At 71.6% G+C, this 48,406-nt stretch carries 40 protein-coding genes and 1 pseudogene (1 of these 41 cut by a window edge); 24 read left to right on the top strand and 17 right to left on the bottom strand.

All coding sequences use genetic code 11. The features are described from left to right. Positions 1-21: the final stretch of a DUF998 domain-containing protein gene (locus tag PSEJ35_RS0110955; protein ID WP_028917830.1), read on the top strand. Its footprint begins 603 nt before the window's first position; only the last 21 of its 624 coding nucleotides appear in the window; the start codon falls outside the window, past its left edge; the stop codon is at positions 19-21. On the opposite strand, the gene PSEJ35_RS0110960 is transcribed toward PSEJ35_RS0110955, so the two are convergent. Beyond that, positions 2-253 carry a SemiSWEET transporter gene (locus PSEJ35_RS0110960; RefSeq protein ID WP_028917831.1) on the bottom strand — a complete coding sequence of 84 codons (252 nt, stop codon included), beginning with the start codon at positions 251-253 and terminating at the stop codon, positions 2-4. The genes PSEJ35_RS0110955 and PSEJ35_RS0110960 overlap by 20 nt on opposite strands. Next, the gene (locus PSEJ35_RS0110965; protein ID WP_028917832.1) at positions 250-1,545 is read right to left on the bottom strand and encodes an amidohydrolase family protein; all 1,296 of its coding nucleotides are present in this window, start codon (positions 1,543-1,545) and stop codon (positions 250-252) included. The genes PSEJ35_RS0110960 and PSEJ35_RS0110965 overlap by 4 nt, the downstream gene beginning before the upstream one ends. A gap of 182 nt (positions 1,546-1,727) precedes the next feature. On the opposite strand from PSEJ35_RS0110965, the gene leuS reads away from it, so the two are divergent. From leuS to rsfS, 5 genes are all read left to right on the top strand, one after another. Then, positions 1,728-4,379 carry a leucine--tRNA ligase gene (leuS, locus tag PSEJ35_RS0110970; RefSeq protein ID WP_028917833.1) on the top strand — a complete coding sequence of 884 codons (2,652 nt, stop codon included), beginning with the start codon at positions 1,728-1,730 and terminating at the stop codon, positions 4,377-4,379. Positions 4,380-4,966: 587 nt separating this feature from the next. Beyond that, a complete protein-coding gene (lptE, locus tag PSEJ35_RS0110975) occupies positions 4,967-5,554 on the top strand; it encodes an LPS assembly lipoprotein LptE (RefSeq protein WP_028917834.1) in 588 nt (195 codons plus the stop codon). Positions 5,555-5,576: 22 nt separating this feature from the next. Beyond that, on the top strand, positions 5,577-6,614 hold the full coding sequence (gene holA / locus PSEJ35_RS17640; protein WP_028917835.1) for a DNA polymerase III subunit delta: 1,038 nt from the start codon (positions 5,577-5,579) through the stop codon (positions 6,612-6,614). Between the two features lie 16 nt (positions 6,615-6,630). Continuing rightward, positions 6,631-7,272, top strand: coding sequence for a nicotinate-nucleotide adenylyltransferase (gene nadD, locus PSEJ35_RS0110985; RefSeq protein WP_028917836.1), 642 nt, complete (start codon positions 6,631-6,633; stop codon positions 7,270-7,272). 66 nt (positions 7,273-7,338) lie between these two features. Further along, a complete protein-coding gene (gene rsfS, locus PSEJ35_RS0110990) occupies positions 7,339-7,737 on the top strand; it encodes a ribosome silencing factor (protein ID WP_028917837.1) in 399 nt (132 codons plus the stop codon). Positions 7,738-7,835: 98 nt separating this feature from the next. Here the strand turns inward: rsfS and PSEJ35_RS0110995 are convergent, their stop codons facing one another. After that, positions 7,836-9,563, bottom strand: coding sequence for a glycoside hydrolase family 43 protein (locus tag PSEJ35_RS0110995; RefSeq protein WP_037083104.1), 1,728 nt, complete (start codon positions 9,561-9,563; stop codon positions 7,836-7,838). A gap of 134 nt (positions 9,564-9,697) precedes the next feature. On the opposite strand from PSEJ35_RS0110995, the gene rlmH reads away from it, so the two are divergent. After that, positions 9,698-10,168 (top strand): 23S rRNA (pseudouridine(1915)-N(3))-methyltransferase RlmH, encoded by a 471-nt coding sequence (gene rlmH, locus PSEJ35_RS0111000; protein WP_028917839.1) that lies wholly within the window; start codon positions 9,698-9,700, stop codon positions 10,166-10,168. Between the two features lie 109 nt (positions 10,169-10,277). Here rlmH and PSEJ35_RS0111005 read toward each other — a convergent pair whose 3' ends face one another. After that, positions 10,278-10,943, bottom strand: coding sequence for an energy transducer TonB (locus PSEJ35_RS0111005; RefSeq protein ID WP_028917840.1), 666 nt, complete (start codon positions 10,941-10,943; stop codon positions 10,278-10,280). A gap of 334 nt (positions 10,944-11,277) precedes the next feature. Then, positions 11,278-11,991, bottom strand: a complete 714-nt coding sequence (locus PSEJ35_RS0111010; RefSeq protein WP_028917841.1) for an SIMPL domain-containing protein — start codon at positions 11,989-11,991, stop codon at positions 11,278-11,280. 160 nt (positions 11,992-12,151) lie between these two features. Between PSEJ35_RS0111010 and PSEJ35_RS16070 the strand changes: the two genes are divergently transcribed. The 3 genes from PSEJ35_RS16070 to PSEJ35_RS16075 are packed head-to-tail and all read left to right on the top strand — an operon-like array spanning position 12,152 to position 18,147. Then, positions 12,152-12,757 (top strand): Maf family protein, encoded by a 606-nt coding sequence (locus PSEJ35_RS16070; protein ID WP_037083107.1) that lies wholly within the window; start codon positions 12,152-12,154, stop codon positions 12,755-12,757. A gap of 8 nt (positions 12,758-12,765) precedes the next feature. Continuing rightward, positions 12,766-14,253, top strand: a complete 1,488-nt coding sequence (gene rng / locus PSEJ35_RS0111020) for a ribonuclease G (protein WP_028917842.1) — start codon at positions 12,766-12,768, stop codon at positions 14,251-14,253. 24 nt (positions 14,254-14,277) lie between these two features. Further along, entirely contained in the window at positions 14,278-18,147 is a 3,870-nt protein-coding gene (locus PSEJ35_RS16075; protein ID WP_037083109.1) for a YhdP family protein, read from the top strand. 140 nt (positions 18,148-18,287) lie between these two features. On the opposite strand, the gene PSEJ35_RS0111030 is transcribed toward PSEJ35_RS16075, so the two are convergent. Continuing rightward, a complete protein-coding gene (locus PSEJ35_RS0111030) occupies positions 18,288-19,016 on the bottom strand; it encodes a DUF6065 family protein (RefSeq protein WP_028917843.1) in 729 nt (242 codons plus the stop codon). Between the two features lie 106 nt (positions 19,017-19,122). Between PSEJ35_RS0111030 and tldD the strand changes: the two genes are divergently transcribed. Further along, entirely contained in the window at positions 19,123-20,574 is a 1,452-nt protein-coding gene (gene tldD, locus PSEJ35_RS0111035) for a metalloprotease TldD (protein WP_028917844.1), read from the top strand. Positions 20,575-20,629: 55 nt separating this feature from the next. Here the strand turns inward: tldD and yjgA are convergent, their stop codons facing one another. Next, entirely contained in the window at positions 20,630-21,250 is a 621-nt protein-coding gene (gene yjgA, locus PSEJ35_RS0111040; RefSeq protein WP_028917845.1) for a ribosome biogenesis factor YjgA, read from the bottom strand. A 167-nt stretch (positions 21,251-21,417) separates the two neighbouring features. On the opposite strand from yjgA, the gene pmbA reads away from it, so the two are divergent. Both pmbA and PSEJ35_RS0111050 read left to right on the top strand, forming a co-directional pair. Beyond that, on the top strand, positions 21,418-22,773 hold the full coding sequence (gene pmbA / locus PSEJ35_RS0111045; protein ID WP_028917846.1) for a metalloprotease PmbA: 1,356 nt from the start codon (positions 21,418-21,420) through the stop codon (positions 22,771-22,773). 65 nt (positions 22,774-22,838) lie between these two features. Continuing rightward, positions 22,839-23,192, top strand: coding sequence for a DUF4870 domain-containing protein (locus PSEJ35_RS0111050; protein ID WP_028917847.1), 354 nt, complete (start codon positions 22,839-22,841; stop codon positions 23,190-23,192). Positions 23,193-23,271: 79 nt separating this feature from the next. Here PSEJ35_RS0111050 and PSEJ35_RS0111055 read toward each other — a convergent pair whose 3' ends face one another. The 6 genes from PSEJ35_RS0111055 to dnaE form a co-directional block, all read right to left on the bottom strand. Then, complete coding sequence (locus tag PSEJ35_RS0111055) at positions 23,272-24,177, bottom strand: farnesyl diphosphate synthase (RefSeq protein ID WP_028917848.1); 906 nt, start codon at positions 24,175-24,177, stop codon at positions 23,272-23,274. Continuing rightward, entirely contained in the window at positions 24,167-24,424 is a 258-nt protein-coding gene (locus tag PSEJ35_RS0111060) for an exodeoxyribonuclease VII small subunit (RefSeq protein ID WP_028917849.1), read from the bottom strand. Before PSEJ35_RS0111060 ends, PSEJ35_RS0111055 begins: the two co-directional genes overlap by 11 nt. A 32-nt stretch (positions 24,425-24,456) precedes the next feature. Further along, a complete protein-coding gene (tilS, locus tag PSEJ35_RS0111065) occupies positions 24,457-25,782 on the bottom strand; it encodes a tRNA lysidine(34) synthetase TilS (protein ID WP_028917850.1) in 1,326 nt (441 codons plus the stop codon). Between the two features lie 24 nt (positions 25,783-25,806). After that, positions 25,807-25,989, bottom strand: coding sequence for a hypothetical protein (locus tag PSEJ35_RS17255; RefSeq protein WP_156924801.1), 183 nt, complete (start codon positions 25,987-25,989; stop codon positions 25,807-25,809). Between the two features lie 74 nt (positions 25,990-26,063). After that, complete coding sequence (locus PSEJ35_RS0111075; protein WP_028917851.1) at positions 26,064-27,023, bottom strand: acetyl-CoA carboxylase carboxyltransferase subunit alpha; 960 nt, start codon at positions 27,021-27,023, stop codon at positions 26,064-26,066. A 378-nt stretch (positions 27,024-27,401) separates the two neighbouring features. After that, on the bottom strand, positions 27,402-30,971 hold the full coding sequence (gene dnaE / locus PSEJ35_RS0111080) for a DNA polymerase III subunit alpha (protein ID WP_028917852.1): 3,570 nt from the start codon (positions 30,969-30,971) through the stop codon (positions 27,402-27,404). A 115-nt stretch (positions 30,972-31,086) separates the two neighbouring features. On the opposite strand from dnaE, the gene PSEJ35_RS0111085 reads away from it, so the two are divergent. The 5 genes and pseudogenes from PSEJ35_RS0111085 to PSEJ35_RS16080 all read left to right on the top strand — a co-directional run. After that, on the top strand, positions 31,087-32,337 hold the full coding sequence (locus PSEJ35_RS0111085) for a DUF418 domain-containing protein (protein ID WP_028917853.1): 1,251 nt from the start codon (positions 31,087-31,089) through the stop codon (positions 32,335-32,337). Positions 32,338-32,451: 114 nt separating this feature from the next. Beyond that, positions 32,452-33,711, top strand: a complete 1,260-nt coding sequence (locus PSEJ35_RS0111090; RefSeq protein ID WP_028917854.1) for an FAD-dependent oxidoreductase — start codon at positions 32,452-32,454, stop codon at positions 33,709-33,711. 8 nt (positions 33,712-33,719) lie between these two features. Continuing rightward, positions 33,720-35,090 (top strand): glutathione-disulfide reductase, encoded by a 1,371-nt coding sequence (gorA, locus tag PSEJ35_RS0111095; protein ID WP_028917855.1) that lies wholly within the window; start codon positions 33,720-33,722, stop codon positions 35,088-35,090. 370 nt (positions 35,091-35,460) lie between these two features. Further along, the gene (locus tag PSEJ35_RS17260; protein ID WP_156924802.1) at positions 35,461-36,006 is read left to right on the top strand and encodes a hypothetical protein; all 546 of its coding nucleotides are present in this window, start codon (positions 35,461-35,463) and stop codon (positions 36,004-36,006) included. 44 nt (positions 36,007-36,050) lie between these two features. Then, positions 36,051-36,425: pseudogene (locus PSEJ35_RS16080) on the top strand (N-formylglutamate amidohydrolase); the annotation flags it as partial. Here PSEJ35_RS16080 and PSEJ35_RS17645 read toward each other — a convergent pair. Both PSEJ35_RS17645 and PSEJ35_RS0111110 read right to left on the bottom strand, forming a co-directional pair. Further along, on the bottom strand, positions 36,337-36,891 hold the full coding sequence (locus PSEJ35_RS17645; protein ID WP_084635524.1) for a PAS domain-containing protein: 555 nt from the start codon (positions 36,889-36,891) through the stop codon (positions 36,337-36,339). The pseudogene PSEJ35_RS16080 and the gene PSEJ35_RS17645 sit on opposite strands and share 89 nt — an antisense overlap. After that, complete coding sequence (locus tag PSEJ35_RS0111110; RefSeq protein ID WP_028917858.1) at positions 36,888-37,379, bottom strand: protoglobin domain-containing protein; 492 nt, start codon at positions 37,377-37,379, stop codon at positions 36,888-36,890. Before PSEJ35_RS0111110 ends, PSEJ35_RS17645 begins: the two co-directional genes overlap by 4 nt. Before the next feature lie 340 nt (positions 37,380-37,719). On the opposite strand from PSEJ35_RS0111110, the gene hutG reads away from it, so the two are divergent. Both hutG and PSEJ35_RS0111120 read left to right on the top strand, forming a co-directional pair. Further along, on the top strand, positions 37,720-38,496 hold the full coding sequence (gene hutG / locus PSEJ35_RS0111115; protein ID WP_028917859.1) for an N-formylglutamate deformylase: 777 nt from the start codon (positions 37,720-37,722) through the stop codon (positions 38,494-38,496). 98 nt (positions 38,497-38,594) lie between these two features. Then, on the top strand, positions 38,595-39,518 hold the full coding sequence (locus PSEJ35_RS0111120) for a DMT family transporter (RefSeq protein WP_232207642.1): 924 nt from the start codon (positions 38,595-38,597) through the stop codon (positions 39,516-39,518). Between the two features lie 130 nt (positions 39,519-39,648). On the opposite strand, the gene fusA is transcribed toward PSEJ35_RS0111120, so the two are convergent. Next, positions 39,649-41,709 (bottom strand): elongation factor G, encoded by a 2,061-nt coding sequence (gene fusA, locus PSEJ35_RS0111125; protein ID WP_028917861.1) that lies wholly within the window; start codon positions 41,707-41,709, stop codon positions 39,649-39,651. A 218-nt stretch (positions 41,710-41,927) separates the two neighbouring features. Between fusA and PSEJ35_RS0111130 the strand changes: the two genes are divergently transcribed. The 4 genes from PSEJ35_RS0111130 (at position 41,928) to PSEJ35_RS0111145 (ending at position 48,003) form a co-directional block, all read left to right on the top strand. Then, on the top strand, positions 41,928-42,359 hold the full coding sequence (locus PSEJ35_RS0111130) for an OsmC family protein (RefSeq protein ID WP_028917862.1): 432 nt from the start codon (positions 41,928-41,930) through the stop codon (positions 42,357-42,359). A 481-nt stretch (positions 42,360-42,840) separates the two neighbouring features. Next, positions 42,841-44,580 carry an amidohydrolase gene (locus PSEJ35_RS0111135; RefSeq protein ID WP_028917863.1) on the top strand — a complete coding sequence of 580 codons (1,740 nt, stop codon included), beginning with the start codon at positions 42,841-42,843 and terminating at the stop codon, positions 44,578-44,580. A gap of 579 nt (positions 44,581-45,159) precedes the next feature. Then, positions 45,160-46,452, top strand: a complete 1,293-nt coding sequence (locus tag PSEJ35_RS0111140) for an adenylosuccinate synthase (RefSeq protein ID WP_028917864.1) — start codon at positions 45,160-45,162, stop codon at positions 46,450-46,452. A 183-nt stretch (positions 46,453-46,635) separates the two neighbouring features. Then, the gene (locus PSEJ35_RS0111145; RefSeq protein WP_028917865.1) at positions 46,636-48,003 is read left to right on the top strand and encodes a VOC family protein; all 1,368 of its coding nucleotides are present in this window, start codon (positions 46,636-46,638) and stop codon (positions 48,001-48,003) included. A gap of 103 nt (positions 48,004-48,106) precedes the next feature. Here the strand turns inward: PSEJ35_RS0111145 and PSEJ35_RS0111150 are convergent. Continuing rightward, positions 48,107-48,406, bottom strand: a 300-nt coding sequence (locus PSEJ35_RS0111150; RefSeq protein ID WP_028917866.1) for a transposase, incomplete at its 5' end; no start/stop codon positions are given.

A 48,406-nucleotide genomic window follows, 5' to 3' on the forward strand; every position in this document is an offset into this window, starting at 1 on the left:
CTCAGCCGTGGCGCAGCTTGAACGCGAGGATCAGCAGCGCCAGCGCCAGGGTCACGCAGTTGGACAGGATCATCGGCCAGGAACCGAGCACGATCCCGTAGGCCAGCCAGAAGCACAGGCCCACGGTGAATATCAGGTACATGCCCAGCGAGATCGAGCGGGTGTCGCGGCTGCGCAGGGTCTTCACCGCCTGCGGCACGAACGCCGCGGTGGTCAGCGCGGCGGCCACGTAGCCGAGCCATTCGCCGCTCATGGCGCACCGGGCGACTTGTACACCACGCCGTCCTTCATCACGAAGGCCACGTCCATGACCACGCCGATGTCGGCCAACGGGTCGCCCGGCACGGCGACGATGTCGGCGCGCTTGCCGGCTTCCAGCACGCCCTGGTCGTCCACGCCCAGCACCTCGGCGGCGCGGATCGTGGCCGCCTGCAGCGCCACCGCGGCGGGGATGCCGGCTTCGACCATGTAGATGAACTCGCGCGCGTTGTCGCCGTGCGGGCCCACGCCCATGTCGGTGCCGAAGGCGATCTTCACCCCGTTGCGGTAGGCGCGGCCCGCGGTGTCCTGGATCAGCGCGCCGATCCGTGCCGCCTTCGGCTGCACCACCTCGGGGAAGTAGCCGTCGACCTTCGCCTTGTCGGCGACGAAGCGGCCGGCGTAGATCGTCGGCACGTACCAGGTGCCGTGCTGCTTCATCAGCCGCATGGCCTCCTCGTCCATGTAGGTGCCGTGCTCGATGCTGGTGACGCCGGCGCGGATCGCGCGCTTCATGCCCTCGGCCCCGTGGGCATGGGCGGCGACGCGGTAGCCGTAGTCGCGGGCCGTCTCCACCACCGCGCGGACCTCGTCGTCGGTGAACTGCGGCGCGTCGCCGGAGCGGGCGTAGGACAGCACGCCGCCGGTGGCGGTGATCTTGATCAGGTCGCTGCCTTCCTTGTAGCGCTGGCGCACGGCCTGGCGGGCGCCGTCGACCGAATCCACCACCCCGTCGGCCGGGCCGGGCGGGCCGTGCAGGTCGGAGAGCAGGTGGTTCCAGCCGTTGGTCGGGTCGGCGTGGCCGCCGGTGGTGGCGATCGAACGGCCGGCAGCGAAGATCCGCGGGCCGCGGACCCGGCCCTGGGCGATGGCGTCGCGCAGGTGCGGGGCCACGTCGCCGCCGAGGTCGCGCACGCTGGTGAAGCCGGCCAGCAGGGTCTTCTCGGCGTAGGCGACGCTGCGGAAGGCGTAGTCGACCGGATCCAGGCGGAAGCCTTCGGCGTAGCTCTGCGGGCCGGACTGGTCCTCCAGGTGCACGTGCAGGTCGGTCCAGCCGGGCAGGCAGGTGTGCCGGCGCAGGTCGACCGCCCCGGCGACCGGGTTGTCCGGGAAGCCGGGCCGCACCGCCTCGATACGGCCGGCGCGGACCTGCACCGTGTGCGGGCCGAGCAGGCGGCCGCTGCGGGCGTCGAACAGCCGGCCGCAATGCAGTTCGGCCGGTTCCGGCGGGGCGGCCAGGGCGGCGGCGGGGGCGAGCAGGGCCAGCGACAGCAGCAGTACGCGCATCCGACGGTCTCCGGTGGTGTCGGCCGATGGTAGCGGCTGCGGGGGCGGTTCCGGCGCCGCCCGCCGGCCCGGGACGCCCGCCGCCACGCGGTCCGGCGCCGCCCCCGCGGGGGCCGCCAAGTGGAGCGGGATGCTGCGCTGCGGTACCCTTGGCGACTTTGCCGCAGCCGCAGCGAACCCGCATGTCCGCCGTTCCCGAAAACGCCTCGTCCTACGATCCCCGCCAGGTGGAGGCCGCCGCCCAGAAGTTCTGGGACACCACCCGCGCGTTCGAGGTCTCCGAGTCCTCCGACAAGCCCAAGTACTACTGCCTGTCGATGCTGCCGTATCCGTCCGGCGCGCTGCACATGGGCCACGTGCGCAACTACACCATCGGCGACGTGATCAGCCGCTACAAGCGCATGACCGGCCACAACGTGCTGCAGCCGATGGGCTGGGATGCGTTCGGCCTGCCGGCGGAGAACGCGGCGATCAGGAACAAGGTCGCCCCGGCGAAGTGGACCTACCGGAACATCGAGCACATGCGCGCCCAGCTCAAGTCGCTGGGCTACGCGATCGACTGGTCGCGCGAGTTCGCCACCTGCACGCCGGAGTACTACGTGCACGAGCAGCGCATGTTCGTGCGCCTGATGCGCAAGGGCCTGGCCTACCGCAAGAACGCGGTGGTGAACTGGGACCCGGTGGACCAGACCGTGCTGGCCAACGAGCAGGTGATCGACGGCCGCGGCTGGCGCTCCGGCGCCCTGGTCGAGAAGCGCGAGATCCCGCAGTGGTTCCTGCGCATCACCGACTACGCCCAGGAACTGCTGGACGGCCTGGACGAGCTGCCGGGCTGGCCGGATTCGGTCAAGACCATGCAGCGCAACTGGATCGGCCGTTCCGAGGGCCTGGAGATCCGCTTCGACGTGGTCGACGCCACCGGCGCCGCGCTGGAGCCGCTGCACGTGTTCACCACGCGCCCGGACACGCTGATGGGCGTGACCTTCGTGTCGATCGCCGGCGAGCATCCGCTGGCGCTGAAGGCGGCCGCGTCGAAGCCGGAGCTGGCCGCGTTCCTGGAGGAACTGAAGCGCGGCGGCGTGTCCGAGGCCGAGCTGGAGACCCAGGAAAAGCGCGGCATGGACACCGGCCTCAAGGCGGTGCACCCGGTCACCGGCGAGCAGGTGCCGATCTGGGTGGCCAACTTCGTGCTGATGGGCTACGGCACCGGCGCGGTCATGGCCGTCCCCGGCCACGACCAGCGCGACTTCGAGTTCGCCAGCAAGTACGGCCTGCCGAAGATGCAGGTGATCGCGCTGAAGTCGCCGCGCAACGAGGAAGAGAAGACCTGGGACGCCGGCACCTGGCGCGACTGGTACGGCGACAAGACCCGCGACGACCTGGAGCTGGTCAATTCCGGCGAGTTCGACGGCCTGGACTACTGGGGCGCGTTCGAGGCCCTGGCCGAGCGCTTCGAGCGCCAGGGCCGCGGCCAGCGCCGGGTCAACTACCGCCTGCGCGACTGGGGCGTGAGCCGCCAGCGCTACTGGGGCTGCCCGATCCCGGTGATCTACTGCGACAAGTGCGGCGCGGTGCCGGTGCCGGAGGACCAGCTGCCAGTGGTGCTGCCGGAGGACGTGGAGTTCAGCGGCACCGGTTCGCCGATCAAGACCGATCCGGAATGGCGCAAGTGCAAGTGCCCCGAGTGCGGCGCCGACGCCGAGCGCGAGACCGACACCTTCGACACCTTCATGGAGTCGAGCTGGTACTACGCCCGCTACACCTCGCCGCAGGCGCGCGAGATGGTCGACAAGCGCGGCAACTACTGGCTGCCGGTGGACCAGTACATCGGCGGCATCGAGCACGCGATCCTGCACCTGATGTACTTCCGCTTCTTCCACAAGCTGCTGCGCGACGCGCGGCTGGTGGACAGCGACGAGCCGGCGCTGAACCTGCTCACCCAGGGCATGGTCATCGCCGAGACCTACTACCGCGAGAACCCGGACGGCTCGAAGGACTGGATCAACCCGGCCGACGTGGACGTGCAGCGCGACGAGAAGGGCCGCGTCACCGGCGCGACCCTGCGCGCCGACGGCCAGCCGGTGAGGATCGGACCGGTCGAGAAGATGTCCAAGTCGAAGAACAACGGCGTGGACCCGCAGGCGATGGTCGACAAGTACGGCGCCGACACCGTGCGCCTGTTCTCGATGTTCGCCGCGCCGCCTGAGCAGTCGCTGGAGTGGAACGAGGCCGGCGTCGACGGCATGGCGCGCTTCCTGCGCCGGCTGTGGTCGCAGGTACAGAAGCACGCCGCCGAGGGCGCCGCCCCGGCGCTGGACGTGGCCGCGCTGGACGCCGCGCAGAAGGCGCTGCGGCGCAAGACCCACGAGACCATCGAGAAGGTCTCCAACGACTATGGCAAGCGCCACAGCTTCAACACCGCCATCGCCGCGGTGATGGAGCTGATGAACACGGTGGCGAAGTTCGACGACGCCAGCGCGCAGGGCCGCGCCGTGCGCCAGGAGGCGCTGGAAGCGGCGGTGCTGCTGCTCAACCCGATCACCCCGCACTCCAGCCACGCCCTGTGGCAGCTGCTGGGCCACCCGGAGACGCTGCTGGAGGACGTGCCGTTCCCGAAGGCCGATCCGGCCGCGCTGGTGCGCGACGCGCTGACCCTGGCGGTGCAGGTCAACGGCAAGCTGCGCGGCACCATCGAGGTGCCCGCCGACACGCCGCGCGACCAGATCGAGGCCCTGGCCAAGGCCGAGCCGAACGCGGCCAAGTACCTGGAAGGCCTGACGATCCGCAAGGTCATCGTCGTCCCGGGCAAGATCGTCAACATCGTGGCCGCGTAACGGCCACGATGCCGGCGGAGCACCCCTGACCCGGGGTGCCTTGTGTCCGATCGCTCCCGACCAGGGCGGTCTTGCGTCCGATCGCAACCGCCCCCCTGTAGACTCGGGCTTGCCCGACTCCCCCGCCTGATACTCCAGCGCGCATGAAAAGCAGCGGGGCAAGCCCCGCTCTACAGAAGCGGCGCGTGCCGACAGCCCCTATCTCCCCGGGAAAGGGGGAAACAAAGAACGGAGCCACGGCCTCAAGGCGCCCGAAGACGCGGTGCTCCGGGGGCATGGGGCAAGCGGCACATGGATGTGCTGCGGTCGCCAACGCAGTACGAGCGGTGAGAAGGCTGGCGTGGCGACGCACCGGACGGCGCCAGCGCCCATGCTCAGTCCTGCGCGGATGGCGGAACCGCGCGATGCCCCATGCCCCCGGAGTGCCGCGGCTCCGTCCGAAGCCGGCGCAGCCCAACGCCCGGACGTCCGCGTGTGTCCGCTCCAGTTGCCGAATCCGCCCTGGACCCCGCCTACAACGCCTGTTCACGCCCACTCGGGCAGGCTGCCGGTTGCCGCTGCCTGCCGGCTCGTCCAGACTTGCGCCCATGATCCGATACGTGTTGCCTGTCCTCCTTGCCCTGGCCCTGGCCGGCTGCGGCTTCCACCTGCGCGACAGCCTGGCGCTCCCGGAGGACACGCCGCCGGTGCTGGTCTCCTCGACCACGCCCTTCAGCGAACTGGTGACCACCCTGGAGCGCAACCTGCGCAACGCCGGTGCCACCGTGGCCTCGCGCGAGCAGGTCGCCGTGGACAAGAAGGCGCGCGTGGCGCGGCTGGAGATCCTGTCCGAGCGCTGGGGCGACCTGCCCATCGCCATCGACGACCAGGGCCGCGCCCAGGAATTCAGCCTGCGCTACGCCACCATCTTCACCTTCCGCCTGGCCGACGGCCGCGAACTGGTGCCGCAGCAGGTGGTGGAACTGTCGCGCGACTACGTGTCGCCGCCGGAGGACGCCACCGGCACCAGCACCGAGCGCGAGATCCTCGCCGACGAACTGCGCCGCGAGATGGCCGCCTCGATCCTGCGCCGCATCGACAGCGTGGTGCGCGCCGAAGCCGCACACGGCGCCATCCTGGCCCCGGCCGCGGCCGACGCTCCGCTGCCGGCCCCGCCGCCGTCGCCCACGCCCTGATGGCGTCGATGGACGCGTCCTGATGGAACTGCGGCCCGACCAGCTGGCGACGCAGGCCGCCGCGCAGCCGTTGCAGCCGGCGTACCTCATCGCCGGCCCCGAGACCCTGCACGTGATCGAGGCCGCCGATGCGGTGCGCGCCCGCGCGCGCGCCGACGGCGCCGAGCGCGAGGTCTTCGACGGCGACGGCCGCGACCCGGACTGGGACGCGCTGGCCGCCAGCTTCAACGCCCCCAGCCTGTTCAGCAGCCGCCGGCTGCTGGAAGTGCGCCTGCCCAGCGGCAAGCCGGGCAAGACCGGCGCGGAGGTGATCGGCAGCTTCTGCGAGAACCCGCCCGCCGACGTCACCCTGCTCATCGTCGCCGGCGACTGGAGCAAGGCCCACCAGGGCAAGTGGGTCGAGGCGATCAACCGCCGCGGCGTGGTCTCCATCGCCTGGGCGGTCAAGCCGCACGAACTGCCGGGCTGGATCGACCGGCGCCTGCGCGAACGTGGCCTGCGCGCCTCGCCCGAGGCGGTGCAGGGCCTGGCCGAGCGCGTGGAAGGCAACCTGCTGGCCGCCGCGCAGGAAATCGACAAGCTGGCGCTGCTGGCGCCGGAAGGCGTGCTCGACCTGGCGGCGATGCAGTCGCTGGTCGCCGACGCGGCGCGCTACGACGTGTTCCGCCTGCTGGAAGCGACCCTCTCCGGCCAGGCCGCGCAGGTGCGGCGCATGCTCGCCGGCCTGCGCGCCGAGGGCGAGCAGGTGGCCGGGCTGATGCCGATGGTGATCCGCGAACTGCTGCGCGCCGCCGCACTGTCGCGGGCGCAGGCGCGCGGCGCCAACCTGACCGCGGAAATGAAGTCGCAGGGGCTGTGGGAAGCCCGCCAGGCGCCGTTCAAGCGCGCCTTGCAGCGCCATGCCACGCCGCTGCGCTGGAACCGCTTCGTCGCCTACGCCTCGCGCATCGACCGCGCGGCCAAGGGGCGCGGCCCGGGCGAGCCGTGGCAGCTGCTGGAGCGGCTGCTGCTGGCCATCGCCGAAACCCCGGCCACCCGGCTGCTGGCCGCCAACCGCTGAGCCGGGCGTGCATGGCGTGCTGACCCTCTGGTACGGCGGCACCTTCGATCCGGTGCACGAAGGCCACCTGGCCATCGCCCGCAGCGCCGCCGACGCCTTCGGCGTGCCGGTGACGCTGGCGCCGGCGGCCGATCCGCCGCACCGTGACGCCACCGGCGCCTCGGCCGGACAGCGCGCCCGCATGCTGGAACTGGCCATCGCCGGCGATCCGCGCCTGCGCGTCGACCGTCGCGAACTGCATCGCGACGGCCCGTCCTGGACGGTGGACACGCTGCTGGAACTGCGCGCCGAACTGGGCAAGGACGCGCCGCTGGCGCTGCTCCTTGGTGCCGACAGCTTCCGCTCGCTGCCCACCTGGCACCGCTGGTGTGAGCTCCTGCCGCTGGCGCACCTGGTCGTGGCCGCGCGCGGAGACGCGGACCTGGCCGAACTGCCCGGCGCGCTGGCCGCCGAAGCCTCTGGCCGCTGGACCGACGATCCGGCCCGGCTCGCCGCCGCCCCGGCCGGGGCCATCCATGCCCTGAAGCAACCGCTGCGCCCGGAATCGGCCACCGCCGTGCGCCAGGCCATCGCCGGCGGCGATCCGGCCTGGCGCCGACAGGTGCCGGCCGCCGTCGCCGCCTACATCGAGGCCCACGGCCTGTACCGCCAGCCGTGAAGGCGGGGCCCCGCCCACGACCGGTATAATCGGCCCCCTGTTTCCGCCCGTTCCGCAGAGCCTTCCTTGAGCAGCCAAGCCCACGTCATCAAGACCCGCCTTCCCGAACCGCCGCCGTCCGCCGAGAGCCTGCTGGCGACCGTGCGCGCCGCGGTGGAGGAGATCAAGGCCAAGGATGTCGTCGAGATCGACGTGCGCGGCAAGACCAGCGTCACCGACCACATGGTGATCGCCTCGGGCACCTCGACCCGCCACGTGAAGTCCATCGCCGACGAGGTGATCAAGTTCGCCAAGAAGCTCGGCGCGATGCCGCTGGGCGTGGAAGGCGAGCGCGAGGCCGAGTGGGTGCTGGTCGACCTGGGCGACGTGGTCGTCCACGTGATGCTGCCGCGGGTGCGCGAGTTCTACGCGCTGGAGCGGCTGTGGACCGTCGGCGACCAGGCCCAGGCGCAGGACGCCGGCTGAGCCGCCGCGCCCCGTGCGTATCGCGCCGGGCGCCTCCTTCCTGATCTCCCGCGCGCCAGGCGGCGCGCTTCCGCTTCGCCAAGCGGCGCGGCGCCGCCTTAACGTGCTTTGCCCTGGCGCGCCGCGTAGATCCCGAACACCGCGCCGGTGAAGCCGCCGGCCACCGCGGTGCTGAGCAGGGTGCCGTCGACGCCTTCGGCCAGCGTGCGCCAGTCGCCCTCGCCGATGGCGTACTGGAAATCGCAGGTCGCGCCGCGGGCGCGGATGCGCAGCCGCAGCTCTTCCATCGCCTGCGCCGGCAGCGTCGCCGACGCCAGCCGCGTCCCGGTGGCCGGCTCGTCGCGCTGGCGGCCGTCACGGCGGTCGAGCACGATCTTCAGCGCGCCGTCCTCGCGGGTGAGCGCCAGCAGGTACCAGTAGGCCTCGTTCTGGAACGCGACCAGTCCGGCGATGTCGCCATCGCGTCGAGGCGCGAAGCGCATCGCGGTGGTGGCGGTGGCGTGCTGGTGCTGCTGGCGCCGGGCCAGGAACGAGGGATTGTCGCGCTGGCCCAGCAGGATGCCGCGCGCGCGCAGGTGCAGCGCGCCGTCGTCGAGGCGGTACCAGGCCTCGCGCGGGTTGCGCACCGTCATCCAGTACAGCGGCAGCGTGTGGCCATCGAATTCATCGCGGAGCGTGAAGTTGCCGCTGGTCGGCAGCGCCGCGCTGCCGCGCGGCAGGCGCGGCGCGTCGAGCACGTAGGGTACGGTTTCGCCGGGCGCGGTGATGCGCGGCCAGCCGTCCTCCCAGCGCACCGGCATCAGGAAGGTCTCGCGGCCGGTGTTGACGTAATGGCCTTCGGCCGGCGGATAGGGCCGGTTGCCGAGGAACAGCGCCCACCAGTCGCCGTCCTGCGTGCCGACGAGGTCGGCGTGCCCGGCGGAGGTGACCGGGAACGGGCGTTCGCGCGGCAGGTCGCGCTGGGTCAGGATCGGGTTGCCTGCCCACGGCTCGTACGGGCCGGTGACCTGGCGGCTGCGCAGGATCACCTGGCGGTGCATCTCGCCGGTGCCACCCTCGGCGGCGGTGAGGTAGTACCAGTCGCCGTGGCGGAACAGGTGCGGGCCTTCGACGTACTCGGGCTTTTCCGCCGGATCGATGCCGCCGTCGAGGATCACCTTGCGCGGGCCGATGGTGCGCAGGGCCTTCGCGTCGAATTCCTGCAGCCAGATCGCGCGGTGGCCGTTCCAGCGTTCGCCACCTTCGGGCAGGTCGTTGTTGACGATCCACGCGCGCCCGTCGTCGTCGAAGAACAGCGAAGGATCGATGCCGCCGGCCAGGTCGGGCAGCCACACCGGATCGGACCACGGCCCGGCTGGATCCTTCGCGGTGATCACGTAGTTGCCGCCGCAGTCGGGGAAGCAGGTGTTGACGATGTAGAAGGTGCCGTCGTGGTATTCGATCGCCGGGGCGAACACGCCGTTGACCAGGTCGTGCCGGCCGAAGTCCAGCTGCGTGGTGCGGTCGATGGCGTTGCCGATCTGGGTCCAGTGCACCAGGTCGCGGCTGTGGAACACCGGGATGCCGGGGAACCAGCCGAAGGTGGAGGTGACCAGGTAGTAGTCCCCGCCGACGCGCACCACGCTGGGGTCGGGGTGGAAGCCCTTCAGCACCGGGTTGCGGAACTGGCCCGGGCCGGGATCCACCGTCGCATCGACCGGATCGCTGCCTTCGTACGCGAACCATTCGAAGGAGGCTTCCGGCGGCACGTCTTCCGCGGCGACGGCCAGTGGCGCCACCAGGCAGACGGCGGCCAGCAGGCCGAGTACAGGGCGGCGGAAGTCCATGGGTTCCCTCCCGGAACGGATGCGGACGGCGCCTCGACGGGCCGGCGGACCGTAGCACGTGCATGCAGGGGCATATCAGCGCTGTCGCGATGGAATAGCCCGGCATCGGCGCGCGCGCCGCTATCATGGCCGGCATGAAGGCCCGACTGATCGCCACCGGCGAGCGCGCTCCGCCCTGGGTGGCGGAGGGTTTCGCCGAATACCGCAAGCGCCTCTCGCACTGGCTGCCGCTGGAGCTGGTCGAGGTCGAGCCGGGCATGCGCGGCAAGGGCCGCGATCCGCAGCGGGCGATCGAGGAAGAGGGCAGGCGCGTCCTGGCCGCGCTGCCGAAGAACGCGCACGTGGTCGCGCTGGACGTGCCCGGGAAGCAATGGTCGTCCGAGCAGCTGGCGCGGCGCATGGAGCACTGGCGCCAGCAGGGTCGCGACCTGGCCTTCCTGATCGGCGGCCCCGAGGGCCACGCGCCGGAAGTGCTGGCCGCCGCCTCCGAGTCCTGGTCGCTGGGCCTGCTGACCCTGCCGCACATGCTGGTGCGGCTGGTGGTGGCCGAGCAGCTGTACCGCGCCGCGGCGCTGCTGGCCAACCACCCCTACCACCGCGCCTGAGGCGCGGCTGCCGCGGAGCGGATGGCATGGCGCGGTGGCCGGCGCGCGTGGCGCATCGATGTCCGCGCCCGAAGAATCGTGCACGCGCCGGGGCGCGTGCAGGCGGCGCTCATTGCAGGGTGAAGCTGATCGGCACCAGGCCCCAGGCCTGCACCGCGCGTCCGTCGCGCATGGCCGGCTCGAAGCGCCAGCGCTGCTGCACGTGGCGCACCGCCTCGCGGTCCAGCGAGCGGTGGCCGCTGCCGCGCTCGACCGCCACTTCCAGCGGCCGGCCATCGACGTCCACGAGGATGCGCAGCAGCACCACGCCCTCGGCGCCGGTGCGGATGGCGTCGCGCGGATACGGCGGCGGTGGCGCCACCGCGTAGCGCAGTTCGGCGCCCTGCAGCGGCTGGCCGTCGCCGGCCGGGGCCAGTCCGCCGGGAGTGCCGGCGGTGGGCGCGGGATCGATGGCGAGGGTGCCGAAATCGATCACCGCTTCGACCGGAGCCATCCGCGGTTCCGGCGTGGCCACCGGTTCGATGCGCGGCAGCGTGCGGGGCTGGGGCTGCGGCGGCTGCACCAGCTGCGGTGGCAGGGGCGGAGGCGGCGGGACTTCGGTGATCTTCCAGCGCTCCGGTTCGGAGGTCGGGCGGGCCGTCTCCACCGGCGACTGGACCAGCGGAACGAGCAGCACCAGGAAGGCCAGCGCGTGCACGGCGATGGCGAAGCTGATGGCGAGGATGCGCTGGAAGTCCAGGCGCGGGGTGTCATCGGACGGCAGCGTGCGAACCATGGTCCACCTCCATTGCAGGAATGACGGAGGAAACAACACACGGACATGGCGGCCGGGGTTTGGCCGCGATGGCCCGGTTCCAGACTGCGCCGGGCCATTCGCCTGACGCAAGCTCCCAGGTTGCGTCCTCGACCAAAGTCAGGGGTGCGGTGCCCGTCGCCAGGGTCGGGCTTGCCCGGCTCCCACGCTGGATGCCGCACGCCCGCGAAGAACAGTGGGGCAGAGGTGCTGATGGGGCACCACGCATCCGGATGCGTGGGAGCGGGGCAAGCCCCGCGCTACAGGAGCATCGCCGCAGCCCGGACAAGGCCTCTCCCATGGGGAGAGGGGGCGCTCAGCGCCCCAGCTCGAACACCACGTCCAGGTTCACCGAGACACTGCTTTCGCCGGCGGCGACCGGGGTGCTGTCGTAGGCCTCGGCCTTCATCATCGCCATGCGCGGCATCGGCGGCGGCAGCGCCGCGCCGCCCTCGCTGATGCTGACGATGCGGCGCACGCGCAGGTCCAGGGCCTTGGCGTAGGTATCGGCGCGGTCGCGGGCGCGGCGCAGCGCCTCGACGCGGGCCTGGTCGTACAGCGGCTCCGGATCGTCGATGCCGAAGCTCGGGCCGTTGATCTGGTTGGCGCCGCTGGCCACCAGCGCGTCCAGCACCTTGCCCATCTTCGCCACGTCGCGCAGCTTCACGTTGACCGTGTTGCTGGCCTGGTAGCCGGTGATGCGCGGCGGCTGGTTCTCCTCGTAGCGGTACTGCGGGTGCAGGTTGATGCCGCTGGTCTGCACGTCCTTCTCGGCCACGCCGGCGGCGCGGATCGCGGCCAGCACCCGGTTCATCTGCTCGGCGTTCTGGCGCATCGCCGTGTTGCCGTCGGCGGCCTGGGTGACCACCCCGGCCGAGACCGTGGCGATGTCCGGCGCCCGGCTGGCCTGGGCCTGGGCCGAGACCGACAGCAGGGTGCCGTCGGGCGGCAGCGGCGGGGCGCCCGACGGCTGGGCGGCGGCCGGGGCGGACAGGGCGAGGGCGAGCAGGACGGCAATCGGGTAACGCATGTAAGGCTCCTTTCCTGGGATGCGATGACAGTGGCCGTGCGGGGGTTGCCGCAGGGTCGGTTCGTGGGGATGAACGCGCGGTGAGTCCGGCCGGGGTTGGCGGGCCGAACCGCCGGTCCGGCCACGGTTCAGCCAGCCGGGCCGGGTTATCCTTGCCTCCATGCTGTATCTGGCCTCGAAATCCCCCCGCCGCGCCGAGCTCCTGGACCGGATCGGCCAACCCTACCGCCTGCTCGACGTCGACGTCCCGGAAGTCCGGGCGCCGGGCGAGGGGGCGGCCGACTACGTGCGCCGGGTCGCCCGCGACAAGGCCCGGGCCGGCTGGGCGCGGGTCGCCGGCGAGCCGGGCGCGCGCGTGCTGGGTGCCGACACCGAGGTGGTGCTGGACGACGAGGTCTTCGGCAAGCCGGCCGACGCCGCCGACGCGGCGGCGATGCTGCGACGCCTGTCCGGCCGCGCCCACACCGTGCTGTCGGCGGTGACCGTGATCGACGCGGCCGGCGAACGCCAGGCACTGTCGGTGACCGAGGTCCGCTTCGCCACGCTGGACGAGGAGGCCATCGCCCGCTACGTCGCCACCGGCGAGGCCATGGGCAAGGCCGGTGCCTACGGCATCCAGGGCCGCGCCGAGGTGTTCGTCGAGCACCTGGCCGGCAGCTACTCCGGCGTCATGGGCCTGCCGCTGCACGAGACCGCGCGGCTGCTCGCCGCGCCGCCGGCCGCGCCGGCGCAAGCGGGTGGCGCCACCGTCGCCGTGGCCGGGTGAGCGGGCGCATGTCCGAGGAGATCCTGGTCAACGTCACTCCCCGCGAGACCCGCGTGGCGGTGGTCGAGAACGGCATGCTGCAGGAGCTGCACATCGAGCGCGGCTGGCGGCGTGGGGTGGTCGGCAACATCTACAAGGGCCGCGTGCAGCGGGTGATGCCCGGCATGCAGGCCGCGTTCGTCGAAGTCGGCCTGGAGCGCGCCGCGTTCCTGCACGCCAACGACGTCATCCGCCCGGTGCCGGTCGATGCCGGCATCGCCGACGACGCGCCGCCGCAGCCGCTGGCCACGCCCTCGATCGTCGAGCTGCTGCGCGACGGCCAGGACATCGTCGTGCAGGTGGTGAAGGACCCGATCGGGACCAAGGGCGCGCGCCTGACCACCCAGATCAGCATCCCCTCGCGCTACCTGGTGCTGCTGCCGCAGTCGCGCAGCATCGGCGTGTCGGCGCGGATCGAGGACGAGGCCGAGCGCCAGCGGCTGAAGACCCTGGTCGCCGACCTGTCGGCCAGCTACGGCGGCCACGGCTACATCGTCCGCACCAACGCCGAGGGCCAGCCAGCCGAGGCGCTGGCAGAGGACATCGCCTACCTGTCGCGGGTGTGGAACGTGGTCGAGCGCCGCGGCCGCGAGGCGCCATCGGGCACGATCATCTACGAGGACCTGAGCCTGCCGCTGCGCGCGGTGCGCGACCTGATCCGCCGCGATGTGGAGAAGGTGCGCGTGGACTCGCGCGACACCTACGACCGGCTGCAGGCCTTCGTCGCCAAGTACATGCCGGTGCTGGCCGAGAAGATCGAGCTGTACGTCGGCGACCGCCCGATCTTCGACCTGTACGGGGTCGAGGACGAGATCGGCCGCGCCCTGGACAAGCAGGTGCCGCTGAAGTCCGGCGGCTACCTGGTCATCGACCAGACCGAGGCGATGACCACCATCGACGTGAACACCGGCTCGTTCCTCGGCCAGCGCAACCTCGAGGAAACGGTGTACCGCACCAACCTCGAGGCTGCCCAGGCGGTCGCCCGCCAGCTGCGCCTGCGCAACCTCGGCGGCATCATCATCATCGACTTCATCGACATGACCGACCCGGAGCACCGCCGCCAGGTGCTGCGGACGCTGGAGAAGTCGCTCTCGCGCGACCACGCCAAGACCACGGTGTACGACTTCTCGCCGCTGGGCCTGGTCGAGATGACCCGCAAGCGCACGGTCGAGAGCCTGGAGCGCCAGCTGTCGGAAACCTGCCCGCAGTGCAGCGGGCGCGGCACGGTGAAGACCGCCGAGACGGTGACCTACGAGATCTTCCGCGAGATCACCCGCGCGGTGCGCCAGTTCGATGCCGCGCGCCTGCTGGTGATCGCCTCGCCCAAGGTGGTGGCGCGGATCACCGAGGAGGAGTCGGCCGCGGTGGCCGAGCTGGAGGAGTTCCTCGGCAAGACGATCCGCTTCCAGGCCGACGAGCAGTACCTGCAGGAGCAGTTCGATGTGGTCCTGCTCTGACCGCAGGCGCGGCGCGGAGGCCTGATGCCCACCCCGTTGCGCCGCCGCCTGCGCCTGGCTCGCCGCTGGGCCGCCTACCTGCTGGCCGTGGTGCTGGTGGCGATGGCGCTGGTGCTGGGCGCGGTGAGCCAGCTGCTGCCGCTGGCCGAGCGCCATCCCGAACGCATCGCCGCCTGGCTGAGCGAGAAGGCCGGACGTCCGGTCGCCTTCGACCGCGTGCGCACGCAGTGGACCCGCCGCGGCCCGCTGCTGCAGCTTGAAGGCCTGCACGTCGGCGCGCCGGGCGCGGGCGTGCACGTCGGCCAGGCCGAGGTGCTGGTGTCTATGTATGCCGGCCTGCTGCCGGGCAGCTCGTTCACCGAGCTGCGCCTGCGCGGCCCGTCGCTGACCCTCGAGCGCGACGACGACGGCCGCTGGTCGGTGCGCGGCCTGCCCACCTCCGGCGCCGCCGCCGGCGATCCGCTCGAGTACCTGGAAGGCCTGGGCGAACTGCAGGTGATCGGCGGCAGCCTGGACGTGCGCGCGCCGCAGCTCGGCCTGCGCACGCGCATCCCGCGGATCGACCTGCGCCTGCGCGTCAACGACCAGCGCGTCGACGCGGGCGCGCGCGCCTGGATCCGTCCCGACGGCACGCCGGCGCGGATGGCGTTCGATTTCGACCGCGGCAGCGGCGCCGGCCGCGCCTGGTTCGGCCTGGACACCGAGGCGCTGGGTGCGTGGGCGCCGCTGCTCAACCGCGCGGGGATCACGGTGGCCGACGGCCGCGGCCATGTCGAGGTCTGGGCCGAACTGCGCCAGCACCGCGTGGTCCTGGCCACCACCCGATTCGAGCTGCGCCACCTGCTGCTGGCCGGCGCGCCGCTGACCGACGGACTGCTGCCGCAGGTGCGCCTGGACGAACTGCGCGGCCGCGCGCGCTGGCGGGTGACCGCGCAGGGCTGGCGCCTGGATGCACCGCAGCTGCAGGTGGCCGACGAACGCGGTGCGCAATCGCTGGACGGCCTGCTGCTGGCCGGCGGCCAGCGCTACGCGCTGCAGCTCGAACGGGTCGACGCAACCCCGCTGCTGGCCGTGGCCGCGCTGTCCGACGCGCTGCCGCCGGGCCTGCGCGGCTGGCTGCGCGAGGCCGCGCCGCAGGCGCAGGTGTCGGCGCTGGAAGTGGCCGGCATGCGCGGCGGCCCGATGCATGCGCAGGGCCGGCTCGAACGGATCGTGTTCGACCCGGTCGGCGACGCCCCCGGCATGGATGGCCTGTCCGGCCGCTTCGAAGGCGACGGCCAGGGCTGGCAGCTGGCGCTGGACCCGCGCAGCGCCCTGCGCTTCGACTGGCCCAGCGGCTTCGGCGTGCCGCACGAGCTGGCGCTGGACGGCACCCTGCTGGCCTGGCGCGAAGGCGCCGGCTGGGAGGTGGGCACGCCTGCGCTGCGCCTGGATGGCGGCGACTACGCCGCCAACGTGCGCGGCGGGCTGTGGTTCCAGGGCGACGGTACCCGCCCGTGGATCGGCATTGCCGCCGACATCGACGACGCGCCGGTGCCGGTGGCGAAGAAGTTCTGGGTCCACCACCGCATGTCCAGGGCGGCGGTGGACTGGCTGGGCATGGCGCTGGAAGACGGCGTGGTCAGCGGTGGCCGCGGCCTGGTCGCCGGCGACCTGGACGACTGGCCGTTCACCGGCAACAACGGCCGCTTCGAGGCCACCGCGCATATCCGCGACGGCCGCATCCGCTACCAGCAGGACTGGCCGGTGCTGGAAGCGCTGGACGCCGAGGTGGCCTTCATCGGTAACGGCTTCAGCCTGCAGGGCCAGGGCACGACCCGCGGCCTGCCGATCCAGCGCCTGCAGGCCGGCATCGCCGACTTCAGCCACGCGCCGCTGAAGGTGCGCGCCAGCGCGCGCGGCGACGCGGCGAACATGCTCGAGCTGCTGCGCGACAGCCCGCTGGACCGTGAACACCACGAGACCTTCGCCAACCTGGAAGCCTCCGGCCCGGCGGCGACCCTGTTCGCCCTGGACCTGCCGCTGGGCGCGGGCGGGGGCCCGGCGCGGATCGACGGCAGCGTCGCCCTCGACGGCGCGCGCCTGGTCGAGAAGCGCTGGAACCTGGCCTTCGACGCGGTGCGCGGGAACGCGCGCTACGACGGCAACGGCTTCGACGCCGAAGAACTGGCAGTGCGCTATCGCGGCCAGGACGGCACGCTCGCGCTGCGCGCCGGCGGCCATGCGAAGGACGCGGCCAATGCCTTCGAAGCCAGCCTGGACGCGCCGATGGACGCGGCCGACCTGTTCGCGCGCGCCCCGGAGCTGGACTGGCTGGCGCCGCGCGTGCAGGGCCGTTCGCCGTGGCGGCTGGACGTGGCCCTGCCGAAGCAGGCGCGTGGCGACCTCGTCGGCACGCTGCAGCTGCAGTCGAACCTGGCCGGCACCCGCCTGGACCTGCCGTCGCCGCTGGCCAAGCCGGCCGGCGACGCGCTGGCCACGACGGTGAAGCTGGGCCTGCCGCTGGGCAGCGGCCCGATCGACGTGGCCTTCGGCGACCGCATGGCGGTGCGCGCGCGCCAGCGCGACGGCCGCACCGGCGTGCGCGTGCTGCTGGGCGCGGCCACCGTGGACGCCGAACCGCCGGCGTCGGGCATCGTGGTCGGCGGCCGCACCACGTCGCTTGACGCGCTGGAATGGATCGGCCTGGCCAAGGGCGGCGGCGATGGCCCGGCGCTGCGCCAGATCGATGTCCTGGCCGACGAGCTGCATCTGCTCGGCGGCGTGTTCCCGGATACCCGGCTGCAGCTGCGCCCGGAAGGGCAGGCGTTGCAGGTGGACGTGGAGGGTCCGGCGCTGGCCGGCCAGGTGCGCGTGCCCGGGCAGTCCGGGGCGACCGTGGAAGGGCGCTTCGGCCGCTTCCACTGGCAGCCGCCGGCGAGCGTGGCGAAGGCGTCGGCTTCGGGCGGCGAGGTCGCGCGCGATGCGGTGGCCGCGGCCAATACCACCGAAGGCACCGATGTCGAGGCGCCACAGCCAGCCGACGAGGGTTTCGATCCGGCGGCGATCCCGCCGCTGGCGTTCGATATCGACGACCTGCGCTACCGCGACGCGGCGCTGGGTCGCGCCCTGCTGCGCACCCGCCCGGTGCCCGGCGGGCTGCGCGTGGAGCAGCTGCAGGTGCAGGCCGGCGAACAGAAGATCCAAGCCACCGGCGAATGGCTGGGCCAGGGCGAGGCCGCCCGCACCCACCTGGCGCTGACCGTCGACAGTCGCGACATGGGCGCGCTGATGGACGGCCTGGGCTACCGCAACTGGCTGGCGCGCGGCGAAGGCAAGGTCAGCTTCGACGCCAGCTGGCCCGGTTCGCCGGCAGGCTTCCGCCTCGGTGGGCTGCAGGGCAGCCTGCGGATCGCCGCCCGCGATGGCCAGCTGCTGGAAGTGGAGCCCGGCGCCGGCCGCGTGCTCGGCCTGTTCAGCCTGGCCCAGCTGCCGCGCCGGCTGATGCTCGACTTCCGCGACTTCTTCTCGCGCGGCTTCGCCTTCGACCGGCTGGAAGGCAACGTGCGCTTCGCCGACGGCCAGGCCCAGACCGACGACATGCTGATTGAGGGCCCCGCCGCCGATATCCGCATCCGCGGCACCACCGACCTGCGCGCGCAGCGCTTCGACCAGACCATCGACGTGCTTCCCAAGTCCGGCAACCTGCTGACCGTGGTCGGCGCGGTGGCCGGCGGTCCGGTCGGCGCGGCGGTGGGCGCGGCGGCCAATGCGGTGCTGTCCAGGCCGCTGGGCGGGATCGGCGCCAAGACCTACAAGGTCAGCGGGCCTTGGAAGGAACCGAAGGTCGAGGTGATCGGCCGCGAGCAGTCGCGCCGCGAGCACGAAGAGGCCGAGGCGCAGGACGCCGGCTAGGCGGTGGCGTGCGACCGGGCCGGGTTACGGGTGCGGCCGTGTCATCGGTATCGGGAAATACGCAGGGGGGCGCGGTCGCTCCGGGCGTGCGGGGGAATCATGCGGAGGGAGTCGGGCAAGCCCGACTCTACAGAGGGCGGCTATTTGGCGCGGGTGAACTGCGGCAGGCGCAGCTTCACCCGGTGGCCTTCGGCCGGGCAGCCGCGCACGTCGACGCCGCGGAAGTAGCCGCGCTGCCACTGCTCGCGCGCCGCTTCCGATTGCGGATCCGGCAGTTCCTGCAGGAAATGGCCGCGGCTGTGGGTCCAGGCGTGGTACTGCGAGTGCAGGTCCGGCGCCTCCGACAGCGGCCGCCATTCGGCGCTCACGCCCTCCAGCAGCGGCCGGTGCAGCGGCAGCAGGTGGCAGAACGGCTCGCCGGCCTCGAAGCGCACCCGGCCGGGGCGGGTGAACTTCCAGTTCATGGTGAACGGATAGGGGCTCCAGCCGGTCTCGACCACGCCGGTCAGCGCGGCGATGCCGTCGCGCGGGCGGTTGACCGGGCCGGTCACCATCAGTTCCACGTCCGCGTCGCTGCGGAACAGGCAGGGCACGTGGAAGGTCAGCACGCCGTAGCCGAAATGGCTCACCGCCGGCGCCGAGGTGCCCGGGTCGGGCGTGACCTTCACGTCCTCCAGCGCGTCGCCGCCGCTCCATTCGGCGCTGAAGCCGGTCTGGCACAGCAGTTCCCAGCCATGCACATTGGCCATGTCCAGCGGCAGGCAGCGGTAGGCGTAGCGCTGGTCGGTGCGCTCCATCCAGTCGCGCTCGCGAGGTGCCGGGCGGATGTCCAGGGTATGGCCGTCGATCACGTAGGCGGTCAGCTTCATCGGGCGTGGCGGTCAGGTCCGGAAGAGGGTGGTTAAGGCCGCCGGGCGGCCAGCTGTCATCATAGGCATGCTTGCCATCCCCGGCGCCCGCCCCCATACCCCGTACATGACCTCGACCACGCTCGCCCTCGCCGAAAACCGCCTGCTCGTCCCCGGCGGCCTGGACCCGTCCGGGCTCGACCGCGCCTTCTCGGCCCTGCTGGGCCCGGGCATCGATTTCGGCGACCTGTATTTCCAGCATTCGCGGCGCGAGAGCTGGACCGTGGAGGACGGCATCGTCAAGGACGGCGCGCACTCGATCGAGCAGGGCGTGGGCGTGCGCGCGATCGCCGGCGAGAAGACCGGCTTCGCCTATTCGGACGACATCAACGCCGAGGCCCTGCGCCTGGCCGCCGGTTCGGCGCGGGCGATCGCCCGCGACGGCGCGCGGGTGGAGCGGCAGCTGGTCCGCACCGGCGCGCCGGTGGTGCGCGACCTGTACCCGGCGCTGGACCCGGTCGACGGCATGGGCAACGAGGACAAGGTCGAGTTGCTGCGCTCGCTGGACCGCCTGCTGCGCGCGGCCGACCCGCGTGTGGTGCAGGTGTCGGTGAGCCTGTCCGGCGGCGTGGACACGGTGCTGGTGGCGCGCAGCGACGGCGTGCTTGCCGCCGACGTGCGCCCGCTGGTGCGGCTCAACGTGCAGGTGATCGTCGAACAGGGCGGGCGCCGCGAATCCGGCTATGCCGGCGGGGGCGGCCGCTATTCCTACGCCGAACTGTTCTCCGGCGGGCGCCCGGAGGCGCTGGCGCGCGAGGCGCTGCGCCAGGCGCTGGTGAACCTCGACGCGATCGACGCGCCGGCCGGGACCATGCCGGTGGTGCTGGGCGCCGGCTGGCCCGGCGTGCTGCTGCACGAGGCGGTGGGCCACGGCCTGGAAGGCGACTTCAACCGCAAGGGCACCTCGACCTACGCCGGCCGCCTCGGCCAGCGCGTGGCCGCGCCGGGCGTGACCATCGTCGACGACGGCACCCTGGAGGGCCGCCGCGGCTCGCTCAACATCGACGACGAGGGCGAGCCGACCCGCTGCACCACCCTGATCGAGGACGGCGTGCTGGTCGGCTACATGCAGGATTCGCTCAACGCCCGGTTGATGGGCATGGCGCCCACCGGGAATGGCCGGCGCGAGTCGTTCGCGCACCTGGTGATGCCGCGCATGACCAACACCTACATGCTCGCCGGCACGCACGACCCGGCAGAGATGATCCGCTCGGTGAAGAAGGGCCTGTACGCGGTCAACTTCGGCGGCGGCCAGGTCGACATCACCAGCGGCAAATACGTGTTCTCGGCCACCGAGGCCTACCTGATCGAGGACGGCAAGGTGACCGCGCCGGTGAAGGGCGCGACCCTGATCGGCAACGGCCCGGAAACCATGCAGAAGGTGCGCATGGTCGGCCACGACCTGGCCCTGGACGAGGGCGTGGGCGTGTGCGGCAAGGACGGGCAGAGCGTGCCGGTGGGCGTGGGCCAGCCTTCGCTGCTGATCGACGGCCTGACCGTCGGCGGAACGCGGGCGTGAGGCGCGGCGCGTGAGCCCGGCGGCGCGGCCGCCGGCACGCCACGGTCCGGCGCGCCTATTCGTCGTCGCCGGGTTCGAAGCCTTCGCCGGCCTCGTCGAAATCGAACGCGTCGCTGTCGGCGGCATCGTCGGCGTGCGCGACGGCTTCGCCGGCGCCGCCGGCCAGCAGCAGCGCACGCAGTTCGCGGAACAGCTCGCGGAAGGCGCGCGGCGGCTTGTTGCGCCTGCGCTCCTCCAGCGTGCTGCGGACCAGCTGGCGCAGGCGCTGGCGATCGGCGCCGGGGTGCTCGTCGAGCAGCTCGGCCAGCGCCGCGTCGCCTTGGGCCAGCAGGCGCTCGCGCCAGGCCTCGACGCGGTGCATCGCGGCGACCTCGCGGCGCGCGGCCTTGCCGTCCTCGTCCAGCGCGTCGCGGATCGCGTCGAGGGTCTCGTCGTCCTCGCGCCGCATCTGCTTGGCCAGGTAGGCCAGCTGCCGCTTGCGGGCGATGTGCGCGGTGATCTTGCGGGTGTGCTCCAGGTGCGGCAGCAGGTCCTCGGGGATCGGCAGTTTGGCCAGCTGGCTCGGCGTGAGGCTGGCGAGCTTCTCGGCCAACTCCAGCACGCCCAGCGCCTCGCGGCGCTGCTGGCTGCGGCTGGGGGAAAGGTACTCGCCGGTTTCTTCGTCGCGTCCGCGCATGGGGCTGGGGCTCTGTTCAGTGCGGTGGATTCTACCCGCCCGGCCATGAATACCGCGGGCCCGGCACGTCGCCGGCGCCCGCTGGCGCGGATCCCGGCAGGCCGCCGGACGCGCCGCCCGCGTCGCGCGGGCACGCAGACTGGACTTCGGAATCACAGGTGGAACCCTTGAACGACATCGTGCACAACGACGACAGCCGGCAGCGCCTGGAGCGGCTGGCGGAGATCTCGCAGCGCCTGCTCGACCGCGCCCGCGCGCTGGGCGCCAGCCAGGCCGAAGTGAGCTGCAGCGAGGAACGCGGGCTCAACGTCTCGGTGCGGATGGGCGAGGTGGAGACGGTCGAGTCCACCCGCGACCGCGGCATCGCCGTGACCGTGTACTTCGGCAGGCGCAAGGGCAGCGCCAGCACCGCCGACCTGCAGGAATCCAGCCTCGACGCCACCGTCGAGCAGGCCTGCGCGATCGCCCGCCATACCGAGGACGATCCGGCCGCCGGCCTGGCCGACGCGGAGCTGATGGCCACGGAGTTCCCCGACCTGGACACCTGGCATCCGTGGGCGCTGGAAGCGGACGAGGCGATCGACCTGTGCCTGGCCTGCGAGGCCGCCGGCCGCGAGGCCGACGCGCGGGTGACCAATTCCGACGGCGCCTCGCTGGGCAGCGGCGAGAGCCTGTCGGTCTACGCCAACAGCCACGGCTTCATCGGCCGCGAGCGGGAGACCCAGCATTCGCTGGGCGTGGCCCTGATCGCCGGGCAGGGCGAGGGGATGCAGCGCGACGGCTGGTACAGCATCGGCCTGGCGCAACGCGACCTGGAGGCGGCGGCGGCCATCGGCCGGCGCGCGGCCGAACGCGCGGTGTCGCGGCTGGCGCCGCGCAGCGCGCCGACCGGCGAGTTCCCGGTGCTGTTCTCGGCCGAGGTCGCCCGTTCGCTGGTCGGCCACCTGATCAACGCGGTGTCCGGCGGCGCGCTGTACCGGCGCGCCAGCTTCCTGCTCGACAGCATGGGCACGCGCCTGTTCCCGGAGTGGTTCTCCATCCAGGAGCGCCCGCTGATGCCGCACGGCCTGCGTTCGACCGCGTTCGACGCCGACGGCGTGGCCACCCGCGACAGCGCCCTGGTCGCCGGCGGCGTGCTGCAGCGCTACGTGCTAGGCAGCTATTCGGCGCGCCGGCTGGGCCTGCAGACCACCGCCAACGCCGGCGGCGTCCACAACCTGGAAGTGGCGGCCAACGCCGGCACCCTGCAGGAACTGCTGGCCGGGATGGGTCGCGGCCTGCTGGTCACCGAGCTGATGGGGCAGGGCGTCAACAGCGTCACCGGCGACTATTCGCGCGGCGCCGCCGGATTCTGGGTGGAAAACGGCCAGCTGGCCTACCCGGTCGACGAGCTGACCATCGCCGGCAACCTGCGGGCGATGTTTGCCGGGATCGAGGCGGTGGGCCGGGAGGTGGACTCCCGCTCGCACATCCGCACCGGTCCGGTCCTGGTGGGGCGGATGACCGTGGCCGGGGGGGATTGATATGCTCGGGCCGGCTACACCACTACTTGCGGTGTCCGGCACCGCTTCGCCATGGGGGAACACCAATGAACGACTACAACACCACCGCCCAGCCGCAGAACGATGACCGCACCATCGCCATGCTGGTGCACCTGTCGGGCATCCTGCTCGGCTTCATCGTTCCGCTGATCGTGTGGCTGATCAACAAGGACCGCCCCGAGAAGGCCTTCCTCAACGACCAGTCCAAGGAAGCGCTGAACTTCCAGATCACCCTGCTGTTCGTCTACATCGTCGGCACGGTCCTGACCATCATCCTGATCGGTGCGCTGATCAACTTCCTGGCCTGGATCGCCTGCATCATCCTGAGCATCATCGCCGGCCTGGCCGCCAACCGTGGCGAGGAATACCGCTATCCGTTCGCGATCCGGCTGATCAAGTAAGTCGTACCCCATCGCAGATGGACGAAGGGCCCGGCATCGACCGGGCCCTTCGCGTTCCTGCGTCCTGCACGGCGCGGTGTCAGTGGTTGCGCCGCACCGCCATCTCGCCCAGCGCATCCAGCAGCGCGCAATCGCCGCCGATGCCGGCCAGCGCCGCGCGCATCTCCGTCGCCAGCTGCTCGAGCCTGGCGCGCGCGCCGTCCACGCCCAGCAGGGCCGGGTAGGTCGACTTGGCCTGGGCCACGTCCTTGCCGGCGGTCTTGCCCAGCGTTTCGGAACTGGCCTCGATGTCGAGCAGGTCGTCGCGGACCTGGAAGGCCAGGCCCAGCGCGTCGGCGTAGCGGTCAAGCTGCGCCAGCGTGCCGGCGTCGGCGCCGCCGCCCAGCGCACCCATGCGCACCGCGGCGCGGATCAGTGCGCCGGTCTTGAGCGCGTGCATGCGCTGCAGGCGGGCGAGCGGTTCGGAAGCGTCGCCGGCCGTGGCGGGGCGGCCGCCGCTGCCGGTGGCGTCGATGTCCAGCGCCTGGCCGCCGCACATGCCGGCCACGCCGGAGGCGCTGGCCAGGGTGCGTACCCAGTCCACGCGCAGTGCCGCCGGGGCGTCGGCCTCGGCCAGGGCGGAGAAGGCCAGGGTCTGCAGCGCATCGCCGGCGAGGATCGCGGTGGCCTCGTCGAAGGCCACGTGCACGGTGGGGCGGCCGCGGCGCAAGTCGTCGTCGTCCATCGCCGGCAGGTCGTCGTGGACCAGCGAGTAGGCGTGGACCAGCTCGACCGCGGCGGCTGGCGCGTCCAGTGCCGCCTCGTCGGCGCCCAGCGCGGTGCCGGCGGCGTAGACCAGCAGCGGGCGCATGCGCTTGCCGCCACCGAGGGTGGCGTGGCGCATGGCAGCGTGCAGGCGCGAGGGTTCCTGTGCCGGGTCGGGCAACAGGCGCTCGAGCGTCGCTTCGGTGCGCGCGGCCCAGCGCGCGAACGCCTCACTCGCCATCAGGGCCGGCGAAGGGTTGGGCGCTGTCGGGCTGATCGGGATCGGTGAGCAGGCGCACGCGCAGTTCGGCCTGTTCCAGCGCGGTCTGGCAGCGCCGGTAGAGGCCGATGCCGCGCTCGTACGCGGCCAGCGAATCTTCCAGGCTCATCTCGCCCTGTTCCATCTTCTGGACCAGTTGTTCCAGCTCGTCCAGCGACTGTTCGAACTGCGCGACGGGCGAGGCGTCGCCGGAGGTTTTCTTGGACATGGGGGAAGTGTGCGCGGTGCGGCGGCCGGGGGTCAACGCGGGGGCATGCTGCCGGGCGGATGCCAGGCCAGCTTCCAGCCGCGGGCGTCCAGCCAGCGCGCCAGGGCGTCGGCCAGGACGACGTCGCCGGCGGCCAGCACGGTGCCTTCGGCGGCGGACAGCAGCGGCAGGTGGCGCCGCCGCCAGGGCGGGACACCGCGCTCCTGCAGCACGTGCTTGAGCGCGTGCGAATGCGTGCGGCCGGGCAGGGTGATGCGCTCGCCGCCCTGGCGTGCGTGCACGCGCAGCGCGGCGTCGAAGCCCGTTGCGCCGCCGTCGCCGGCGTGCAGCCGGAGGAGGCCGCCGTCGGGCAGGCGCAGCGGCGCGCGGCCGTCCCATTCCACGCTCCAGGACGGCGGCAGCGGCCCGCGCACGCGGTCGGCGTGCAGCAGTCCGCGCCAGCGCTCCATCGAGGCGCCCGCCCAGGCGAAGCGGGGCTGGGCGTCGGCGCGTGCCGCCAGCAGTTCGCGTTCGATCCGTTCCACCGCGTGGCCGGGCAACGGCGGCAGGCCCAGTTCGCGGACCCAGCGGCGCAGCAGGCGCGCGCGGCGTTCCGGCGGCTGGCTTTCCAGCAGCTGGAGCGGCAGCGCGTGCGGATCCGCGCCGGCGTGTTCGCGCAGCAGCTGCGCGTCGGCATCGGCCAGCAGGGCGTCGGCCTGCGCGCACAGCTGCGCGCTGCGGGCCAGCGCGGCGGAGGCATGGGGCCAGCGTTGGCGCAGCAGCGGCAGCACCTGCAGGCGCAGGAAGTTGCGGTCCGGATCCGGGTGGAGGTTGCCCGGGTCCTCGATCCATTCGAGGCCGTGCGCGCGCGCGTAGTCGAGCAATGCGTCGCGCGGCAGCTCCAGCAGCGGCCGCCACTGCCAGCCGTGGCCGCGCGGCCGCAGCGGGCGCATCGCGCCCAGGCCTTCGGGCCCGGAGGCGCGCAGGGCGCGCAGCAGGAAGGTTTCGGCCTGGTCGTCGAGGTGGTGGGCGGTGGCCAGCACGTCGCCCGGCGCGAGCGTCGACAGCAGCGCGGCGTAGCGCGCCTCGCGCGCGGCGCCTTCCAGGCCCAGCCCGGCATCGCGCGGCACCCCCACTTCGATCACCTGCAGCGGCACCTCCCAGGCGGCGGCCTGGCGCGCGCAGTGCGCGGCCCAGTGGCCGGCATCGGCATGCAGGCCGTGGTGCACGTGCACGGCGCGCAGGTCGCGGGCGCGCGCGGCCGGTTCATGGGCAAGCGCGTGCAGCAGCGCGGTCGAATCCAGACCACCGCTGAAGCCCACGACCAGCGCGCCGGTCGCGGGCAATGCATCGAGGGGAAGCGGCAGGCGAGGGGGCATGCCGCAATGGTAGCCGTCGCCGGCTCAGCGCACCTGTCGCAGGACCACCACGATGGCGAAGATCCAGCACACGGTGACGAACCAGGCCGGCACCCAGCCGGAAGCGATGCCGCGCCGGTTGCGCGCCAGCCGGTTCACTGCCAGCGCCAGCAGCAGCGGCACCACGAACAGGCCGACCGGCAATGCCCATCCCGGAAGTGCACCCATGGCCGCTCTCCCCGAACCCTGGAGTCCTGCGCGACAGCATACGCGCCGTCGCGCGGGATGGCGGGTCGCCGCGGTTACGCCGCCTCGTAGGCGCCGTAGCCGTGCAGGCGCTTGTAGCGGCGCTGGACCAGCTCGTCGGTCGGGATCTTCTCCAGCGCGTCGAGCTCGTTGAGCAGGACGGCCTTGAGCCGGCGCGCCATCTGCTTCGGGTTGCGGTGCGCGCCGCCGGTCGGCTCGCGCACGACCTTGTCGACCAGGCCCAGCTCCTTCAGGCGCTTGGCGGTCATGCCCAGCTGTTCGGCGGCTTCCTTGGCCTTGCCGGCGTCCTTCCACAGGATCGAGGCGCAGCCTTCCGGCGAGATCACCGAGTAGGTGCTGTACTCGAGCATGATGGTCGCGTCGCCGACGCCGATCGCCAGGGCGCCGCCGGAGCCGCCTTCGCCGATCACGGTGCAGATCACCGGGACCTTCAGCTCGGCCATCTCCAGCAGGTTGCGGGCGATCGCTTCGGACTGGCCGCGTTCCTCGGCGTCGATGCCCGGCCAGGCGCCGGGGGTGTCGATGAAGGTGAGGATCGGCAGGCCGAAACGTTCGGCCAGCTTCATCAGGCGCAGGGCCTTGCGGTAGCCCTCGGGCTTGGGCATGCCGAAGTTGCGGCGCACCTTCTCCTTGGTGTCGCGGCCTTTCTGGTGGCCGATGACCATGACCGGGCGGCCGTCGATGCGGGCCAGGCCGCCGACGATGGCCTTGTCGTCGGCGAAGGCGCGGTCGCCGGCCAGTTCCTGGAACTCGTCGCAGATCACGCGGACGTAGTCGAGGGTGTACGGGCGGGCCGGGTGGCGCGACAGCTGCGAGACCTGCCAGGAGCTCAGCTCGCGGAAGATCTGGGCGGTGCGCTTGCGCAGCTTGTCCTGCAGGGCGCGCACTTCGGCGTCGACGTTGACCGCCGGGCCGGTGCTGGCATTGCGCAGCTCCTGGATCTTGGCTTCCAGGTCGGCGATGGGCTGCTCGAAATCGAGGTAATTCGGGTTCATCCGTGGGCTGACGCTGCCGGAGTACGGGAAGTCGGGGAGTGTAGCCGAACCGCCCTGAAGGGACCGGACCGTATGGTACGGAGATGTGATGGCGTCTCGCTTCCTCTCCCCTCTCCCGGCCGGGTGAGACGTCTAACCGCATCGTCCAGCCCCACGCTTTTGCACACCCCCGCGCTACCGCGTCCTCGGGTGCGTTCCGGTCGTGCCTTCGTTCGTTTCTTCCCCTCCCCTCCGGGGGCGCCCCTGTAGAGCGGGGCTTGCCCCGCTCCCACGCATCCGGAGGCGTGGGGCCATCAGGGCTTCGCCTCGCTGTTCTTCGCGGGCGTTGGGATATCGGGCGGGGGAGTCGGGCAAGCCCGACTCTACGTGTGGGGGCGCTCAGTGCGCCCAGGGGCGGGCGATGGCGACCTTGACGGCGCGGACGCCGGGTTGGGCGCGCAGGGCGTCGAGCAGGGACGGGGCGACACGGACGGAGTTGGCACCGTTGAGGTCGAGGACGCCGGTGGCGGCGTTGGCGCCGCGGCCGACCTGCAGGTGCAGGCGCAGCGGGGTGGGGCCGGGGCGGTGGCGGGCCAGCACTTCGTCGATGCGGTTCCACACGCTGGAATCGCGCAGGTCCACGCGCAGCGACAGGCGCTGCGCGTGGCTGGCGCAGAGCTGTTCGAAGTCCCAGGCCTGCTTCAGGCGCAGGCTCCAGCCGCCGTTGAACTCGTCCTCGCGCAGGCCGCCCTGCACGACCAGCACGCGGTCGCGCACCAGCAGGCTGGAGAGCTCGGCGGCGGCCTCGGCGAACACGCCGCATTCGAGGCGGCCGCGGCCGTCTTCCAGCTGCACGAAGACCTGGCTGTCGCCCTTGCGGCGGATGCCGACGACCATGCCGGCCACCACCACCTGCACTTCCGGCCGCCAGCCGCGCTTCTCGCCCTGCGAGGCGGCGCCCCACAGGCGGTCGAGCTCGCCCAGGTCGCTGCCGACCAGCTGGCGCACTTCGTCGCGGTACGGGTCGAACGGGTGGCCGCTGAGGTAGTGGCCGAGGGTCTCGCGTTCGCCGTCCAGCAGCTGGCGCAGCGGCCATTCGTCGGATTCGGGCAGGTCCAGCGCCAGCGCCGGGCCGGCGTCGGCCGAGGGCATGCCGAACAGCGAGACCTGGCCGGCCGCCGCTTCCTTGGCCATCTGGTCGGTGGCCTTCATCACTTCCGGCAGCTGCAGCATCAACGTGGCGCGGTTGCGGCCCAGCGCGTCCAGCGCGCCGGCGTTGACCATCGCCTCCAGCGCGCGGCGGTTGAGCTTGGTCGAATCGACCCGGCGGCAGAAGTCGAGCAGGTCGCGGTACTCGCCGCCACGCTCGCGCTCGGCGACGATCGCCTCGCACAGGCCGCGGCCGACGCCCTTGATCGCGCCGAGGCCGTAGCGGATGGTGTCGGCGGTCACCGCCTCGAACATGTAGTCGGAGTCGTTCACCGCCGGCGGCAGCACCTGCAGGCCCAGGCCGCGGGCCTCGTTGAGGAAGCCGACCACCTTGTCGGTGTTGTCCATGTCCGAGGACAGGGTCGCGGCCATGAACTCGGCCGGGTAGTGGCGCTTGAGCCAGGCGGTCTGGTAGGAGACCAGCGCGTAGGCGGCGGCGTGCGACTTGTTGAAGCCGTAGCCGGCGAACTTCTCCATCAGGTCGAAGATCTCGTCGGCCTTCTTCTCGTCGACGCCGCCCTTGGCCGCACCCTCGCGGAACATCTCGCGGTGCTTGGCCATCTCCGCCGGGATCTTCTTGCCCATCGCGCGGCGCAGCAGGTCGGCGCCGCCGAGCGAGTAGCCGCCGACGATCTGCGCCATCTGCATGACCTGCTCCTGGTACACCATGATGCCGTAGGTGTCCTTCAGGATGGCTTCGGTGCGCGGGTCCGGATAGACGATCTCCTCCTGCCCGTGCTTGCGCGCGTTGAACGAGGGGATCAGGTCCATCGGGCCGGGGCGGTACAGCGACACCAGCGCGATCAGGTCCTCGAAGCGGTCCGGGCGCGCGTCCTTCAGCAGGCGGCGCATGCCCGAGGATTCGAACTGGAACACCGCGCCGGTGTTGCCGCTGGCGAAGATGTCCCTGTACGTGGCCACGTCGTCCAGCGGCAGCGAGGCGATGTCCAGCGGCGGGATGCCGGCGCGCTCGTGGCGGCGGTTGATGGCCTTCACCGCCCAGTCGATGATCGTCAGCGTGCGCAGGCCGAGGAAGTCGAACTTCACCAGGCCCACTTCCTCGACGTCGTTCTTGTCGAACTGGGTGACCGGGTTCTTGCCCAGCCCGTCGTGGTCGTGTTCGGCGAACAGCGGGCAGAACGTGTACAGCGGCGCCGGCGCGATCACCACGCCGCCGGCGTGCTTGCCGGCGTTGCGGGTCAGGTCCTCCAGCTGGCGCGCCAGGTCGATCAGGTCGCGCACGTCCTCTTCGGAGCCGTAGCGCTGGATCAGCTCGGGCGAGGCCATTTCCTCGTCCTTGCCTTCGCCCATCGCGTCCTTCAGCGAGATGCCGAGGATGTTCGGGATCAGCTTGGCCACGCCGTCGACGAAGCCGTACGGGAAGCCCAGCACGCGGCCGGCGTCGCGCACCACCGCCTTGGCGGCCATGGTGCCGTAGGTGATGATCTGGCTGACCCGCTCGCGCCCGTACTTGCGGGCGACGTAGTCGATCACCTCGTCGCGCCGGTCCATGCAGAAGTCGATGTCGAAGTCGGGCATCGACACGCGTTCCGGGTTGAGGAAGCGCTCGAACAGCAGGTTGTACGGCAGCGGATCGAGGTCGGTGATCTTCAGCGCCCACGCCACCAGCGAGCCGGCGCCCGAACCGCGGCCCGGGCCGATCGGGATGCCCTGGTTCTTGCCCCACTGGATGAAGTCGGCCACGATCAGGAAGTAGCCGGGGAAGCCCATCTTGATGATGGTGTCCAGCTCGAAGTCCAGGCGCGCGAAGTAGTCCTCGCGGGTCTTGCCCGGGGCCAGCGGGTTCTTCGCCAGGCGCTCTTCCAGGCCTTCGTGGGACTGCTTGCGGATCCAGCTGTCCAGGGTCTCGTCGTCCGGCACCGGGTAGTCCGGCAGCGCGTACTTGCCCAGGGTCAGCTCGAGGTTGCAGCGGCGCGCCAGCTCCACCGTGTTGCTGATCGCGTCGGGGATGTCGGCGAACAGCGCGGCCATCTCCGCCGGCGACTTCAGGTACTGCTCGGGGCTGTAGTCGCGCGGGCGCTTGGGATCGTCCAGCACGCGGCCGGAGGCGATGCACACGCGCGCCTCGTGCGCGTCGAAGCCGGCGCGGTCGAGGAAGCGCACGTCGTTGGACGCCACCACCGGGATGCCGCGCGCGGCCGATGCGTGCAGGGCGAAGCTGTTGAACGCCTCCTCGCCGTCGCGGCCGGTGCGGGTCAGCTCCAGGCACAGGTTGCCGTCGAAGTCGCGCTGCCAGTCGGCCAGCTGCTGCTGGGCCAGGTCATGGCGGTTCTCCAGCGCCAGGCGGCCGGCCAGGCTCTCGCGGCCGGCCAGCAGGATCAGGCCGCTGCCGCATTCGCGCACCCATTCCGGGCGCACGGCCACGCCGCCTTCGGCGCGGTGGCCTTCCATCCAGGCGCGGGTCAGCAGGCGCGACAGGTTGAGGTAGCCGCCGTGGTCGCGGACCAGCGCGGTCAGCCGCCACGGGGCCTCGCCGGGACCGGCGGCCACCGCCAGGTCGGCGCCGGCGATCGGCTTGATGCCCACCGCCTCGGCCGCCTTGTAGAACTTGATCAGGGCGAAGAGGTTGTTGAGGTCGGTGACCGCCAGCGCGGGCAGCCCCAGTTCCACCGCGCGGCTGAGCAGGTTGGCCTGCTTGGCCTTGGCCGGGTCGGCCTGGTCCGGTTTTTCGGGCACACGGATGGTCGAGTCCGCGAGCGAAAACTCGGTGTGCAGGTGGAGGTGGACGAAGCCGGACATGAGCCGAGCAGGGTACCGGCGGGGGGAGGGGGGGACAAGGCTTGACGGGCGGGGGAGGGCGACACTTCCGCGGCCGGATCGGCCATCATCCGCCGGTCCTCCAAGAGTCTTGCCGATGATTGAGACCGCCCTGCAGCCCGTCGCCCCCGCCGAACGCCTGTCCCACCTGGACGCCCTGCGCGGGTTCGCCCTGCTGGGCATCCTGCTGATGAACATGGAAGCCTTCACCGGGCCGATGCTGGCTTCCGGCAGCGGCCTGGATCCGGCCCTGTCCGGCATCGACCGGATCGCCGACGGCCTGGTCTACTTCTTCGTGCAGGGCAAGTTCTTCACCCTGTTCTCGCTGCTGTTCGGCATGGGCTTCGCGGTGATGTCGCAGCGCGCCGAGGCCGCCGGCGGCGACTTCGCCGGGGTCTACTGGCGGCGCGGGCTGGTGCTGCTGGCGATCGGCCTGCTGCACGGGGTGCTGGTCTGGTCCGGCGACATCCTGGCCACCTACGCGCTGCTGTCGTTCCTGCTGCTGGCGTTCCGGCCACTGCCGGCGCGCTGGCTGGGCTGGCTCGGCGCGCTGGTCTACCTGGGGGGGCCAGGACTGGTGTTCGCCCTGGCCCTGCTGAGCTGGGTGGTGTCGCTGGCTCCCGAGGGCGCGGACGCCTGGGACCGGGCCATCAGCCAGGGCGGCGCGCAGATGCTGGCGCTGGTCGACGATGCGCGCCGGGTCTACGCCTCCGGCAGCTACGGCGAAGCGGTGACGCAGCGCCTGCGCGAACTGGGCGCCTCGCTGGGCAACATCACCGTGTTCGGACCGCTGGTGTTCGGCATGTTCCTGCTGGGCGCGGCCTTCGTGCGCAGCGGCGCGATGGTGGAGCCGGCGCGCCATGCGCGCCTGTTCGCGCTGCTGCGCTGGGTGGCAATGCCGCTGGGCCTGCTGGCGATGACGGCCTCGTTCGCGCTGGCCTCGTACTTCCCGCTGGACCGCTTCGACCTGCGCACCGGGTCCGCGCAGGCGCTGGGCTTCGTCGCCAGCGGGCTGATGTGCCTGGGCTACATGGCCTGGCTGCTGCGCGCGTTCGCGACCCGCGCCGGCGCCCGCCTGGCAGCCTGGCTGGCCCCGGCCGGGCGCATGGCGCTGACCAACTACCTGATGCAGTCGGTGGTGTGCACGCTGGTGTTCTACGGCTACGGGCTGGGCTTCTTCGGGCGGATGCCGCGGGCCTGGCAGGTGCTGTTCGCGCTGGGCCTGTTCGCGCTGCAGATGCTGCTGAGCCGCTGGTGGCTGCGGCGCTTCCGCTTCGGGCCGGCCGAATGGCTGTGGCGTTCGCTGACCTACTGGAAGGCGCAGCCGATGCGCGTGGCCGCGGCCTGAGCGGAAGCCCGGCGTACCGGTCCCCGGATGCGCTTCGCTTATCCGGGCTACGGAGCGTGGTTGCGTTGGCAACTGCGTGCCGCGTGCGGCAGGCGGACGGGTAGACTTGCGAGCGTGAACCCCCACCAAGACGACGTCCTCATCCTCGGCGGCGGCGCGATCGGCCTGGCCACGGCGCTGGCCATCCTCGAAAGCGGCCGCGGCGTGCGGGTGCTGGAAGCGGCCCGCGTCGGTGGCGCCACCTCGCACGGCAACTGCGGCACGATCACTCCCAGCCACGCGCCGCCGCTGGCCGCGCCCGGCGTACCGCTGCGCGCGCTGAAGTGGATGCTGACCCCCGATGCGCCGCTGTACCTCAAGCCGCGCGTCGACCCGGTGCTGTGGCGCTGGCTGCTGCGCTTCGCCGCCCGCTGCAACCCGCGCGACTGGCTGGACAGCACCCGCGGCCGCGCGGCGATCCTCAACGATTCGCGCGCGCGGCTGAAGGACTGGGTGGAGCGCTACGGCCTGGAGTGCGAATTCGGCGAGAACGGCCTGGACTACGTGTTCCGCGATCGCCGCAACTTCGAATACCACGCCGCCGAATGCGGACCGCTCAACCGCATGGGCATCGCCACCGAAGTGATCGACGGCGACGCCTACCTGCGCGAGGAACCGGCGCTGCGCGAGGGCGTGGTCGGCGCGATCCGCTTCCCCGACGACGCCCACCTGCGTCCGGACCGCTACGTGGCCGAGCTGGCCAGGGTGGTGCGCGAGCGTGGCGGGGTGATCGAGGAAGGTTGCCGGGTCGAGGCGCTGCTGCCGGAAGCCGACGGCGTGCGCGTGCGCATTGCCAATGGCGGCGGCGAGCGCCGCGGCCGCGACGCGGTGGTGGCGATGGCGGCGTGGACGCCGGCGTTGATCCGGCCGCTGGGACTGCGCCTGCCGATCCAGCCCGGCAAGGGCTATTCGATCACCTATCCGAAGCTCGGCCTGGCGCCGCGCCGGCCGCTGGTGCTGAAGGACCGCTCGGTCTGCGTCACCGCCTGGGGCAGCGGCTTCCGCCTCGGCAGCACGATGGAATTCTCCGGCCAGGACGGCACCCTCAATCCGGTGCGCCTGGCCGCCCTGGAACGCGCCGCCCGTGAATACCTGCGCGAGCCGCCGCCGGCGGAGGCGGCGCTGGAGAAGTGGTACGGCTGGCGGCCGATGACCTTCGACGACCTGCCGGCGCTGGGCCGCTCGCCGCGCCATCCTCACGTCTGGCTGGCGGCCGGCCACGGCATGCTCGGCATCAGCATGAGCGCGGCGACCGGCCAGCTGGTCGCCGACCTGATGACCGGGCGCGACCCGGCGATCGATCCGTCACCGTACCGCGTCGAGCGGTTCCAGTAGGAGGCAGCATGGCCAGCACGGCGCCGCAGATGGACTTCGACCTGGTGGTCGTCGGTGGCGGATCGGGCGGGTTGGCCGGCGCGTTCCGCGCCGCCGCGCACGGCGCGCGGGTCGCGCTGCTGGAGCCGCGCGAGTTCGGCGGCACCTGCGTGAACCTCGGCTGCGTGCCGAAGAAGGCGATGTGGCTGGCCGCCGACCTGGCCACGCGGATGGCGCTGGCCGCCGACCTCGGCTTCCAGCTGCCACCCCCGCCCCTGGACTGGAAGGCGCTGGTCGCCCACCGCCAGCAGTACATCGCCGGCATCCATGCCAGCTACCGCAGGCGCCTGGACGAGGCCGGCGTGGTCGCGATCCCGCAGCGCGGGCGCCTGCTCGATGCGCACACGGTGGAAACCGGCGACGGCATGCGCCTGCGCGCCGGGCGCATCCTCATCGCCACCGGTGGCCGGCCGCTGCGGCCGGATATCCCGGGCGCGGAACTGGGCGGGGTGTCCGACGACTTCTTCGAGCTGTGCGCGGCGCCGGCACGGGTCGGCATCATCGGTGGCGGCTACATCGCGGTGGAGCTGGCCGGGGTGCTGCAGGCGCTCGGCAGCCGCGTGGAGGTATTCGTGCGCGGCCCGCGCCTGCTGTCGGGGATGGACGCCGAAGTGGTGGCGCAGCTGCAGGAGGACATGCGCTGGCATGGCGTGCACCTGCACCTGGATGCGCCGGTGCACGCGCTGGAGGCCGAGGGCAAACGCGTGCGCGTACTGCACAAGGGCGGCGACAGCGCCCGGTCGGAGGCCTTCGACACCGTGCTGTTCGCCACCGGCCGCCGGCCCAATACCGGGGGCCTCGGCCTCGAGCAGGTGGGTGTCGCGCTCGACGAGGACGGACACGTCGTGGTCGACGGGTGGGAGAACACCACGGTGGAGAACATCCACGCCATCGGCGACGTCACCGGCAAGCTGGCGCTGACGCCGGTGGCGATTGCCGCCGCGCGGCGGCTGATGGACCGCGTCTTCGGCGGCCAGGGTGACGCGCGGCTCGACTACGACAACGTGGCCACGGTGGTGTTCTCGCATCCGCCGCTGGGCACCGTGGGGCTGAGCGAGGAAGCTGCGCGCGAACGCCACGGCGAGGCGGTGCGCACGTACACGGCAGGCTTCCGGCCGATGCTGCACGCGCTGGCCGGTTCGCCGCAGCGCAGCCTGTTCAAGCTGGTGTGCGTGGGCGAGGACGAGCGCGTGGTCGGCATCCACCTGCTGGGCGAGGGCGCCGACGAGATCCTGCAGGGCTTCGCCGTGGCGCTGAAGCTGGGCGTGACCCACCGCCAGCTGCTGGACACCGTGGCCATCCATCCGACCTCCGCCGAGGAAGTGGTGCTGATGAGCTGAGGGATTGCATGTCGACACGGGGGGGTAGGCTCCAGTCGCCGCAATGACGCGGCGCTTGCCACTATGGAAGAGGAGGCGAACAATGGAACTGAAGTTCAAGACTGTTGCGACCACATGTTTCCTGCTGCTGGCTGGCTTTGCGGGAAATGCGATTGCCTAATCGACCCCTCCCTCTCCTGTTCCTGGGGATACGGTAATCGTTGTGGTCAATGGAAGGGAGTTTCAATGCACAGTGAGCTCTGACGGCACTTGCGGAAACTGCAAGGAGCTCAGAGATCACGCTGGTCCTATTGTTTGATGCATTCTCCGGCCCGTCCCGGCTTATCGGGATGGGCCGGTTTTTATTGCTTGGGGAGTGTGCATGAGATCGATGCCATACGTCTTGTCTTTCACTTTGCCCTTCTTTCTTCTTCTGACGGGTTGTGCGCACAAGGAAATGTCGAAAGATGGTGTTGGGCTTGTGAACTCCGGTTTGCTCATTCCGATGGGGGCGAGCCGATATGAAATGGAGAAGAACGAGATATTCCTGATGGCGGACAGGCTTCCGGGGTTCCAGGAGCCTCGCTATCCACAGGAGTATCTTGGGCAGGATATGGATACAAGGATTGTGTGCGTCGATCTGGTCGTTGACTCAGAAGGTGCTGTGTCTTCAGCTTCAATCAACCGAACGGAGCCTGTGTGCGTAGGGGGCGGTGCTCCCGCTGCATTCGAGGAGGCTGCGCTGGAATCGGCGAGGGAATGGCAGTTCTTCGCCGCACAGATATGCACCTATCCTGATGGGGTAGAGCCTGATGCCCGCTGTGAGGGTGAAGGCGTTTCTTCCCAGCTCGTCCCTGTCCGATTGACCTATGTCTTCGAATTCTCGCAGGCAGGAGGGAAGTCGTCGGTCCACTCAAGCTTGCAGGAGTGGCGCTGAATGACTGGTAGTAGCGATCCCGTGAGGTGGCTAAATCACTACCAGTGGAAACGTATCGCCTGCACCGGTGCACCGCGCCGCTGCTGGTCAGCCTGCCGCACGACGGCAGCGAACTGCCGGGCCACATCGCCGCGCGCCTGACCGACGGCGCGCGCCGCGGGCCGGACACCGACTGGCACGTCTCGCGCCTGTACGATTTCGCCCGCGAACTGGGCGCCTCGATCCTGGTGCCGCGCTGGTCGCGCTAGGTCGTCGACCTGAACCGGCCGCCGGACGACACCTCGCTGTATCCGAGGCAGAACACCACCGGCCTGTGCCCGCTGGTCCGGTTCAGCGGCGAGGAGGCGGTGTACCTGCCCGGCGCCGAACCGGATCCGGCGGAGATCGCCGCGCGCGTGGAAGCCTACTGGCGCCCGTACCACGAGACCCTGGACGCCGAACTGCAGCGCATCCGCGGCGAACACGGCCGCGTGGTGCTGTCTGTACAGTGCCGACCACGCGTGTGCGGTTGCCATCGGCATCGTTGAGGGCGCGGCCGCGTTCGCGCAGCATCCGCGGCGGGTGGCCGGGGCGCTCGACCCGGTAGCGGATGTCGTAGGCGGTGTCGTTGGCCAACGCGGCGTGGAAGGCGGCATCCACGTCGGGGCGGTCCAGCGGATGCACCCAGCGGCGCAGGTGGTCGTAGCCGCCGCAGCCGACGTCGGGCTCGGTGCAGAGCATCTCCCGGGCGCGTTCGCAGCAGGCCAGCGCGCCGTTGGGCAGCTGCAGTTCCCAGCGGCCGAGCTGGGCCAGTTCGTGGGCCTCGCTGAGCAGGGCCTGGCTTTCCCGAAGCGAGGCCATCGAGGCGTTGAGCGCGTCGCGGTCGGCGGCGACGTAGGCGTTCATGGCCAGGCCATGTCCAGGAACATCCGCCGCACCAGCGACTTCAGCGCGATGGCGTGCGCATCCGGGGCCTCGTGCGCCAGCGGCTGCAGCGTGTCCATCAGCGTGGTCAGCAGCTTGGCGCAGGAGGCCACGTACCAGTGCGGCTCCAGGCCGATGCGGTGGTGGATCGCGCCGATCTGCAGCCGGTTCTCCACGTAGCGCGTGTCGCAGTGCATGGTGAACAGCTCGCGCGCGTACTCGTGCTGGGTGCGGTGCAGGCGCTCGCGCCTGGGGCCTTCGCCGATCAGCTTGTGCAGTTCGGGGAAGGCGTCGATGTGGTCGTAGAAGCTGCGGACGTTGCCTTCCTCGCGCGGGGCGACGAACTCCCACAGCCGGCGCAGGCGGGCTTCGTCCTCCTCGCCCAGTTCGAGGAAGGCGAGGCGCTTGCGCAGGTCGTCCTCGTCGATCGCGGAGGAGAAGGCGGCGATCGGCGGGCAGGCGCTGTCCATCCGCGGCGACCCCGGGGCCTCCATGGCGCGTGCGGCTGGTCGATGGGCCTGTCGCAGGCCGCTGCGTCCGGCTCGAGATCCTGCCCGGCGAGGACCACGGCCTGGACCAGCAGGTGGATGCCGTCCAGCCGCGGCAGGTCGGGGACGCAGGTTCCCGGCGCCCACGCCAGGCCTCCGGCGTCAGGCGGTGTCGCTACGTGGTGCCAGCACGGCCGCGATGGTGCGTCCATAGATCCCCCCCCCGGGTACGGCCAGCGTAGGCAAAGCGTGATGGCTGTACATCGGGGGAACCCCGGCTCCGTTGGTAGGGCAGGGCGCGGCGCGGGCCTACAATGCGGGCATGGAAAACTTCCGCCTCCACCAGGGCAGCGCGCCGCTGCTCATCAGCCTGCCGCACGATGGCAGCGAACTGCCCGACGGCATCGCCGCGCGCCTGACCGACGGCGCGCGCCGCGTGCCGGACACCGACTGGCACGTCTCGCGCCTGTACGACTTCGCCCGCGGACTGGGCGCCTCGATCCTGGTGCCGCGCTGGTCGCGCTATGTCGTCGACCTCAACCGGCCGCCGGACGATACCTCGCTGTACCCGGGCCAGAACACCACCGGCCTGTGCCCGGTGGTCCAGTTCAACGGCGAGGCGGTGTACCTGCCCGGCGCCGAACCCGACGCGGCGGAGATCGCCGCGCGGGTGGAAGCGTACTGGCGCCCGTACCACGAGAACCTGGACGCCGAGCTGCAGCGCATCCGCGGCGAGCACGGCCGGGTGGTGCTGTGGGAGGGCCATTCGATCCGCGGCACCCTGCCGTTCCTGTTCGACGGCGACCTGCCGGACCTCAACCTCGGCACCGCTGGCGGGGCCAGCTGCAGCGTGGCGCTGCAGCGCCGGCTCGAAGCGGTGCTCGAAGGGCAGGACCGGTACAGCCACGTGGTCAACGGCCGCTTCAAGGGCGGCTACATCACCCGCCACTACGGCGTGCCGGAGACCGGGGTCGAAGCGGTGCAGCTGGAACTGGCGCAGCGCACCTACATGGATGAGGACAGCTTCGACTACCTGCCGGAGCGCGCGGAACGCCTGCAGCAGGTGCTGCGCGCGCTGCTGCAGGTGGCGCTGGCGTGAGCCTGGAAGACCAGGCACTGCGCGAAGCCGGTAGTGCGGCAGCAGGACAGGCGGAAGCGGCGGAGCCTCCGCCCCTGGCGACCGCGGCGCACGCCGCCATCGATGCCGAGGCGCGGCACGCGCGCCGGCAGCGCCGGCTTGGCCTGCTGTACGCCGCGCTCGGCGCGATCCTGTTCTCCGGCAAGGCGATCATCGTCAAGCTCGGCTTCCGCTACGGCGCCGATGCCGTGACCCTGCTGGCGCTGCGCATGGTGGTGGCGTTGCCGTTCTTCGTGCTGATGGGCCTGTGGGCGGCGCGGCGCGCGACCATGCACCTGCATCGCCGCCACTACCTGCGCATCCTGGTGCTGGGCTCGCTGGGCTACTACCTGGCGAGTTTCCTCGACTTCGCCGGCCTGGCCTACATCACCGCCACGCTGGAGCGGCTGATCCTGTACCTCACCCCGACCCTGGTGCTGTTGATCGGCTGGCTGGCGTTCGGGCGGCGCCCGGCGCGGCTGCAGTGGATCGCGCTGCTGGTCAGCTACCTCGGCGTCGGCCTGGCCTTCGGCCACGACCTGCTGGCCGGCGGCGAAGGCATCGTGCTGGGCAGCGCGCTGGTGTTCGGCAGCGCGCTGGCCTATGCGCTGTACCTGGCCGGCAGCGGCGAAATGGTGGGGACGGTGGGGGCGGTGCGCCTGACCTCGCTGTGCACCTCGGTGGCCTGCGTGCTCTGCATCGGCCAGTTCCTGCTGCTGCGCCCGCTGTCGGCGCTGGACCTGCCGGCGGAGGTGTACTGGCTGTCGCTGGCCAACGGCACCCTGTGCACGGTAGCGCCGGTGCTGCTGGTGATGTTCGGCATCGCCAAGCTCGGTTCCGGGACGGCTTCGCAGATCGGCATGCTCGGGCCGGTGTCGACCATCATCCTGAGCCTGCTGGTGCTGGGCGAACCGATGGGCGCCTGGCAGGTGGCCGGCACGGTGCTGGTGCTGGGCGGCGTGCTGCTGGTCTCGCGCGCGCCGGTGGCCCGCCGCGCCGCGTAGCGTGCAGCCCGGACAAGCGAGGCGCATCCGGGACGGGCGTCGGGTCGGGTTCGGCCGGGAAGTCGGGCGTGGGAGTCGGGCCGCCATGCGCGCTCTTGTAGAGCGGGGCTTGCCCCGCTGCGCCTGCCTCTCAATCCTCCTCGTGCTTCGGCTTGTACGCCTCGACCAGTTTCTGCTGGACCTGCGGCGGCACCGGTTCGTAGTGGCTGAAGTCCAGCGAGTAACGCCCCTTGCCGGCGGTCAGCGACTTCAGCTCCGCGGCGAAGCCGTCCAGCTCCGACATCGGTACCTGCGCGCGCACCACCACCTCGCCGCGGGCGCCGTCGGTGCCGGTGATCCGCGCGCGGCGTCCGGCGAGGCTGCCGGTGACGTCGCCCAGCTGCGCCTCCGGCGCGCCGACTTCCAGGTCCACGATCGGCTCCAGCACCTGCGGCTTCGCCCTGGCGATCGCATCGAGGAAGGCCTTGCGCGCGGCGGTGACGAAGGCGACCTCCTTGCTGTCCACTGGATGGTGCTTGCCCTCGTAGACGATCACCCGCACGTCCTGCAGCGGATGGCCGGAGATCGCACCACCCTGCAACACCTGGCGCACGCCTTTCTCCACCGCCGGCATGAACTGGCCGGGGATGGTCCCGCCCTTGACCTCGTCGACGAACTCGAAGCCGCTGCCGCGCGGCAGCGGTTCGATGCGCAGGAACACCTCGCCGAACTGGCCGGCGCCACCGGTCTGCTTCTTGTGGCGGTGGTGGCCTTCGGCGGGGGTCGAGATCGTCTCGCGGTAGGCGATGCGCGGCGGCCGCGTGGTGACTTCCACGCCGAAGCGCTCCTTCAGCCGCTCCAGCATCACCCGCAGGTGCAGCTCCGACAGGCCGCGGATCACGACCTCGTTGAGCTCGGCGTTGTGCTCCACGACGAAGGCCGGGTCTTCCTCGGCCAGCTTCTGCAGCGCGGTCGACAGCTTCTGCTCCTGGCCGCGGCTGGCCGCCTGCACCGCCAGCCCGAACATCGCCCTGGGGAAACTGGTCGGCGCCAATCGCACCGCGTCCTCGTCGTGGCTGTCGTGCAGCACCGCGTCGAAGTGCAGGTCGTCGATCTTGGCCACCGCGGCGATGTCGCCGGGCACGGCCTCGTCGATCTCCACGTGCTCCTTGCCACGCAGGCGGAACAGGTGGCCGACCTTGAACGGCTTGCGCCCGTCGTCGACGAACAGCTGGGTGTCGCGCTTCACCGTGCCCTGGTAGACGCGGAACACGCCGAGCTTGCCGACGAAGGGGTCGTTGACGATCTTGAAGACGTCGGCGATCACGTGCCCGCCGTTGGTGGGCTGCACCGCCAGCGGCTCGTCGCCGTGGCCGTTGCGCTTCAGCAGCGGCGGCGGATTGGCCTCGGTGGGATCGGGGAACAGGCGCTCGGCGATCTGCAGCAGCTCCGCCACGCCCACGCCGCTGCGCGCGGAGACGAAGCACACCGGGAACAGGTGGCCCTCGCGCAGCGCGCGCTCGAAGGCGTCGTGCAGTTCCTGCGGCGACAGGCCCTGTTCGCCGCCGTCGAGGAAGTGCTCCATCACGCTCTCGTCCACTTCCACCACCTGGTCGAGGATGCGCTGGTGCCATTCCGCGACCGGACCCAGGTCCGAGTCGCCGCTGGCGCTGCCGAAGCAGTCGACCACGCGGCGGCCGCCATCGGCCGGCAGGTTCAGCGGCAGCACCTCCTGGCCGAACCTCTCGCGCAACTGGGCGATCACGCGCGCGCAGTCGGCCTGCTCGTGGTCGATCTTGTTGACCACGAACACCCGGCACAGGCCGCGTTCGCGCGCGCGTTCCATCAGCCGCACCGTGCCGTGCTCCATGCCGGTGTCGGCGTCGACCACGATCAGCGCGGTCTCCACCGCCGCCAGCGCCGAGAGCGCGGGGCCGCGGAATTCCGGATAGCCGGGGGTGTCGATCAGGTTGAGGTGGTAGTGGCGGTCGGAGACCGGCGCGTGGTCGATGCTGGCGATCGCGATGTCGATGGAATGGCCGCGCGCTTTTTCCATCGGATCGAAGTCGGACACCGTGGTGCCGCGTTCGACCGTGCCTGCCGTGGTGAGGGCGCCGCCGGCATGCAGCAGGGCTTCGAACAGGGTTGTTTTGCCGGCGCCGGGATGGCCTGCGAGGGCCACGTTGCGGATGTCGCGGGTTGCGTAGGACATGAGGCCGTTCCTCCCTGGATCGGGTCTGAAGGGCCGTCATGGCTGTCCGGGCCGGGAGCCATCCCATTGCAGCCCGGGGCGCGAACCCGGCGGGCGGTCATGGCGGAGGGGTACCTTAACGCGCCGGCACCACTGGCGCGACGCTGCAACGCAACAAACGGGTCGATAACGCGCGCGCCGCTAGGCTTGCCGTCCCCCCAACCCCCAAGGACAAAGCCATGGGTATCTCGCGCACCGCCACCGCCCACTGGGAAGGCGACCTCAAGACCGGCAAGGGCAAGCTCAATACGCCGCAGAGCGGCCTGCTGGCCGACACCCGCTACGGCTTCAACAGCCGTTTCGGCGAGGAGAAGGGCACCAACCCCGAAGAGCTGATCGCCGCCGCACATGCCGGCTGCTTCACCATGGCGTTCTCGGCCAAGCTCGGCGAGGCCGGCTTCGTCCCGACCTCGATCGACACCCGTGCCGAGGTCGACCTGTCGCTGGAAGGCGGTCCGACCCTGTCGCAGATCCGCCTGAAGGTGCGCGCCGTGGTGCCGGGCCTGGACGAGCAGCAGTTCCGCGCCATCGCCGACGACGCCAAGCAGAACTGCCCGGTGTCCAAGGCGCTGTCGGCGGTGCCGATTTCGCTGGAAGCCGAGCTGGGCTGAGGCGCACCCGATCCGGCTCTTGTAGAGCGGGGCCCGCCCCACTGTTGTTGCCGTCACGTCGCTCCGCCAGGCGGGAGAGTCGGGCAAGCCCGACTCTACAGGGCCTGCTTTTGTGTAGCGGGCTTCTCCGCTTTGCCCGCGCCCGCGTTGCCGTGCCGGACGTGGCTTTGTAGAGCGGGGCTTGCCCCGCTGTGCCCGTGCCCCGCGTTGCCCTGCCGTGGAGTCGGGCAAGCCCGGCTCTACCGTTTGTTCCCTCTCCCTGCGGGAGAGGGGGGTAGGGGAGGGCGGGGGGCGACCCGGGAGGCACCTGCACCGGGACAGGCGGGGGCCGTGACCTGTAGAGCGGGGCTTGCCCCGCTGCTTCTCGTGCGGCCTGGGACATCAGGCGTGGGAGTCGGGCAAGCCCGACTCTACGAATGGCGGTTTGCCGGGATGGCGGTTGGCCCGGCATATTCAGGGGCTTCCTGACCCGGAGCCACCGATGCCCCAGCGCACCGCCTTCGCCCTGATCCTGGCCCTGGCCGCCAGCGCGGTCCCCGCGCACGCCGCGGCCGCCACCCAGGCTTCCACGCAGGACGCCGACGCCCGCACGACGACGCCGACCGGCGACGCCGTCGCCATCCTCAGCGCCGCGCGCATCCACACCGGCGACCTGCGCCAGCCGCAGGCCACCGCGATCGCATGGGACGCGCAGGGGCGCATCGTCGGCGCCGGCACGGCGGCCGAACTGCGCAAGCGCTGGCCGGCCGCGCGCCGCATCGATGCCGGCAAGGCCACCGTGGTGCCGGGCCTGATCGATGCCCACGCGCATGTCATGGAGCTGGGCTATGCGCTGATGCGCGCCGACCTCAGCGGCGCCACCAGCCAGGAGGAAGTGGTCAGCCGGCTCAAGGCCTTCGCCGCGACCGCCCCGGCCGACGCCTGGATCCAGGGCTACGGCTGGGACCAAAACCGCTGGCCCGACGCCACGTTCCCGACCACCGAACTGCTCGATGCCGCCTTCCCGGACCGCCCGGTGTGGCTGCAGCGCATCGACGGCCACGCCGCCTGGGCCAACACCGCCGCGATGCGCGCCGCCGAGGCGCTCGAAGGTGCGCGCCCGTTCGACGGCGCGTGGCAGCCGGACGGTGGCCGCATCGTCCGCGACGGCACCCGCGCCACCGGCGTGTTCGTCGACGCGGCCATGCGCCTGGTCGAGCGCGCCATCCCGCCCTACGACGAGGCCTTCCGCGAGGAAGCGCTGTCGCGCGCGCTCGCCGCGGCGGTGGCCAACGGCCTGACCGGCGTGCACGACATGGGCGTGTCGCGCGAGGACCTGGCGCTGATGCGCCGCTTCGCCGATGCCGGCCGCCTGCCGCTGCGCATCGACGCCTACGCCGACGGCGACCGCGAGGCGCTGGCCGACCTCTGCGCCCACGGCCTGTACCGCCACGAGGGCGGCCGCCTGCAGATGACCGGGGTGAAGCTGTTCGTCGACGGCGCACTGGGCAGCCGCGGCGCCGCGCTGCTGGCCGACTACAGCGACGACCCGGGCAACCGCGGCCTGCTGGTCACCGACCCGGCCGCCTACGGCGCGGCGGTGATCAAGGCGCGCGACTGCGGCGTGCAGGTGGCGACGCACGCGATCGGCGACCGCGGCAACCGCATCGTCCTGGACACCTACCAGTTCGCCCTGGACGGGAAGGGCGCGCGCCCCGACCACCGCTGGCGCATCGAGCACGCCCAGGTGCTGGCGCCGGAGGATTTCCCGCGCGTGGCCCAGCTGCGCCTGGTCGCCTCGATGCAGCCGACCCACGCCACCTCCGACATGCCCTGGGCCGGCGACCGCCTCGGCCCGCAACGCCTGGAAGGCGCCTACGCCTGGCGCCGCTTCCTCGACCTGGGGGTGCCGCTGGCGCTGGGCTCGGACTTCCCGGTCGAGTCGGTCGATCCGCGCCTGGGCCTGTTCGCCGCGGCCACCCGTACCGATCGCGACGGCCATCCGGAAGGCGGCTGGCTGCCCGGGCAGAAGCTCAGCGCCGCCGAGGCCCTGCGCGGCTTCACCGCCGGGGCCGCCCATGCCGGCCACGACGAGGCCGAGGTCGGCCGCCTGGTGCCCGGGCTGCGCGCCGACTTCGTGGTCCTGGACCGCGACCCGCTGGCCATCCCGGCCAGCGAGCTGGCCGACCTGAAGGTCAAGGCGACCTGGGTGGACGGCGAGCCGGTGTACCAGGCGCCGTAAGCCGGCCTCCCACCGCGCCGGCCCGGCCGTCGTTGTAGAGCGGGGCTTGCCCCGCTGCGCCTGTGCCGGCGTTGCATTGCCGGGCGTGGGAGTCGGGCAAGCCCGACTCTACGAGGGTGTCGCGCTGTTGTAGAGCGGGGCTTGCCCCGCTGCGCCTGTGCCGGCGTGGTGCTGCCGGGCGTGGGAGTCGGGCAAGCCCGACTCTACGGGGTGTCGCGCTGTTGTAGAGCGGGGCTTGCCCCGCTGCGCCTGGGGCGGCGTTGCATTGCCGGGCGTGGGAGTCGGGCAAGCCCGACTCTACGGGGCGGGCGCCGGATGGCGGTGCGGCGGCACCCGGTCCGGCGCCGTTCACGCGGCCGCTGGCCCCGCCGCGGCAAAACCCGGATAATCCGCAAAAGCCGGTCGGGGACACTCCCTTGGGGAGCACACCCGCCCGGCTTTTTCCGTGTCTGGCTTCCGGCACGGCCGCGGCGCCCCGATGGCGCCCACGTCCGCCCTTCGGGTGGACCGGCCTGGCAGGGCCCGGATCCGGTTCCCGTCCCGCGGCCCCGATGGCCGCCAGATATAGGAGTTGCGGCCATGGGCCAGTCAGTCGTCGTCCTCGGTGCCCAGTGGGGCGATGAGGGCAAGGGCAAGATCGTCGACCTGCTTACCGAAGAGATTGGCGCCGTCGTGCGCTTCCAGGGCGGCCACAACGCCGGCCACACCCTGGTCATCAACGGCAAGAAGACCGTCCTCCACCTGATCCCGTCGGGCATCCTCCGCGACGACGCGCTGTGCCTGATCGGCAACGGCGTGGTGATCTCGCCGGCGGCGCTGATGAAGGAGATCGCCGAGCTGGAAGCGGCCGGCGTGGAAGTGCGCAGCCGCCTGAAGATCAGCCCGGCCGCGCCGCTGATCATGCCGTACCACATCGCCCTGGACCAGGCGCGCGAGAAGGCCGCCGGCGGCAAGGCCATCGGCACCACCGGCCGCGGCATCGGCCCGGCGTACGAGGACAAGGTCGCCCGCCGCGGCATCCGCATCGCCGACCTGCATTACCCCGACCAGCTGGCCGAGAAGCTCAAGGCCGCGCTGGACTACCACAACTTCGTGCTGACCCAGTACCTGGGCGTCGATCCGGTGGACTTCGACACCGTCTACAAGGAAGCGCTGGAGTTCGGCGAGTACGTCGAGCCGATGAAGTCCGACGTCGCCGGCATCTGCCACGACCTGCGCAAGCAGGGCAAGCGCGTGCTGTTCGAAGGCGCGCAGGGCGCGCTGCTGGACATCGACCACGGCACCTATCCGTACGTCACCAGCTCCAACACCACCGTCGGCGGTGCGCTGGCCGGCACCGGCGTGGGCGCCCAGGACATCGACTACGTGCTCGGCATCGCCAAGGCCTACGCCACCCGCGTCGGTGGCGGTCCGTTCCCGACCGAGCTGGACGACGAGGTCGGCCAGGGCATCCGCGACCGCGGCGCCGAGTACGGCGCCTCGACCGGCCGTCCGCGCCGCTGCGGCTGGATGGACATCGTCGCGCTCAAGCGCGCCGTGGCCATCAACGGCATCTCCGGCCTGTGCATCACCAAGCTCGACGTGCTCGACGGCATGGAGAAGCTGAAGGTCTGCATCGCCTACGAGTACCGCGGCAAGCGCACCGAGTACGCGCCGCTGGACGCGCAGGGCTGGGAAGAGTGCACCCCGGTGTATCTGGAGTTCCCGGGCTGGAGCGAGAACACCCATGGCATCACCAGCTGGGACGACCTGCCGCCGGCGGCCCGCGCCTACCTGCGCGCGCTGGAGGAGCTGGCCGGCTGCCCGATCAGCATCGTCAGCACCGGCCCGGACCGCGAGCACACCATGATCCTGCAGGATCCGTTCGCCTGATCCACGGCCGTCGAAGCAGCAAGCACAGAAGCCCCGCGAAAGCGGGGCTTCTTCCAGATCGGGGCCAGGTCACCTTCCCGCCGATGAAGTCCGCCGTGTTCGCCGCCGGGCCGCCGTCGCCCATGTCGCGACCGTGAGCTCCACCCCGTTCCTCCCGTCTGTCACCGCTTCCCCACCGAGCCCATGACCACCTTCGTTTCACCCGACCACATCCGCGGCCTGTTCGCGCAGGCCATGTCCGACATGTACCGCACCGAGGTGCCGCTGTATGGCGACCTGATCGAACTGGTCAGCCAGATCAGCAGCGCCGCCCTGCAGGCCGACCCGGCCCTGGCCGGACGCCTGGAGCGCAACGGCGAGATCGAACGCCTGGACCTGGAGCGCCACGGCGCGATCCGTGTCGGCACCCCGGCCGAGCTGGCGATGCTGCGCCGCGTGTTCGCGATCATGGGCATGCAGCCGGTCGGCTACTACGACCTGACCGTGGCCGGCGTGCCGGTCCACTCCACCGCGTTCCGCCCGCTCAGCGAGGCGTCGCTGGCGGCCAATCCGTTCCGCATCTTCACCTCGCTGCTGCGCCTGGAACTGATCGGCGACCCGGCACTGCGCGCCGAGGCCGAGGCGATCCTGGCCCGCCGCGACATCTTCACCGCCGGCGCCCGTGCCCTGGTGGAGCAGGCCGAGCGCGAGGGTGGCCTGGGCGAGGACGATGCCCGCCGCTTCGTCGCCGAGGTGCTGGAAACCTTCCGCTGGCACGGCGACGCCACTGTCTCGCTGGAGACCTACAAGGCGCTGCACGGCCTGCACCGCCTGGTCGCCGACGTGGTCTGCTTCCGTGGCCCGCACATCAACCACCTGACCCCGCGCACCCTGGACATCGACGCCGCCCAGGCCGGCATGCTGGCGCGCGGCCTGCAGGCCAAGGCGCTGATCGAGGGCCCGCCGCGCCGCGCCGTGCCGATCCTGCTGCGCCAGACCAGCTTCAAGGCGCTGGAAGAGGAAGTCTCCTATCCCGATGCCGACGGCAAGCTGGTGCCGGGCAGCCATACCGCCCGCTTCGGCGAGATCGAGCAGCGCGGCCTGGCCCTGACCCCGGCCGGGCGCGAGCTCTACGACCGCCTGCTGGCCGAGGTCCGCCAGGCCGGCGGTGCCGCCGGCAATACCGCTGCGGACTATCCGCAGCGCCTGGCCGTCACCTTCGCGGCATTCCCCGACGACGAGGCGACCCTGCGCCGCGAAGGCCTGGGCTACTTCCGCTACCGCCTGACCGACGCCGGCGCCGCCGTGCCGGCCAGCGCGCGCGCGGCGATGTCGCCCGAGGCGATGATCGAAGCCGGCTACGCCGAAGCCGACCCGATCGTCTACGAGGACTTCCTGCCGGTCAGCGCGGCGGGCATCTTCCAGTCCAACCTGGGCGGCGGCGAGCAGCGCGCCTACGACGCGCACGCCAACCAGGACGCCTTCGAGGCGGCCTTGGGCACGACCATCAATGATCCGTTCGCGCTGTACGCGCAGGCGCAGGAGGCCTCCATCGCGAGCCTGCGTGCCTGAGGCGCCGCCGGGTAACCGGTGGAGGTCCCTTTACATAAAGCCCCGCACGCACGCGGGGCTTTTTTTGTGCTTGAATATTAGGCTCTTTTGAAATTCGAGTGGGTTATGCCACGTGCGGGTTGATGCGCGAGAAGTCGAGCTTGCCGGCGATCAGGAAGATGACGGTGCGCATGGTGTCGAGCCGGGTGTAGCCGCGGGCCTTGCGCTTGGCGGCCTGGAACAGGCCGTTGATGGCTTCCAGGAAGCCGTTGGTCTGGCGGGTCTGGCTCCAGGCCAGGATGCCGTCGAAATGCTTGCGGATCATCCGCGTGACGTCCTTCATCGGCTCGACCTTGGAGCGCATGACGTTCGTGCACCACTGCCTGAGCAGCGCGGCGACCACGTTGATCTGCTTGCGCTCGAG

It is taken from the genome of Pseudoxanthomonas sp. J35, from assembly GCF_000513995.1.
GTDB lineage: Bacteria > Pseudomonadota > Gammaproteobacteria > Xanthomonadales > Xanthomonadaceae > Pseudoxanthomonas.

Coding starts and splice junctions, on each gene's coding strand:
- PSEJ35_RS0111060 (WP_028917849.1), bottom strand. CDS start 24,424: ATGTCCAAGAAAACCTCCGGCGACGCCTCGCCCGTCGCGCAGTTCGAA.
- fusA (WP_028917861.1), bottom strand. CDS start 41,709: ATGTCCTACGCAACCCGCGACATCCGCAACGTGGCCCTCGCAGGCCAT.
- PSEJ35_RS0111145 (WP_028917865.1), top strand. CDS start 46,636: ATGACCACCTTCGTTTCACCCGACCACATCCGCGGCCTGTTCGCGCAG.
- PSEJ35_RS0111010 (WP_028917841.1), bottom strand. CDS start 11,991: ATGCGTTACCCGATTGCCGTCCTGCTCGCCCTCGCCCTGTCCGCCCCG.
- hutG (WP_028917859.1), top strand. CDS start 37,720: ATGGAAAACTTCCGCCTCCACCAGGGCAGCGCGCCGCTGCTCATCAGC.
- PSEJ35_RS0111085 (WP_028917853.1), top strand. CDS start 31,087: ATGATTGAGACCGCCCTGCAGCCCGTCGCCCCCGCCGAACGCCTGTCC.
- PSEJ35_RS0111005 (WP_028917840.1), bottom strand. CDS start 10,943: ATGGTTCGCACGCTGCCGTCCGATGACACCCCGCGCCTGGACTTCCAG.
- rlmH (WP_028917839.1), top strand. CDS start 9,698: ATGAAGGCCCGACTGATCGCCACCGGCGAGCGCGCTCCGCCCTGGGTG.
- PSEJ35_RS0110995 (WP_037083104.1), bottom strand. CDS start 9,563: ATGGACTTCCGCCGCCCTGTACTCGGCCTGCTGGCCGCCGTCTGCCTG.
- tldD (WP_028917844.1), top strand. CDS start 19,123: ATGACCTCGACCACGCTCGCCCTCGCCGAAAACCGCCTGCTCGTCCCC.
- PSEJ35_RS17645 (WP_084635524.1), bottom strand. CDS start 36,891: ATGAACGCCTACGTCGCCGCCGACCGCGACGCGCTCAACGCCTCGATG.
- PSEJ35_RS0111030 (WP_028917843.1), bottom strand. CDS start 19,016: ATGAAGCTGACCGCCTACGTGATCGACGGCCATACCCTGGACATCCGC.
- PSEJ35_RS17260 (WP_156924802.1), top strand. CDS start 35,461: ATGCCATACGTCTTGTCTTTCACTTTGCCCTTCTTTCTTCTTCTGACG.
- PSEJ35_RS0110965 (WP_028917832.1), bottom strand. CDS start 1,545: ATGCGCGTACTGCTGCTGTCGCTGGCCCTGCTCGCCCCCGCCGCCGCC.
- PSEJ35_RS0111135 (WP_028917863.1), top strand. CDS start 42,841: ATGCCCCAGCGCACCGCCTTCGCCCTGATCCTGGCCCTGGCCGCCAGC.
- rng (WP_028917842.1), top strand. CDS start 12,766: ATGTCCGAGGAGATCCTGGTCAACGTCACTCCCCGCGAGACCCGCGTG.
- leuS (WP_028917833.1), top strand. CDS start 1,728: ATGTCCGCCGTTCCCGAAAACGCCTCGTCCTACGATCCCCGCCAGGTG.
- PSEJ35_RS16075 (WP_037083109.1), top strand. CDS start 14,278: ATGCCCACCCCGTTGCGCCGCCGCCTGCGCCTGGCTCGCCGCTGGGCC.
- PSEJ35_RS0111130 (WP_028917862.1), top strand. CDS start 41,928: ATGGGTATCTCGCGCACCGCCACCGCCCACTGGGAAGGCGACCTCAAG.
- yjgA (WP_028917845.1), bottom strand. CDS start 21,250: ATGCGCGGACGCGACGAAGAAACCGGCGAGTACCTTTCCCCCAGCCGC.
- PSEJ35_RS0111110 (WP_028917858.1), bottom strand. CDS start 37,379: ATGGACAGCGCCTGCCCGCCGATCGCCGCCTTCTCCTCCGCGATCGAC.
- PSEJ35_RS0111140 (WP_028917864.1), top strand. CDS start 45,160: ATGGGCCAGTCAGTCGTCGTCCTCGGTGCCCAGTGGGGCGATGAGGGC.
- tilS (WP_028917850.1), bottom strand. CDS start 25,782: ATGCCCCCTCGCCTGCCGCTTCCCCTCGATGCATTGCCCGCGACCGGC.
- PSEJ35_RS17255 (WP_156924801.1), bottom strand. CDS start 25,989: ATGGGTGCACTTCCGGGATGGGCATTGCCGGTCGGCCTGTTCGTGGTG.
- gorA (WP_028917855.1), top strand. CDS start 33,720: ATGGCCAGCACGGCGCCGCAGATGGACTTCGACCTGGTGGTCGTCGGT.
- PSEJ35_RS0111075 (WP_028917851.1), bottom strand. CDS start 27,023: ATGAACCCGAATTACCTCGATTTCGAGCAGCCCATCGCCGACCTGGAA.
- holA (WP_028917835.1), top strand. CDS start 5,577: ATGGAACTGCGGCCCGACCAGCTGGCGACGCAGGCCGCCGCGCAGCCG.
- lptE (WP_028917834.1), top strand. CDS start 4,967: ATGATCCGATACGTGTTGCCTGTCCTCCTTGCCCTGGCCCTGGCCGGC.
- PSEJ35_RS16070 (WP_037083107.1), top strand. CDS start 12,152: ATGCTGTATCTGGCCTCGAAATCCCCCCGCCGCGCCGAGCTCCTGGAC.
- PSEJ35_RS0111050 (WP_028917847.1), top strand. CDS start 22,839: ATGAACGACTACAACACCACCGCCCAGCCGCAGAACGATGACCGCACC.
- dnaE (WP_028917852.1), bottom strand. CDS start 30,971: ATGTCCGGCTTCGTCCACCTCCACCTGCACACCGAGTTTTCGCTCGCG.
- PSEJ35_RS0110960 (WP_028917831.1), bottom strand. CDS start 253: ATGAGCGGCGAATGGCTCGGCTACGTGGCCGCCGCGCTGACCACCGCG.
- PSEJ35_RS0111055 (WP_028917848.1), bottom strand. CDS start 24,177: ATGGCGAGTGAGGCGTTCGCGCGCTGGGCCGCGCGCACCGAAGCGACG.